We start from the raw sequence: 57671 nt of genomic DNA, 5'->3' as shown, positions 1-57671 counted from the left end.
CGGTCAACCGCTCTTAGCGAACGACCTGCATTTGCCGAATTCGATTCCGTCCATTTGGTATCTGGCGCGAATGAAGGGCGGCAACCTCGAAGTCTCCGGCGCGACCTTCCCCGGTCTCCCGTTTGTCGTGATCGGGCGTAATCCAAACATTGCTTGGGGCATCACCAATATGATGGCCGATACACAAGACATTTATTTTGAGCGCATCAACCCCAATAATCGAAACCAGTATTTCTACGACAGTGCTTGGTACGACATGACCTTGTCAGAAGAAAAAATCGACGTCAAAACCGAGCCGTTAAAGCCCCAAGAAGATCCGATCACCTTACAAGTGAGGCGGACACGCAACGGCGTCATACTCAGCGATTTGGATCCGCGTCTAAAAGGCGTCTCTTTTAGCCTCAAATGGACCGCCGACGTGCAAAACGGCGGCACCTTTGCAAGCTTTAATCGACTCAACTACGCCAAAAACTGGCCCGAGTTCAAACAAGCCCTGCGTGACTATGTTGCCCCAGTTCAAAATTTTCTGTATGCCGATCGTGACGGCAATATCGGCTACCTGGTGCCGGGCATGATCCCCAAGCGTAAGCCCTACGACGGCATGCTACCCAAACAAGGTTGGCGCGCCGAGACACAATGGCCAGACTGGATTGAGTTTGATGCCCTCCCTCAACAATTGAACCCGGAGCAGGGTTACATTATCACGGCCAATAACCAGTTTATCGACCCAGAGTACCCCTATTTCATTACCGGAGACTGGTCCGATGATTTTCGTGCTCAGACCATTGAGACCAAACTCATGCGTGCCCTGCAATCGCCCGATGGCGTAGACATCAACGACATGAAACAATGGCAAAACGATGTCTCTAGCCCAGGCGCCGTCAACAATGTAGCACTGCTACTCAACCAATTAACGCCAGGCCAAGCCTCCCCCGATCTCCTTGCTCGGCTCGCCAATTGGAACGGCGAAATGGCGCGAGAGAGTGTCGCCGCGACCATTTACACCGCCTGGTTGTATCAAATGAACCGACTGATGGTGGCCGATGATTTAACCCGTGCCCCAATCCCAGCGAATGAACGGCAATATTTGAACGTCTTAACTCAGAAACTGGACTTGGCGTTCGTCAGCAACACCTTAAACAACACCACCTCTCAGTGGTGTGACTTTGTCATGATCGAACCCACCCAATCTTGTAACGCGCTCGTCAATAGCGCGTTTGACCACGCCATCAACGCGCTCTCTGCCCGCTATGGTAACGATCCCGACAACTGGCGCTGGGGCGCCGTTCATCAAGCCCAGTACCCGCACTTCCCGTTCAGTAAGCCCGAAAGGTCCGCGACTGGGATCAGCTATTTTAACGGTATGCTGAGCACGTTTTTCCATCGCAGTATCGCTGCAAGCGGCGGTGAACAAACCCTCAATGTCTCCCCGTCCAGCTTCCGTACTGACGCCTGGTTTATGCCCTTTTATGGCACCAGTTACCGTCAAGTGATTGATTTTGGTGACGACACCCAGGATGCCTTTATCAACACCACTGGCCAATCCGGTAACGTCTTCAGTCCGCACTACGACGATATGATCACCAAACATCAGAATGGGGATTACATCCCAATGTTAGAGTCCAAGGCGTTACACCATCAACGCTCAGACGGAGGAAATCTGTGATGCGTTTGCACCGACTTAGCGATCTGTTTTACCAAGTGTCACCCTGGTTATTTTTTGTCTCCCTAATGACTTCGGTGTTCACTGGCTTAGCGTACGCGATCTTGATCCCCTTCATTATGTACGCCCTCAGTGCCGACTTCGGCGCCGATGTCAGTCTGGAGGTGACCAACTACTCCTACTTTCATTCCCCCACCCAAGAACTGGCGGTGTATTACCTGTTGTTATGCGGCTTCATTATCCTGATCCGCACCATCTCTCAGTCCTTGTCCACCTACATAGGATTCAAGGCCACGTATCAGTACCGGTTGAGCCTGTACCAGCAAATCAAGTCCATGCGCCAAATGGAACTCGACAGGGTAGGGCCTTCCCGCATCATCAACTTACTCAGTCACGACATTAAGGTCATTGCCGATGCCTCGGTCAATCTGCCGCTGATTTGGATCAACGCCATTATTATTGTTGGCGTCATGCTGTTTTTGCTCTACCTCCACCCCGATATCTTCTTCTTCGTCCTGACCGCCCTCGCCATCGCGATTATCAGCTATCAGATCCCCATGCTGGTCGCTTCCCACTTTATGCGTCGCGAAAGAGAAGCGTATGACACCATTCAGGAAGGCGTTAAAGGCCTCATTTATGGTGCGAAGGAGTTGCGGCTAAACAAGCAACGCTGCGACAATTATTATCGTGCCGCACTGGCCGAACCAGAAAAAGTTGCGCTAGCAAACGGTCTCAAAGGTCTGGTCACCATCATTCTCGGCGGCAGTTATGGACAAATGCTGTCGTTTCTGATCATCGGTCTGGTGGTGTTTCATCTCAGTTACACCAATTTGTTAAGTCTTAAAGAACTGTTCAGTATCGTCGCCGCCCTCCTGTATCTGTCTGGCCCGATCCGCACCATTTTGTCCACCACAGGCAGCATCAAGCAAGGTAAAGTGTCCCTCCAGAAAATCGAAGCATTCTATGCCGAACTGGCGACGCCGGAAGAAACGGGCACCGGTCACCTCGCCCCCAATTGGCACCAGCTCCAAGTGCGAGACGTGGCTTTTCGTTATCCGGGCAACGACAAATTTGGTATTCGCGATATCAATCTGTGTTTTTCCCGAGGCGAAGTGAGTTTTATTGTCGGCGGGAATGGCTCGGGTAAAACCACGCTTTGTAAGTGTTTATCAACCCACTTTAACCCGGATCAAGGGCAAATCTTATTGGGAAATCAAGTCATAAGCAGTGACAATCTGCCGTCAGTACGTGAGCAGATCTCCGTCATCTATGCCGATTTCTACCTGTTTTCCAACCTCTATTTTCCAATAGAGGCGGATCAAGACGCCACTATCCAACATTACCTGCGCCTGCTCGAACTGGATGAGAAGGTCAGTTTGACCCAGGGCGAATTTTCAACCCTTTCGCTATCGGCAGGCCAACGGCGCCGCGTCGCCTTGCTGGTGACCTTGCTGGAAGACCGCCCCATCATCGTGTTCGACGAATGGGCGGCCGATCAGGATCCCCGTTTTAAAGAGATCTTCTATCGGAAAATACTGCCCATGCTCCGAAAGCAAAACAAAATCATCATCGTGATCTCTCATGATGACCGCTATTTTGACGTGGCCGATAACTTGGTGTTTATGGAAAACGGCACCGTACAGAAGATAGAAAAAGGACCAGCGACCGAGTGCGAGCTGGTCAGACTCCCTGGCTGAGTCAAGCCCCGTTTCAACAAGGGGCTCCTACCCTTTGGCCGCGTGCCGATCAATGCGCGAGACAAGGTTCTGTCTGCCAGATCGGCACGCCGTTTTTGATGATTTTTATACCGCTAAACAGTAAGTGATGACTATGCACCTATACCCAAACAATTTAAACAGCCTCAAACAGCTCGAAGCGGAAAGTATTCATATCCTCCGTGAAGTGGTCGCGGAGTTCGATAACCCGGTAATGATGTACTCCATAGGCAAGGACTCGTCAGTGCTATTGCACTTGGCCCGCAAAGCCTTCTACCCAGGCCGGATCCCCTTCCCATTGCTGCATGTCGACACAGGATGGAAGTTTCGCGACATGATCGCGTTTCGCGAACGGATAGCCAACAAATACCAGCTCGACCTTCGCGTGTACCAGAACCCAGAAGGCGTCGCAATGGGGATCAACCCTTTCCAACACGGCGCGTCAACACACACCGATATCATGAAAACGCAAGCGCTCAAGCAAGCACTCGATCACTACCGCTTTGATGCCGCCTTCGGCGGGGCTCGTCGTGATGAAGAGGCCTCACGTGCAAAAGAACGCATCTATTCCTTCCGAGACAAAAACCACACCTGGGATCCGAAAAATCAACGCCCGGAACTGTGGAACACCTATAACGGCCAAATCAATAGAGGAGAAAGCATTCGAGTCTTCCCACTATCCAACTGGACTGAGTTAGACATCTGGCATTACATCTATTTGGAAAACATTGACATTGTCCCTTTGTATCGTTCTCAAGTCCGGCCCGTCGTCGAACGCGAGGGCATGTTGCTCATGGTCGATGATGACCGCATGATGCTCCATCCAGGCGAGCGTGTCGAACATAAACCGGTCCGCTTTCGCACCTTGGGGTGCTACCCACTCACCGGCGCCATGGAGTCTGACGCCACGACGTTACCCGAAATCATCGCGGAAATGCTGGTTGCGACATCGAGTGAACGTCAGGGACGGGCCATTGACCACGATAAGTCTGGCTCAATGGAATTGAAAAAACGTCAAGGTTACTTCTAAGGAGAACAGAATGAACGGCATCATTGAACAACACATCGCTGATCTAGGTATCGACACCTACTTAGAGCAGCATCAACACAAAATCCTACTTCGGTTTCTGACCTGCGGCTCCGTCGACGATGGCAAAAGTACCTTGATCGGTCGCCTACTGCACGACTCCCGCCAAATCTATACCGACCAGTTGGCCGCCCTTCAGGCCGATAGCCACAAGCTCGGTACCTTGGGCAATGAACCCGATCTCGCGCTCTTGGTAGACGGTCTTCAAGCGGAGCGAGAGCAAGGCATTACTATTGACGTCGCTTACCGCTATTTCTCCACTCAGACCCGAAAATTCATTATCGCGGATACTCCCGGTCATGAACAATATACCCGCAACATGGCCACTGGCGCCTCTAATTGTGACGTCGCGGTGATCCTAATTGACGCCCGAAAAGGCCTGTTAGACCAGACGCGCCGTCATTCTTATATCGCCAATTTGCTCGGTATTGAGCATGTCATTGTCGCCGTAAACAAAATGGATCTGGTTGACTACGACCAACGCTGCTTTGAGTCTATCCGCGAGGACTACGTGCGCTTTGCCGACAAACTCAACCCCCACAGTAACATCCACTTGATCCCTCTCTCTGCCCGCGCAGGAGACAACGTGGTCGAGGTGAGTGAAAACACCCCCTGGTATCACGGACCGACGCTGCTGTCGGTGTTGGAACACATAGACCTCGAACCCGCACGCCAACACGACGAGTTTTGCTTCCCGATCCAATACGTGAATCGCCCCAACCTCGATTTTCGGGGCTTTTCAGGGACCTTAGCCTCGGGGATCATGAAAGTCGGCGATCAAGTCCGCACCCTGCCATCAGAGAAAACCAGTCAGATCGCGCGCATTGTCACCTTTGAAGGGGATTTGCCTCAGGCCGTTGCAGGCCAAGCCGTCACCGTCACTCTCAGCGATGAAATTGACATCAGCCGCGGTGATGTCATTGTGTCATCGCACCATCCGCTCTCATCTAGCCCTCGCCTCGTGGCAGATATTGTCTGGATGGCTGAGCAACCCCTGGTACCGGGTCGTCAGTACAACGTCAAAATTGCCGGTAAGACCACCCTAGGCTCGATTGAGGCGATCCGTCACCAAGTCAACATCAATACCCTCGAAACCTCACCCACAGACACACTGCCGCTCAATGGGATCGGCCAATGTGAGATGAGCCTGACCGAGTCGATACCGTTTGACCACTATCAACACTGCCCCACGATTGGAGGCTTGATTCTAATTGACCCCTTGACCAATTTCACCGTGGGGGCGGGCATGATCCGTCAAGCCTTAGCCGCCCCCCAGCCAGTAGCAAGCAACGTAAGCACCTTTGAACTTGAACTAAACGCCCTGATCCGCAAACACTTCCCTCATTGGAGTGCGAAAGATCTGAGCCAGCAGCTAGGTTAAGTGACATGAACTGGGAACAAAAAATGGTGCTTGCCACCCTATTGGTGCTAATGGCTTGCCTCATGCTCACACGTATTAAGCCCGCTTTCCTGTTCGCTGGCGCGACCTTTGTCGCCTTCCAAACAGGATTGCTTGACCTAGCCACCCTTTCTGGGAGCTTTACCAATTCCTCATTGCTGACCTTGATCTTGTTACTCCTGACGGCTTGCGCCTTGGAGAAAACTCGCCTGATCAGTTGGGTCGTACAGCAAGTGTCTCAAGGAGAACAAGCGTCCGTCGTCATGAAACTTGGCTTCTCAGCAGCGTTTCTCTCCTCTTTCACCAACAACACAGCGGTCGTAGTGTCACTCATCGGCGCAGTCAAACGTAATCAACGCCACGCGCCATCTCGTTTGCTCCTACCACTTTCCTATGCGGCCATCATGGGTGGTACGCTAACATTGATCGGCTCTTCCACCAACTTGATCATCAACAGTTTCGTCGAAGACGCCGGACTGCCCAGCTTAAGCTTTTTCGCTCCCACTGTGATCGGTCTAGCCGTACTCATCGGGGGTATGATGGTTCTGGTACCACTCAGCCATTGGTTGCCCAACCACGACACGCAGACGCAAAAGGAGTTGCCCTACTTTCTCGAGGCCCGCGTTGAGTCCAACTCTAAGTTAGTCGGCAAAACCGTCGCACAAAATGCCTTAAGAGGCTTGCGCCGGCTCTTCCTGGCTGAGCTGATTCGAGAAGGGCAAACCATTGCGCCGATATGGCCGGACACCGAGCTGAGAGCCGGCGATGTTTTGCTGTTTTGCGGCGATGTCGAGAGCGTGGCAACCCTACAGGAAATTCAAGGGCTGCAACTGTTTGGTCAACATCACCTGAACGGCCAAGCCTTGTTAGAAGTCATCGTCAGTCATTCTGCTCAAATACGGGGAAAGACGCTAAAAGAAGCCCAATTTCGTGAACACTTTGATGCTGTTGTCGTCGCTATTCGGCGCGGTCATGAACGTTTGGCCGGTGGACTAGGCAATATTGAACTGCACGCGGGCGATACCTTAGTGCTGGTACCAGGTAAAACCTTTCACCATAAGTCGAAGCCATTGGATCGTGAATTTGTGCAGGTCAATGATCTCGACTCCAGCGCCCGATTAGACCGCCGCAAGAGTCTGGCGGTACTCATCGGATTTGGCGCGGTGATCCTAGCCGCGCTGCTTGAACAGCTCCCCTTAATCAAGGGATTAGCTGGTTATCTGTTGAGCTTACTGGCGTGCGGTGTTGTGACGCTGAATGAACTCCGCCACCGCTTCCCCACCGATCTCATCGTGACCGTCGGCTCTGCGTTGTCTCTCGCCCAACTGATGGTTTCAAGTGGTCTCTCCGACATGCTGGGGGGAATGTTTATTGCCTCGTTTGATGGCTGGGGCCTTTACGGTGCCTTGATCGCTATCTATCTGCTGACCATGTTGTTAACCGAACTGATCACCAACAATGCGGCTGCGGCCCTGGCGTTCCCACTGAGCTACAGCCTGGCGTTGGGCTATGAGGCGGATCCCATGCCCTTCATTATGGCCGTCTTGTTTGGGGCCAGTGCCAGTTTTATTTCTCCCTACGGCTATCAAACGAATTTGCTGGTCTATCGCGTCTGTCACTATCAACTGCGCGATTATTTACGGCTAGGCCTGCCCGTGTCACTGGTCTATTCAGCGCTGGTGCTCACCTTAATTCCCCAACTCTTTCCTTTTTAATTGAACGATAACGGAACCCTAATCATGACAGACTCCATCGAAACACCACTCAGCAACAATGTCACGTGGCACAACCATGGTATTGATAAAGTATTTCGCGCGACACAGAAAAAGCAGCGCCCCTGTGTGCTGTGGTTTACTGGTTTGTCCGGAGCCGGCAAATCAACGATCGCCAGTGCCTTAGAAGCCCAGTTAGCCAAGTTGGACGCACACACCTATTGCCTCGATGGTGACAACATACGCCACGGTTTATGTGGGGATCTCGGTTTTTCCCACGACGATCGCAGGGAGAATGTTCGCCGCCTTGGTGAAGTCGCAAAACTGTTGGTCGATGCCGGTCTGATAGTGCTCACTGCATCCATCTCTCCCTATCGCGACGACCGTCAATTCGTTCGTCAACAGTTGGAAGATGGCGAATTTATTGAAATCTTTGTCGATACCCCATTGCACGTGTGCGAAGAGCGGGATCCTAAAGGTTTGTATAAAAAAGCCCGGGCAGGAAACATTCAACAGTTCACCGGCATCGACGCCGAGTATCAGCCCCCTCTGGCACCCGAGATCCACCTCAACGCAGCAGACAACACCATCGAAACGCTGTGCCTTGCGTGTCTACACCATTTAAAACACAACCGGATCTTGCTTTAGCAAAATAAGACACTGACGTTGGCCTACTGACACGCGTCTCGCGCAGCGCAATAATGGTCAGTGCCTCGCCACTTTCGAACCGATAATGAGGGTTTGGATCAATCCCATCAAGAAGCAGAGCTGGAAGGTAAATGGTTGTTGGCAAGTCGAATTTACCCCCGTGATACATCATGGGAATTCACAGCGAACCGCATCAGAATAATGGATAACTTGTAGTAGGGTAAACGCATATTCACAGCATATGAATAAGTAAAAGGTCTAGCGCGTAAAGGGGCAGAATGTGTTACGCCCTTAGCCCCATTACACTTTGAGCGTGGGAAAGTGTTACTTTATGGGTGTCACAACTGAATTTTCATCCAATAACTCTTGTTGCAGGTCAAACACCCTGAAACGGAGCCTGGCATTCTCAGCCTCTAACTGCTTTCTAGCTTTAACTGCATTGTCTCGTTGAGTTCTGTACTTGTCTTTCAACTCATTGGCTTTTTTTAACTGGTGTTTTAGCCTATCAAGCTCAGATAAAGGGACATCTAGCTCAATATCTAAACCTGTTGTCATCGCCTTATCGCGGTTGAGGTTGTATTCATCGATAACAGGTTTGGCGTAGGCCACGAACTCTTTGAACTTATGGACATAGCTATTGCCAAGTTGGGCTTCATTATTGATTCGGTTCAACGTCAGCTTGCCTGTCGCCTTAAGATGAAGCGGCTTGCCATCTAATAAGCGCTGAAATGCATTGACCAGTAACCCTTCTGCCTTGCAGGTTGCCTTATACTCTACTTTCATGACCATACCGCCTTAATATCATCATTGAAGCTATCAAATGGGATGCTGTGTTTGACCAATGTTGGTTCAATGGACTGAATCTTCTTTTTTCTGGCATCCAGAATCAACTCATTGGCATAATCACCCATATCATTGATTGCCCGGAATGACGCAATGAGTTTTTCCCGCTCCCTTGAAAGCCTTTTGGCCGCCTTATCCGTGACAACCTTATGCTCACAGGGGGCTTCAACAATATCCATCAGGGAGCAAAGGCGTTCACAGTTACGGTTGGTGCAGTAGCCCCCTGTAGGAAGTAATACAATGGATTTGTCACCAGACCTTACCAAAGCGAGTAGTTCACTTCGGGACATAACAATTCCCTCCCCTTGCGCTAGCCGCTCTGCTTTATTCTGGGCTATGCGCTCACCTTCTGCACCGCTTAAGGTATCGGATACATTGTAAATCTCATCCCATGCGTTGACCGCTGAACTTTCAATGGCTTCATCAAATTCACTCATTAACTGAGTATCCATCAACAGTTGATTGGTACGCGCCAGCTCGGAATAATTCGCGTACCAATTGGACATGTTTATATTGCGGTGCTTAAGCTGGTATTTTACTGTGAGTGCGTTGCCCAGTCGGTTCTTCACCATAAAGACCACAAAACTCCGCCGTAAATCATGAGGGCTAAGCTTTGGTAAACCGCCGCCGACCTTTAAACTCCCTGCGCGGTCTGGATTTAGCAGGTCGAATTCCTCAACGTCCTCGGCGGTCGCAATAATGTTGAATTCTTTCAAATTCAATGCATCATCAGTACCGTAAACCCTATATTTTAACGACGATTTATTTATGAGAGCTTCACTGTCATAAGGGATATCAGAAGAAATAAAGGCACTCTCAAGGTCTTGTCGCTTAGCATTATATTGGTCTTGGGTTAACTGACCTTTTTGATAGCCGTCATCTAGCCGCTCTAACGAATATTTTCTCGCAGCTTGCGTGGCGTCATAAGCTAGCTCCAGTGCCAGTTTTGCGATAGGAGCAGTATTCCACGTCGTATAAATCTTTTCGCCTTTATTGCCTTTTGTCGAAAACCCTGAGACCTTTGGTACAGCAGCCAGTGAATCGTCATAGCTCTCTTTGTTCATGGAGAGCAGCTCTTCCTTTCGGGCAGCGGAGAACAAGCCGACACAGATAAAGCACATCCTGAGCATTGCTCCTAACCAATTTCCTTTCCTGTGAAAGGAGAAGTTAGGAATGGCTTGTCGTTCAGGCCACTTGCTTATTCTTCTAGACATCCTTTGGCTGAATGTCATCATTTGCCTATCGGTTAAGGCACTTACATCAAGTGCTCTAAGCTCAGCGCTGAACATTTCATCCTGATAGGTGTATAGTTTTTCCATCGCCTCTGAAATCTGATGGCGATAGGGGTGGTAGGTTTCCACAAACTCAACAACTGTCTTTAAAATACTGACATGAATCGCTTCAGGAAACGCGATTGCCTGACCATCATCAGCATCAGGGTTAACCCACTTGATATACTCTCTTTTATTGACATAACGCGTTACAAGGCCCGCTTTATTAAATGCATTAATCACAGACGCAATATGTCGGCACGTACCTTCATTGCCGACCCCATGCAATGTTTTTCTGCACCTTTTCCACTCTCGTTCACTCGAAAGCAAGCTGAAGTCACTTTTTCCCCAGCGTGTTGCGATGGTGTTTAAATTACCCCTTGTCCTTAGCAACGTGCTAACAGCAAAATGGGAATTGGGGTTTGATTTTTCCTTTTGCCATTGCATCAGCGCATAGAGGTAAGATTGAATATCGTGGCAATACTTCTCATCAAGATGCCTAAAAGAGATTGTTTTTTCATTCTGGTTCAGGGCGTGAAAATCCCAGGCTAAATCAAAGACACGGGACACACCTTTCCCGTCAGAGTCAAATGTCACATACGGGTTTTCAACAAGTTCTTGGCGAAGCTGTATAAGCTTTTCAGACATAAGTTACCCCTTAAAAAATTGGCTTGCGCTGGCTCGGTCTTGGTAAAGCGGGTGGTACTCGCCGTCATCCACTTTTTGTTTTGCTTGAGCGTAGTTTTTAGGTGCTTTCTGTTTCAGCCTGAGAAGGACTTTTTTCAATAGGCCTTCCACCACGAAATACTCATCTTTAGGTGCAGAATTACTCGCCACCATCTCTTTGAGGTCTTCAATTTGCTCTAAAAATGACAGCATCAACCAGATATCATTTTCTGACGCCACCAATTTATGACTGTCGCAATCGAAGCAAGCAAGAAAATCCGTGCAACGCCCCGCATCTTTGGAAAAATCAATGCCCAGCTGCTTCATGCGCCTTGCTTCCGCAATAAGCTTCTCTGGTGTTGCCCCTGCGCATTTGATGCCACTGGGTGTTGTCATTAATGGCTGCTCTTTGCTTTCACGGCTGCGCAAATTCTTATAATCAAAATCTGACAAAATATCGCTGCGCATCGCCTTTGCATCCTCGATGGCTTTGCCAATCTCCTCGCCCTTGGCAACCGCGCTTAACGCGCCAAACGTGGCATTGAGGTTATTATCATGGTCTGCCTGAACACCGCTAGAGTACCGTTTGGCGACAACATTTACGGAATTATTCAGCCCCTGTGACACAAGGAAGATATCTTCAGTCACTCGCATCAGTACATCAGATTTTGTTGCTCTGAATCGGCTTGTAGTCACCGTTAAGCCAGTTATCTTTTCAAGCTGAGTATTGATGTAGCCAATATTTGTACCATTTACATTGAAAGTCCAAACCTCACCATTGGCATTAAAGAAAGGGCAAAGCGGCAACTCATTTGACAGCGTGATACCCAGTGATTGGTACATCACTTTAGATGTTTGTAGCCAGCGGGTGATCAGTTCTTTGGTTCGCAAGCTAAAGCCAGCGCTATTATCTAAATCCTTATAGCCTGCCCTAAACTTCTCACCATCAAAAACAAACCGCCCACTGCCAATATTTTTAAATGAAACGTCCTTATGCTGTACATTAGCGAGCACCGATGTATTCATGCCTGTCAGCATTGAGAACACGAAAAACCAATTGCGTGATGCCTGATTATAAAATACCTGCCGATGAAGTTGCTCAAGTGGAAGCGGGCTAGTCTTTAATGTTCCAGCTTGGGGTTTCATGCACTGCTTGAAGCCCCTTTTCTTTTTTGCACTTTGCCTTAATGTCCAGTTATTGCGCCTTACTTGTTCATCAAACCGCTCTTCATCAAAGAATGGATGAATATCTAGCAACTCATTGTTCTCAATCGCTTCCTGAAAGGCCAATGCACCTTTAACCAATACCTTGGATAACGGCTTCAGCTCTGTTTCCACATGGAAGGCTTTATTCGCAGCAGGAGCTCTCGCGGCAACTTCTGGCAACGTCTTAAGGTCAGACTCTCTATTCCACAGCCTTAATAGGAAAGATAAGCTGCATTTAATTTGCCCTGCTACCGATACCTGCACACCTTTTTCGCGTAATTTATTGAAGTGCTTAATGCAATCAATCATGACGGTATTAGCGAAAAGGTCACCGTGATGACCAATGCCGTCAAGGTATTTAAAGTAAGTAACAAGCCCAGAAAAATATTTCTGCTTTGACCTGTTTTCAGGTAAGGGGTTTAGCCGTTGGTGAATGTCCCTGACGATATCATCTCGATTCGCCAACACTCCTTTGCCTGACCTTATTTGCACCATTGTCGGGACATGACAGTAGCGCAGGCGGTGAGTGTAAGATTTTAGGCCATTGCCAGAATCTAAAACCATATCTTCAAAATGAAGTGAGATAATAGGTGCGTTACTCTTAACTGTCGTAATTTTGGTGCGCTTACGTCCTTGCTTCATACTGCCGCCTCCAAGTCATCAAAAGCGCCAATATAGTCCAGTACGTCCTCGTAAATTTCATCGGCAGAGGGCATATCCTGTGCAATTTTCAGATATTCCATGGTCGTCGCCCTATCTTCATGGCCTAGCAGCGCTGATACCCTATCCAATGCTTCATCAGGTGTGATAGATGGGTTGCCATACTCATCCTTTTTATTTAGGAGGTGACGGAAGATATTTACGGCAAACGTTGAGCGTAAATTATGTAGGGAACCAACAATAAACTGGTCAAGACCTTGAGTTAGGTTTGCAGTGTTACGTATTTCCACCCAGCGTCCAGTAAAGTCTTGTAACCGCTTAAACATGGGTTTCCCGGACTGGGTAATAAACAGGTATTCCAGCTCAGGGTTAATCGCATCATCACCCTCAAAGAAATGCGTATTACCTGCCTCAACCTGTTCTTTGCACCATACTTTAAATTTCTCAAGGCGCTTTTGATATCTGTCAGACTGCGAGTAATCGTAAAGCATCTTCATTAATGCGGCGGGGATAATGGTTTCGCGGCTTTTATTCTTCTCTGCAAAGCCCTCAGCCGTTTTTGTTAGTGATTGGTATTTATCACCGACACCCAAATCCATCACAGGCTTTTTAAACACCTCTTTGCCGTCCTGAATCATAGTTTCAGGGTTAACAATCTGTCCCAAATGAAGACTCGCAGCTTCCTCTCGGCGTAGCCCCGTATTACGGCAAATCATTGGGTGCAGGCAAAACTCAATCGGCAGTGAGTGCAGTTTATTATTGTCACCATGACGAACCACCCTACGAGACTTCATTAATATGTTTTGCAGGATGTTCCATTCATTATTGGTAAACGGCTTTAGATCACGGCGCAGGTTGCTGAGGTTTGTGCCGCCACTGCGTGATGACTTAGAAAACTTAATCCGCATATCCGTCGTGTGTACCTGCTTACGTTGGTAAGCTTTCATACTTGATGCAGACGCTTCGAAATGGATGTTAACTGTCTCAAATTGGAAGGGTGGATTATTGAAGCGGATACCTTGACGAAGACAATGTTTATAGAAGCCAACAACACTACTCATATATTGCCTAACCGTTGTTTTAGCCAATACACCATTAATAGCGAGCTGCTTTATTCCATCTCGATATTGATAGGTTAACCGCTCTTGTTTGTTGCGGGGAAAAGCATCCCAATCTGGGCGGGGGTCATCATAGAGAGGGTCAAAGTCCTCTTCATCGTTTTCAGCATCCCACTCAGCCTGCTTGTCCAATACAAAACTAAAGTAATGAGCAAGCCCTTGTGCATCAGTGCCAAGCTCAAGCACGCCATTATCGATTGCTTTCGACAATAAAAACTCATTAACCATGTCTAATGATTGATAGCTGATTAGTTTGTCTTTATCGTCATACTCAGTAATATGGAGTAAAGGGAGTGTTTTGATGAGGGTTTTATTGCCATTGGCACGGTAGGTAACCTGAGGTTCGCCATTCTCATCAATAGATACCAATGGTTTCTCGTAAACGAAGTTAGGTATAGTCGAAATTTCTACTTCTTTTCGTATGACCTTTTTCTGATTTGCATCTTTGTCTGACATACTAAACCTTACACTGTACATACAATCAGTATATACAGCATTCTCAACTTTGAAAGTTAATTATGAGGTTTTAGTCTATCAGGTAAGTTTTGAAACTGGATATACGTAATCTTCACACTTTATTTAGTCATAAAATCCAAATAGGCAGCCAAATATTGATGACTATTTGATCTATTTGCTGTGCGTTTAAAAATATTGGGAATGATAAGTACAACACATCAAGTAATGCTAATATATGAAATCGAACGCATTAAAGACACTCAATGGTATGAAAAACACAAACTCTTTAACGTTGATTGACTCAACCTTAACCCATAACGCTCTGGTCGACTTAACAGCCGTATTAAAGCAAGCACTGTTGCAATCTGAACTCGCTCTACAGTCGTCATTAGAAGCCAACCAAACATTGATTGACCCTTACCCTGTCATCCCTCTGCGCATTCTGACTGAAGGCATACGTAGTGCTTACTATCAAAATACCGGATACTCAGCAGATACGTTTTTAAGCCCCTATGCCGATGAGTCCCCCACCGTTTACTACCGCTTGTGCGTCCATACGAAACAATTGCTATCGGATATCGAAACACACATCGAACAAAGCTCGCCAAAATCTAAATAGCGAGTGCGAAGTTGTATAACCCTGTTAAATATCAACGGGGATTCCTTTTATGAACACGTCAACATTTTCACCAAACAATCGTCCAATTCAGAAGCCTCAAAATAACAATGGTCCATCGACAGCTAACGTACATTCGATGCCTGCAAATGGACCAAGCCAAAACCAACCTCAGAACAACCAAGCGTTAGCGCGATCCGTACCACCAGCAAATAACCCGCAACAGGAAGGAAGCAAACACAATCCATTCAGAGCAAATAACCCTGCGCCTGATTCGAATTCGCTGCGCCAGATCCGAGCGCATGGTTACAAAGTTCATGGCGGTAAAGCAGCGTTAGAAGTGAAGCCGGACGAAAAGCTGAAGTCGAGCCAACAGGGTATTGTTGATGAAAATGGCGAGCAAAATATTTTCTATACCATTCGTTTAGAAGCTGCCCTTAGTAATAACTCAACTGATCGCTCATACAATTGGAAAGATAAGGTCGCGATTCAACTCACAGACATCGAACTGCCATTGTTCATTGGTGTATGTTTGGGTTATTACCAAAAGATAAGTTTCAGCAATCATGGGGTCGGTGGTGAGAAATCATCGAAATTCTTTGGCGTAGAACACCAAGGTACGAAAGTCTTTTTCCAAGTAGGTCAGAAGGACAAATCGGTCAGACCCGTACCAGTAAACCTTCCACAAAGTATGCATATTGGATTGATGGCTCTAGAGGTCTACTGCAGAAACTTTCCGGGAGTGGATTCCAATACAGTACTGAACTCAATTTCCAGTATGTGCGGAATGTACATATCGCAACAGACACTGGAGATTAAAGACAAATTATAAAATCAACGGTAATTATGCACAAAAGCTCCTCGCGGAGCTTCAGGGGAGAGTGCTAGTTCACTATCGGAAACGGAAACGAACCATCATGATTCTGGATGGGCGACCTTAAACGTTTTATCAAACACGCTGACCATGACAACGTTGTCGTGCTGATACACATACATCGCATTACCGGGCAGCGTTTTCTCACCTTTATATTCAATAACCCTTGTGTACTTATAAGAACCCTTATCGCTCAAGTCGAACAAAACGACGCCCACCCGTTCACCTGTGGTTGTCTTTGTTTTGGCGAAACCCAGAACATAAGGCTTGTTATCAATAGAAATCGCTGTGTCGATATAGAGTTCATCAAATTGAGTGGCCAACCCATATAGGTACTCTTGTGTCTTCCATTCGACCCGCCCCTCATATCCCTCTTTATAAATTGGCGCTTCAATGTAGTTGAATGAGTTCGGTTTCCCAGAGGACGCAACGACCGTCACCTTCTCACCACTTGTTACTACGGTTGCATGCTCTTTATGCTCCGCTAAGAACGCGTAGTCGTATCCACTTAACCTTGAATAGTCCATCGCCGCATGCCTGATGACATACAGTGACTCCTTCCCATGATTCAAATTCATTAAGACGTACCGACTCGATATGCGTTTGGGATCAGTCAAGTGGATTTCACCATCAATGATCGGAGCTTCGTATGACTTAAGGTTAAATTCATTCAATGACACTGGCGTCGCCGCTTTGAAATACTCACTGGCACCATCAACTTTGTGAGATGGACTGTGGTTAGTATTTACGGGGGGACAATACGCAGCATCTTCGGGTTCACTTGAACAACCAGTAATAACGAAGACGCTCGCAATAAGACAACTGAATAGATGGGGAGATTGGTTCATTGGATCGTCCTTTGAGTAAAGTTACAGAGTCATTCTAATTGGGCGATCCACACTTTATTTCAAATAACGACGCGATTTTGACTTCTTAACTAGGTTTGTTTTTCTAAACATTTAATCTTTCTGGTGTATACTAATTTTGAACGAGTGAATGACATAAGTTTATTCTTAGTTCCTCCATACAAATCCGACTGGAAGGGGTTCCAGAAGGTCAATCCTCGGATTGAAGTCTTGCAGGAGAGGTCTTGCGAGCACAAGTCTCTTGGAAGGGGTTTCAAGAGCGAGAATGGGCTCATTACGAGCCCTTTTCTTTTTTCAAAGCACCATCGTCAATCAATCACCGTAATTTCTTCCTTTATTTGAATTCCTGTTAAGTCACTCTTGATAACATCAATCTAATTCACTTTGATTTAAATAGGTCAAGTATGAAATTTCGATTATGTTTTCTTTCAATTTGTCTTACCGCTTCTGGGTTAGCGCATTCAGCAATCGAGGGGTTCGAGTTCACCGATACACTCGGCATATCGAAGCTTGTAAAAACGAACACTGCCGAATCCACGTTAATTAATAACGTCGGTCAATTAGGGGTTCATGTTAGTGCGGGATTAGATCGTCGCATCCGAGTCAATATTCTTCAGAACGGCGTTGCTGTGACCAACACCACGGGTAACGTGATCACGGTCAATGATTCACAGTCTCCATTCAATAGTGAGTATTTCGGTTCATTACTTAGCGTTTCTATTCCCTCAGAAGGCAGCTTTACCGTTCAGGCGGAAACCCTGTCACTAGATGGAGTGGTGGTTAATTCAGAAACCACGAACATCATTAGGGATGTCACGCCACCAGCCTCTGATGATATGTCAGTAAAATACATGTATGGCGGCTACGTAAACTCAATGCTGCCTACCGGAAGCTGGTATTTATCAGCTCAAATGGGTTCCTATACCTCAACCATCGTTGAAGTCAAAAATGTCTCCGATACATCGGGCATTGATAACATTGAGATGGAAACCTTCACCTTCGACGCCGAAGACAATCGTATTCCATATAAATCGAAGAGCCTTGCCTACACTGAGTCAAAACTATCTGCTGAAATAAACCTTTCAGCGAACTCTACTCTATTCCCAGTTGGTAATGCGATTGATCGATTCCAAACGCGATCAAAGATTTCGGACAAGGCCGGTAATGTCACCTATACCGCCTATCAAGATGTGTATTGGGACTCGTTACGAACGGACACACTAGAGGCTGTTGGTGTCTTGGTTCCAGGGAGTAGCAATGTAATTGGCGGATTAACCGGGTTTCAACCTTATGTGCGCGAGATGAAGGTAGATACCAATCCCGTAACGGTCTTATACCGTGTAGCAGATTGGAATTTTCGCGATAATTCTGGGAGCTTCGACAATGCGGGGGGGATCTGGGCTTCTGGAGCTAACGCCGTATACACAGACAGAGGCGACGGGTTTATATATTTTGTCGATACCTCACCCGCTGGAGCCATCGGTATATCATGGAGAAACCAAGCGCATTACCGGAATGTGACTGGGCCAAGCCTTTATCGTGTAACACTCTCAGATAGCGCCCGACAAACTCCTGTCCCGAGATATGGGCAATACTATTATTCGGATACACAAGATTGGGGGTCATGGAGTCGACGTGTGTACAATGATGAACTGCCAGTACAGATCGAGCGCATACGACTTTTTGTAAATGCTAGAAGTTATCCTCAAATTGCCTATCACGCAGGGCATTCATGTTCGGTTCCGACAGGGCAAGATGTATGTGATGTTATCCTAAGCTCACCTTGGACAATGACAGCTGGTGGATCGGCTTATTATCACAGTAGCTTCACTGTACGTAGTGAAGACCAGACTTTATCGAGTAACCCTACGTACCCCGTTGGATCATACAATGATAGGTACTATCCATCTGTAGAGGAAACCTCATTTAATGAAGATACCAAGGTCTTATCGGTTCGCGTCGAGCTTACATGCCATACGTGCTACCAAAATAGGATTTACATGGATAGATATGAACTGCAAGATGCCGATGGAAACAAGCTCAATGTCTCGCGATTTAACTCAACGGTCAACAGCACGACTTTTGAAGGCCAATATAATCTAACCGAGCTACCAGAGGGGACTCATGAAGTCTACGTCTATGCAAGAGAGCGCCACGGTCCAGACACTCGTAAACATGCCGTCACTTACGTCAGTGACAAGACCGCTCCATCGATACTCATGGGTTATGATGGAAGCACTTTATCAGATCAGGTGACCGATTTGAGAAAAGTGACCTTTACCGTTTCTGACAGGTCTAGCATCAATGACATTACTGTCTCATTACGTGGTTCTCGTTATGACATTGACTATCAGCTTGGGTACTCACTTCTTGAAGAAACAGTAAACAGCCAAACCTATCAACTCGAATTACCTAAACTCTTCCCCACGCTTGATGAAAATGAAATCTATTCGTTATCGGTCGTTGCTGCAGACGAATTTAGTAATACCAACTCAATACTCAAGAATTTCAGTTACAAGCCCGAAAACTTGATTGTCATGGACACCATTGACTATTTAGCGTCGCAAAGTAATACACCGCTCTATTTATCAAATGGCAAACCAATGGCGATCATCTTGACAGAGCGAGCACTCACGCTCGAAAACAGTATGTTGGCCACTGGTGACCAGCAGGGTGAAATCACCAACAATGCCACCTCGGACTTCCCGATCCGAATTCAGACTAAAACTGGGTGGGTGGAAGTCGTGCCGGGACAAACGAAGGACATCGTAATCGATTTGGGTAACGGAGAGCCACTTTATGTGGAAGTCTATCCAGTTTCTAATAACAGCAATGGACACGCCGATTTTCTGTTTAATTTACCGCAACTCCGTTCGGCGTATATCGATTGAGGCACCGATGTGCTTCTAGAAGTACGTTCGAAATAAAAAAGGAGCTTGACGCTCCTTTAATTGTTTAACTAAACAGAAAATGTACATGCAACGAGCGTATAATCGTCTTTTGCGCCTTTCCGTTCAATACGACGTAATAAGCTGTTAGATAATTTTGTGACATTTTTCATGGTGTTCGGTGAGAATCTAGGGTTTTCCTCCCAGTACGCATGTGCGCCATCACTCATCAGATAAATAGTTAAATTCTGTAGGTCATCAACGTAATCAGAAACTTTAAAGCTGAAAAACTCAGGTTTCATTGGTACAACTTGAGATATAGCTGTTGTGATTAGGTTTTTCCCTGTTGCGTTTTTCAATTGGGCCTTCGTATATAACTTCTGATCGATCAACATTTGATGCTGAGTATGATCTTTAGTTAGTTGGACCAACTTGTTTCCTTGCTTTACGTAAGCTCGACAATCGCCAATATGACCAATTATTATTTCGGTTGAATTTACGTATGCATAAGTGAGTGTTGTTGAAGCCACTTCATATTCAGGGTCATAGTTAGACAGCACTTTAACGTTCGTTAAGATACCTTCGAATAAATCTGGAGAAAGTAAACGAGCCTTGGACAGATGAGACTTCTCTAAATACTCAACAGCAGCCATTGAAGCTAAATCAGAGCCCTTGTAAGAACCAACTCCATCGGCCACTGCAAAAAGAAAACCATCATCACACCTAGTGGGGGTAAGGATCGAATCTTGGTTTACTCTTTTATCAGATTTAGCATGAGTGAAACTACTACATTCCTTTAGCTTTAGCATTATTCGACAACCTCAACAACGTTGGTTATATCTTCCAAAACGAGATCAATATTCGTATATCGAGTGCGTGCTTGGAAATCAGCACATTTTGCAATTATTTTCTGCAAATGTTTATCTTGAACGTCCAACTCTTCAAACACTCTACCTAAAGCAAAAATATCCGTTTGATGCGTGTAGATGCCTGAGTACATCAATTCTGGAGCACAGTATCTCGTAGTACCAAGAATGGTTCCGAAAGAAGTTAGAACCTCAGATGTTGGGTCAGGATCGGTTTTTCGAATTAAACCAAAGTCTGAAATCTTATAGAAGACATCTGGTGTTACCTCACCGTTCAATTGTATGTACTTATCATGTGAAAACTTCAGAATATTAAATGGCTTGATGTCTCTATGTAGGTAACCTTTACTATGAATATGTTGTAAACCTTTACACGTCATAATCATGACATCGAGTTTGTCTTGCTCACTTAGTTCATTTGCTTTAATGAGATCCGCCAAGTCACAATCTGCAAGTTCCATAATAAAGTAAGGTGAATCACAGTCTAGATCTGCGAGGTAGATATCAACGACATACTTGTGTTCACATTTATTCTGACTGAAAACCTCACGCTTAAATCGTTCTTTAAACATTTTAAGATCGTTCTTTGGAGCCAAAACCTTACGCGCATATTGATTAGGTTGTTCACCTTCTTTGTAGTTTCTGACAAGCTCGATTTTTTCGACAAAGCCAAAACCGCCTTCGCCTAAAGGTTCAACAGTTGTAAATTTATAGTTCGCGATAGATAACACGAATAGACCTCAAAACGTTGTCCATCAATTATTGACAGATTTATTAATATACAAATCATATAGTTGCCGTGAGAATACAACATTTTAAATAAGAGGGCGAGATCACATAGTTCACCTTACAGCAGTGATATCCGCTTTTATGATTTCGGATAATTTCTGCTTAGTATGAGACATTAGTACTCTCCCACATTTAGGCATATCTCAAAAACATAAATCATCAACGGTTATTACGAAGAAGCCCCTGTTCACATAAGCATGAACAGGGGCGGTAAAGGCGCGTGAGAATATCTAATCGCTTCGCCCTGTTAATCGTCAGTAAATAGTACTGAGGGACGGTATAGAGAACATAAATTGAGCCGTACCTTCCATTCGCTCAGACGGAAACACTTCAACTTCCAAGAGGTCACCTGCAGGCCCGAGATCTACCATCACCGCTTTGGTTTCGCCTGGTAGCACATTCACAATACCCGTATCCGCCACAATCGAGATAGCGAAGTCCGAATCCTTACGGTTACTGATTTCCGCTGTTTGTGGCCCAGTTGCACGTTGCCCACCTTCAATTATGAGCGGATCTTCGGTGTAAATTCGAGCCAGTGCATTTGATGAAACATCATACAAAGCTTGGTTTGCAGGTACGTAAGGTTGTGCCTCAACAACAATCAGGTTATCTGGCTCATATCCAAAGGATATTTCTTTGGTTTGTACGTTCTTCTGCTCATCTTCAGCGGTAATAATTAGCTTGTACCTTTCTCCTTCCTCATAATTGAGCGTGGGGAATATTTTGGGCTTCGCTACACGAAACAGCCCATCACCATGCGATAGCACCGCCAGATAGACATTCTCTTCAGCATCAGAGCCCAACAATTGCACACTAGTCGGCACAGCCTCACTGAAATCTTCCAGATGGATTTCAAGATCACGTATATCACTCAGAACATCGGGTAATGCTTCGCCTGAGTACATAACCTGTATCTTGGGCTTCACAGTATCAATCGTGAACGTTTCAACGCGGTTGGTTTCGTTGCCATACGAGTCAATGACTTTAAATACAAAAGGCACATTCATTTCAACATCTAGCGCAGACACATCGAAGCTGAAATCGTATGTCTGCAAGTCAATCTGATTGGTATGAGAGACAGGGATGTCTTGTGGACCGGCTCCAATGTTGGCCGTTGCTGAAATGGAGCTGTATCGCCACATGGAAGACCGCCAATCAAAAACCGTATCGGCATCATACGTTTGCATCGTAATGGTTTGTGCAGCTCGGTCATAATCAATAGAGCGAATGGCAATGGGATTGAAGTCCCAATAGGTATACAAGTACCCCCCGTGTACATTCATCGAGCCGTCTTCTTTAGCGGTATAAATAGAATATGGGATATAACCGCGCCCTGTGGCGTAAATATAGTTCGTACTGATATCGCATGATGTCGCGCCGGGGTTCACGTAGCATGAGCCGCCACTGGTTATGGTGAGCTTTTGTCGATAACTACGCGGCTCAACGAATACTCGCACGGCATTGATTGTATAGGGAACATTCGTTTTCGGTCTGTCATTGGTGATCCACTCACTTGATAAATTGGTTTTGTGCCACACCCCCGTAAATTTCGGTGCCATATCAACCCCCGCAGCGAGGTTGAAATTCAAATCACGATATCGATAAGTCGAACAGTAATGACCCGATTCCGTATAAAAATGGAAGTAGCTGTACATTTGAGGGTAGTTAATGGTCGGCTGGTAATACGCATACGTAGAGTCTGTGTTGCTGACCATATGATTGAGTTTCTTCCAACCATAAGGGGAGTCATTAGTAGCAAATTGTGAGAGTAAGCGGCCATATCTAATCGAGACTGGGTTGCTGTATATCGTCATACCTGAGTAGTACGATTCCCAAACGCCAGATTGCGCGTTACGTACTTCAATCTTATTGGAGCTGGTGGCTGGGCAAGTAAAGTCCATATGTGACGATCGAGCAAGGGTACTTACATTACCTGATGTATCATAAACATCGATTCCAAATTGGTAATATCCGGGCGCAGGGACAAGTCCCGCACCAGTGGTGGCCGCGATAGACCCCGCCACAATCACGGTTTTTCTTTCTAGATTATATTCAACGTCTTTGTATTTCTTGGAACCATCTGGTTGCTTAACCCAATATCTGGCTTGTGAGATGCCGTTGTTGTCACTAATGTCACTCACTTCAAGCTGCTTCGTTGTCCCTGTGTGCCCAAAATTATCGATGTGACCATAATATGCATTGAGAATGTGAACGAACTGCCCACTGATCACCGGCTTAATCGTGTCTTGCACAAATGTATAAGATTCCGTTGAGACGACTGCATTGGATAAATCTAGGTATTCCACAACAACGGTGTACTCCCCTTCGTTTTGAGGCACCTTGCTGAGAACCACTTCCTTACCGTAGAAATCCTTGCCGTCTATGTTCAGTCGATCATGGATATTTATGACAGCGGTCAACTGACTTTCAACTAGACCTGAACCATGTTGCAGTCGAACCTGAATTTTTCTATCCAAACCAGATGAAATCTTAAGGGTCAGCGTGTCTCTTATGTTGACCATATTCAATTCACGGCCATCGACGCTTTTAGGGTTGCCACTCGTATCGGTAAATGAAACTTGTTCTAGCGCAGCCGAAGCGATTGGAACATTCGTTAGCCCTAAAATCATTGTCATTAAGGAGAGCTTTAGTGTGGTCTTCATTTTCTCTGTACCTTTCAAAGTCAGCCATGCGGTCTATGGTCGAAACAAAGGCATCGGCCATCTCACCGATGTTATCTTCTGCGGTGTATAGAGATTCCAATTAATGGAATGATTTTCAGTGATTGTTTTACGTAACTGAAGGTAAAGGGAGAAGATTGGCTACCGCGCTAGGCTTGGTTAAATGAATGACAAGAAAGACCAACGCCGTCAGTCTCGCCATTCATTTTCGAGGTAGAGAAGGTGTATTGTACGTTTAACTTAATCTGATGTGCTTTGAGATCATTCAGTGTCAGTCGTCGCACTGGTATCGGACTTTGATCCGGTAGTTTGTGAGTCTATAGGCTTACGCTCAAACTTTAGGACAAACATAAGGGCATTAATTCCGACAATGACAGACAGTACTACAGGAATATATTCCATCTCCATCGTTGTCAGTATGGAAGATTGACCAAGTACTTTACTCAATATGAAGTAAGACAATGCTGCGGCAAACGCTGCTATAAACAGGCAGTGCCTAAAACCGAATCGATTTGAGTTTTTCATAAGTTCGGCCTTAGTTTGTTGATTCTGTCGATGAAAGATTTTGCGCGGCACTACAAACGTGTTCGATGGCCTTTGATTGGTCCACAACCGTTTCATTCAACGCTCCTTCGCCATTGATGAACACATACCAAGAGTTATCGGGTTCTAAGCTGACGTAACCAAGTTTCTGTCCGTCAGGAGCCATAACCGAGATATCCATATTACTTTCATCGACCAGAAGGCATTCACCATGTTCAGCCACTTGTGAATACGCCGAAGAAGTGAAGATGAAGCTAAAAGCACAAATACATAATTGTTTAAATTTCATGGCAATAATTCCTATTAATTTATTAATTAATACTGATGGTGACTGGTATTTCTTGAATGGTGGCGACACCATCCACATTCACGAGCAACCGAAAGGTGATGACGTGTGAACGAGAACCGTTAAAGTTACCTTTCGTAAAGGTCACATCAAATGAAACTGTGTCGCCAGGATTGACGGACGTAACCGCTGTTCCGGTTGGGGCGGTTGGGTTATTTGTTGGGACGATGCTTTTTACGACGCCTGCGAAGTCACCCATCGGCTCAAGCTCGATATTCATGTTCTGCGTTGTCAGGTCCAAAGCAGCGGCAACGGCACTTACAACCTCTGCACTATCTCTTGATAGAGTGAATGCCTCTCCGCCCGTTTCATCGGTGATTTGATGTACGTCAGCAATACTCCCACCCGACATCAAACCAAAAACGATGATGCCTCTATCGGTAAGCGCCTGTAAGGTGTCATTCCAGCCATGCCCCGGATATGAAGCGTCACTATCGGCATTGTTAAAGCCAGCGTCGGTCGCTAGAAATACAATCGGTAATGAATTAGTACGCCAACCAACCTCTCTCGATGAAGCTAATTGATACAGTGCTTCCAACTGACTTTCTGGCCCATTGCCACCAGCTTTTATCTGCAAGCTATCCAACGTCGATTGCAGTGAGCCTTGTTCACTACTTAAAGCTAAATCCAGTTGGTAGGCATAATCACCTGATGCTGATGATCCGTAGGGATATATCGGGAAATCGCTGAATGAAGCTATGCCAACCGCAACGTCATTTGCGACAGTACTAAACTCTTCTATCAATTCATTGGCTTGTGAACGAAACGTCTGGATGTCATCGCTATAACTCCCCGAAATATCGACGAGGAAGGTTATGTCTGCTTTATCGTAGATTGATGATGTTTCAGTTGGTATTTCAATCGTGATGGTTTGGGTTACCTCACCAACACCACTTGGGACCGATACCGTGACTGGTTCAGTTCGAGCTAACGTTGCTTCACCCAGACTCGTGACTGCAGCCTTCAATGCAAATTCAGCATTCAGTCTTGCCCCCTTACCTGAATGGCTTGAAGATTCAGAAGCGGATAAGGGACGGGTAAAGCTCGTGAGCCCAGTCGATGTGGTAACTTCATTTTCTATCGGTGACGCTGAAGAACGGAGTAAATGTGTAATTTCGCTCGGTGTTAATTGGGGGTTAATGGATTGCATCATCGCGACGGTCGCAGCTACGGCTGGCGTCGCGTAACTTGTACCCATTACAAGGGCTTGCGTCTCATTTTGAAAGCCAACAATGGTCCCGGAGGCCGATATATCCACTCGATCACCATAATTTGAGTAGTACGCTCTTTTGACAACCTCATTCGATTCCGATGAACCTGCATAACAGTATTCAGAGGCCAGTAAGTCCTCGCTTTTCCCATTGGGAAAGCTTGCCCCTGTCGTATGAGCACCAACAACCAACAGTTGTTCGCTGTTAATCGAAGTCGGTAAGCGATATGAAGCGTCGCCAGCGCTTGTCATTCCATTTCCGGCAGAAGAAACGATAACGACATTGGGGTAGTTGATCGCGATATACTCAAAGAAAGCGCTTAGTTCGCTAGAGATAGCATTGAATTGAACTGTTGAGACTCCATTTGCCAACACAAAATCGCCTTTGCACGTTAGCGCAGCATTTGTTACTTCATTCTGTTGGACATCCGAATCAACGCTGTTGTGGTCAACCCTATGTATGCCCCAACTCCAATTGACAACACTTGCGCCATTTCGAATCATCTTCAACGTCTGTCCGATAAAGCCAAGCCTGTTGTCGACCGTGATGTTTGCACCGTTATGACTTTCGGCTAAAGCACTGATAAGACCTGCGTTACCACCATTCCCTAAACTCGCTGCGATGACGCCTGTGACATTACTGCCGTGATTGCCAATCGCGTTTGCTTCAGCATCAGTAGATGCTGACCTGCCATACAAGGTGACACTGTTGCGAGTCGTTTTCTCATTGGCGGAATATGTCGAAAAATCAGCCAATTGGAAGTCCAGACCACGCTCGAACACACCCATTGCCACAAAGAAAGGTAAGATCGGATTCGTCCCAAAAACAATGCTTTCGTAATAGTCAGCGGCTTGTTCCAGTTTATTGCGTTCCCGTTGTTCAGATAAATCCGGATCCGCAGTCCATGAAATAGCCTCAGTTTGAATCATGGGTTCAATCATCACGTTGTCGACCATCGAATCTGATGTGAGAGTGTATTGAATTGACTCTAAACTTTCGTAGCTATCCGCGTTGACCTCTATCTGCCACCAGTGCAGTGCAGACTCACGACCCACAATGGCACCGGAGACGAGTGCGGCCACTCGCTGTGCATTGTCGAGAGAGTCATGATCCGCGTGCAATCGAACAATCAAATAGTCACTGTAGAATTCTGTACCGGAAGTTGAAGTCACTGTGCTTTTAAGCTCTTTCATCCCATCAGCAGAAACCGTAAACCAATCTTGGTTCGAGTAACCTCCACCAGCTTCCAACATGATTGGACCAGAAACTGCTTCATTCGGAATTATGAAAGTAGCATTGGAACCATTGACCTCCATGGGAGTGAGTATTTCCCCACTGAGATGTATAAGCGTATCGGCTGGCAAGTCTACATTGGCAGTGATTGTCACCTGTCCCCCAGCCACGCCATTCAATGTCGAAAGTTCGGTTAATAGTAATTGCTGACTCGAACCGGATATGTCGCTGCCACCATTTGACTCATTTGAAGTGCTTGTGTCCCCCCCACTGTCTTTACAACCGGCTAGTAGCGCAACAGCGACTAGGCAAGTAAGGGTGCTATGTTTGGCTATGAATTTTCTCAAATTAACCTCTGCTCTCTGAACATTGTGTTGGTCTACACGATATACACAGCAAACTGATGTATTTAGAAGGCTGCTAAAACTAAGAGGGTAAATCGCTAAATTTTTGAATTGGGCAATTAACGGAGGAAAAATAGCAAATAGTTTGTATAAGAGGCTGTTTGTATGGGCTTTGTGAGCGACCTTTAATTGATAGAACCCTACGTTTGACGTGTGATAAATGATGGATAAGGTCAGATATAAAGAGTGACATTAATACCAGCGATTATTGTTGTATAACGTCTCTCGATGACATTGAAAATAGAGTTTACCCCATGTACTAATTACGACTCGGAGGCCAATATGTTCTACGACTTCTTAAGAGGTTTTTATCATCGTTACGTAGCACCGCATCTCGCCCAAGCGACGTTACTAGGATATTTACAAACCACATTTGCGTTCGTCGCTATCGGGCTTGGCTTGAGCCTATATATTATTGCGGCTCATGAAGTGTTCATGTTCACATTCGAATTGGTGGGCAGCCACTTGAGTTTGAAAATGGTAAACGAAACCAATGTGTTAAACATGATAGGAAGGTTTGGTGTAACACTTGTATTGTCACTATACGCTGTCGCTTTCTATACATTGGTACTGTGGGGGTTATGGCATATCAAAACCGTTTTTGGTGGCGTAAAAAAATGGGTGAAGGAAGTGGCGGAATACTCTAACCAACGCTAAGGAGAAAGGTCATGGAAGGTAAAGGCGCAATAGATTCTCGCCATTCGAAGTATTCAAAATTTCGAATTTGGCTTACTGATGTGAGACTCATACTTGTAGCGATTACTGTAACAATTCTACTTATAGCTATGTATCGAGCTTACCAAGAACAATCGCTCAATGATGCTATCTCGAACGCAAGCAATGAATACGGCCCAATGATGAGTCAGTGCTTAGAACTAAGCAGTACAATTGAATGCTTAGGAAACTTAAAGATTGTTGCAGATGCCAATACTTATGAAGCAGCCAAAGCTATTGTGTTGGCTGATTAAGTGTCGGTTCTAGTAGAGCGTGGAGCAATGTCAAGACTGAGCTTCCCAACAAAAAGATTATCGAGTAAGGAGAAAAGTATGATTGCATTGTTTCTCGTTACCCGTCTCAAATCTCCATTACGACAAACTGAAGGAATCTGAATCATGGCTCTAGATACAGAAAAATTTCGCCAAGTTAGATTAAAAAGCGCAGAGAAAGCGAAGAAAAAACTGCCTATAGCTATCGCGCTTACGTTGGCACTGTTGATGGCGTCAATATATGGAGTTTGGAATAGCCAAACAGCGAGCTTTCCACCAGAGGTCTTTGGACTAGCTTTACTAACAGCACTAAGCCTGATTTGGTCGGTTAATGTTTATGTTTCCGCCAATCCCAATCTTGAAAAAGGTGACGAGTTTATTAGAAGCTTGAACCGTAAGTATGGAAATAAAAGGTAGTCAAATGCATAGGGTGGTTACAGGTTCATGTTTAGTGTGTCTGATTGGCCATTGTTACGAAAGAGAATGATTAAGGGAAAATCATGGCGAATTATTCAGCTAAAGGATATGAGGGACAGAACATTGAGGCAATTCAGGACGCGAAAATGTGGGTTGCCTTTGACAATCCAAATGTTGATATTGATAAACCTACCTTAGTCTTAGCGGCAACAAGACAGGTGCCACCTAATACAGATGGTTGGATGTTAGCAACTCAAACATGCGGTGGTTTTGGATGCTATCAAACTGATGCGGCAATTATGCTGTTATCAATCAAACCTGAAATAATAGATAGCATTCAGCGCATCGTAGACGAAGACTGGTATCCCGATAGTTTGGACTATGAAGGTTTTTGTTCACCAGAAAGTGAACCTGTTAAAGCATATCTCCATGAACTAGCAAAGATTGGTTTAACGTTTAATGCTTTTGGTACGGAGATTCGACTATCTCAAGCGTTATATCCTGTTGATTCTGTTCAATCAAATTTGAACGTCCTTACCCACGAGCAAATCAAATTAAATGAAATTGATCCAAATAATGAGTGCGGATTAATTGTTTATTTGGTCGGTGATAACTGCGATTAATAGGGGAAAGTCATGAATAATAAGTATCACAGAAAAAACAGGGATGATGAAGAGTCCCGAAAAGCCGAAATAGGTAGCAACGCCTGTTTATGTATCGTTTCATTTACATTCTTTATTGTGTTTATTACTTATCAACTCATCAAAGGGCAAATTTCTTTCTTAGAAGTCGCAGGCATCTGTGCGGCCTCACTTGTATTCCTCTCTTTTGTAACGCATACCTCCCCTATTTACTGGATCAAAGAATTCGGGGTGATGTATAAGATCGGATTCAGATATTTAATATCGTTGGCACACAAAAAGGTAAATGTATACCCGTTCAACTTGAAGATACAGGTTTCAAAATCTGAAAATTATCCGTAATTCTGGATGCCAGTGAGCCTGCAACTTCTGGTAGCGTTACATCGAAAAATTCTTTGATGGCTGAAGTGAATTCTGGCTTGGAGGAGAAGTAAATATTGTTCCTCACATGTTCATTCATCACTTTCCAAAGCCGCTCGATTGGATTTAAATTTGGACTGTAAGGCGGTAAGTAATGAAGCTCGACATTGAGCACTTTTGCCGCATTTCTCACCAGTTCTGAGCGATGATAGGCGGCGCCATCCAGTACTAGGTGAACTTTTTGCTCCAACGGGTAATGCTCCTTTTTGAGTTTCCAGAAGAAGCGAACGATGCTCTCGCTGTTTATCGTGTCATACGTGTCTGTCACTGTTGCGCCAATATTTTGAAGCGGTAACGCACCGATAATATTAAGACGAGTTCGACTGCCTGTTGTCTCAATCACTTTGTCTTGGCCTTTGCGTATCCAGCCATAACTGAGTTTTGTTGACTGCGTAGGATGAACGGCATCCATGAACAGCACAGGGTCTTCGCTCTTTCTTAGCATCTCGTTGTAGTATGCGATAAAGGCTTGCTGCATCTCTGGATTAAACTTGTGCGGTACACCTTTTGGCTTCTTATATGAGAAGTCGTGGTGATGTAGCCACTTGTTCATGCCAGCAACGGTATAACGGATACCAAACTCAGCTTGAATATAAGCAACAATTTGGTGGGTGTGGAAGTAGGTTTTCTCTGCCAGATGTTCGATAAGCTGCATAGTTTGCTTAGCAGAAAGTCGGCTCTGGCTACCACCATTTTCAGGCTTAAGTTTTTCAGAGAGAACATAATCACTGAGGTGACGAGCTACGGTCGATTCGTGAATACGAAGAGCTTGAGAAATCATCGTCTGACTCCAACCTTCAGACGCGAGTAAAACAGCTTTGATACGGTCACGTACTCGACCATCACGAGTTGAATCGTGCATCTCTTCGAGTTGTTGTTTCTGTTGAGGAGTCAGTATTATTTTCATGGTGCGTAGCATGATCCTGCTTTAAGGAAAAATCAAGCATCTTCAATGATCACGGGTATATGATCAGATTAGCAGACAAGAATGTGGTAGTTCCCCATTGGCACATACCGCTAATGACAGTTTTTTGCCTTGGCGTCGGAGTATTCACCGAGTTCATCTGGTTGACAGGTATTGGGATATTTTTTGCTGGATTGCAATGTTCAATAGTCCTTCCTATTTGGCAAGATCTGAAAACAGACAAAGACGCACGGTATCTCAGATTTATGCGAGCAACCAAAGTCTTCACGTTTTGGTATTGGTTCGTTCCAATTGCCGCGATTTTGCTTGCTGTCGGTGCTGTAATTAAACATCTATTACTAACGTAGAATATGGTTTCTTTCCAGACTAAATAATAGCCATAAGCTAAACCATAAAGGCTGCTTCCGACAATGCAGTTGAAGTCGCAGCCGAGTTTCCCCTCAAACAATTTCATCTCCCTCAATATGTTCATCCGATTCCCAAACATTCAAATACGACATTTAGTTTGGAACAAGCCAAACGCTTCCTTGATAACCTCGATTTGAACGAATGCGATGAGAAGGCCAGTTGGCTTTTGAGTCATTTCAATCTTAAGCATGGGGGGACGTTATGCATTATTACTGGAAAATACTCACAGGGTTGTTGATGACAGCTTCAACAAATGCGTTAAGCCAAGTTCAGTTCATCGAAATAGACAACCACAATACAAAAGTATCGGTAGAACAAGTTTTTGTTCCGGCTCACACCAATATGAAGTTTCATATTATTTCAGGCTTAGATCGCCAAGTAACGGTAGACATGACTTCCCAACATGGGACCATAAACCGAGATCTTGGCGTCGTTGGTATACGTGACTCGCTTGAGATAAATACCGAGAAATTTTACGGTAAGAGCCTCGACCTTGGACAACTAGCTCAAGGGCAATATTCAATCAAAGTCAGCCAATATGATACAACGGGTCAAATTATGAGTACGACCCACCAGCAACTAACAGTCGATACCGTTGCTCCATCTCTCGGAAGTCTTTTCTGGAACAGTGCATCGTATAAACTCCAAGACGTACCGAATAATCAATGGCTAGGCGATTTTGAGGTCTGGAACTGGGGAGTTAGTGATGTTAACGATCAGCTGTCCGGAATTGACTCAATCAAAGTTTACGCCACAGATAAAGGTTCAACCACACCGTTAAAGTCCCCTATTGAGATCTCCTATAACCCATCAACAAAAGAAGCCAAACAAGGTGGTGCGCCTTCCATTTTCCCAAGTTACGAGCGCGAATACACTATCCATATCGATGCCTACGATAAGGCTGGAAATATAGGAAAGATGACCAAAGACATTACATGGACAGGCCGTGGTATTTTACCTGAATTGGTTGCGGTCAATGATGGGACTTACGGAGGTAACTTTTTAGCCGGTTCTCCATACACCGGTTATAAACCTTACACTCCAGGAATGGCCGTAGGTAACTACAATTTCAGTTTGGTTTACAAGATGCCCTATGAGTGGGCCAACCCCGCAAATCCGGGCAGGCTTTACAGTCACAGGGGGCAATTCAATACCACAGAGTTCGTGAAAGATGGATATGCTTATTTCAGTGTTGCCACCGTGTATTCCAAAGGCGATCCTAGAACCAATGAGATCCCCATTGGGCGTCATGACCGATGGGTATCGTATTTCCTATATCACGACTTAAATTTGGCTCCGCATTTGGCCAAGCAACCAGTCGCGATAAAACAAGAATATTTTGTCAATGGTGTCGGTTGGGTGAACTACAACCACCACATGTTAGGCGTTCACAACCAACATGACCTACCCTCACAATTTAGGGTGACTGCGGAAGCTCGGCCTTACAATCAAAGGGTATTCATACAAGAGCACGGCGCTGGTGGAGGATATTCGAATTGCGTGATATTGGCGAACCAAACAACGTGCCAAGCGCCATTGCCGACTCAATATGTGGATTGGAACGGGGTGAGTCCATCTGTTCCTATTGGCACCATTTATTTCAGACACTTTTGGATGAATAAAATTGTTAAAGACGATTTTCGTTCGCTTAAGAGTTCAAACTTAGGGGGCATGAATTTCACGCTCGACAAATCCTTGCCAAAGATAACCACGGCCAAAAAAGTGCCATTTACGAACGAGTTTGAAATCTACGCACTCAAAGACTTTGCAGGTGAAGATTGGAATCGCATCCAGATGTCGAAGGTTGGCTTAAAAGTGACTGACTCAAGCAGTCGAACCCAATATGTGTGGCTAAATGGTGACAATGGTAACGTCAGCCTGAATGGTAAAACGGTGCCATTAGGGGGCGCGTTCATGAGCAAGTCGATAGCGCTACCAGAACTTGCTGCAGGGACGTATGAAATCGAACTTCTAGCACAAGATACCGCGATGAATACAACGGCACACAGCTTAGGCTCTTTGCAATACGAGCCACAACCTCCTGTGATCGAATTAAGTACCGTCGACGGCCAACCACTTCAAAGCGCGATGCTCACTAACCTCAATCAAATACTAATTCATATTCAGGACACGTCTCAGTTCATCGTTGAGTCTGTGCGCCTACATGGAGGTGGAGAAGCAGTGAAAGACGAGTTCGAGTTGAAGCTGGTTGATGTTGCGTTAGACAAATACGCCGTCGAAACGCCAAGGGTATTCCCTACTCTTATAGAAAACGAATGGTACTCGTTAACCGTAGCGGTGAGAGACGATCTCGGGAATCAAGCCACCGCGACCAGCCGTTTTAAATACGTACCAGAAAATATCATTGAATTGGGTACACTCGTAACTCTGCCGGTCGATTCCGTTTTATACACAACGAATACGAATACCCCTATCACTGCGGTTATTTTTAACCCAATGACAGTCGAGGGTGGTCAAATGGCGTCTGGGGTGCATGATTACTATATCACCGTGGGCAGTCAGTCTACCCTGCCAATATCAATCGATGGATTTGAAATAGCACCAGGTGAATCTAAGTTATTAACCATCGATTTCGGAAACGGAGATGAACAGATCATCATTCCAGTGTCGGCAAGAGGTGGTGAGATAGGCACCAGTAATATAATGGTAGAAATCCCTCAGTTGAAATCGAAGTATAACTAACAAGGGGTGCGCTCATTGTTGTTCAATGAACCTGAAGGGATGGTATAGCGGATAGAATCGATGCCAGCTGATGTTAAGCTGGCATGGGTATTACAGGTCGTTGAACTTCAACCCTTCCTTGAGAAAATAATCCATGAAATTGTTGTCATAAAGCTTTGAGAATTTACCTTTCGCCTTATCTGTGTGGCAAGGATTTGCTACACCAAGTAAAAGGATATCGTCTTCATTTTCCCAGTGACTAGAGTACACAATGCAAGTGTCACTCGTTCTATCGAATTGACGTCGTGCTCTATTCCATTTGCCTTGTTTGGCGCTGTCAAACCATGGACTGCTCGGGTCCCACAAGTGGATATGCCCCAACCCTGCATCTTCAGCGTCTGTCGGATAGGCTAGACTTGCAACACGGCCAAGATATTGAACCGATAGATCATCGTCGTAACTTAAGTGAAGGGAGATATCTTTGCACAAAGCTTCAACGTCATTGAAGCCTTGTGCTTTGATTTCTTGTTCAAATCGAGGGGATGGGGTGACGTTTTTCATGCGTTCCCCTAGTGATAATTAGAGACAGTCGCTTGTGTCGCCGCTTTGAGTTTTGCAACTTTATCAGAAGTCATCTCAAAGCTAGTCTCATATTTACCAATCGAAGCCACTTGGAGTTGGCGTTCGATCGACATTAAATCACCAACGGCACGGCGTAGCTTCGCTGTAGCCTTACGAATTTGTTTTGCTGTTTCAACCGCTGGTTGCTCATACGCCGTTGCACGACGACTTAGGCTTTCGTGTTGCGCTTTAAGAATCATCTCAAAACCACGGATATAACCGTCTGCGACCACCAGCTCATCGATAGTTACTTTATCAAAATAGCTCTCAGGTACATCTGATTGCTCAATCTCACTGTAAACTTCTCTAAGCTGTTTAGTTTGAGTGTTGAGTTTTGCAATAATAGACACAGCCATTTCTAAGCTTTCAGCCGAAACTTGGCGTTGGTTATCTTTACACTCAATTGTCTCTAGACGAAGATCCATAGCTTTAGCAACAGTATCGCCCATTGACGCACTGGCATTGCCACCGAGCGCAGCAAGAATACTTGCACTCATAATTAGCCTCTTCTTCATTGTGACCTCAAAAACATTATAGGAGTAATTATAGAGAGGTGATAAACCTAGCTCATTTCACGGGACGGGAATTATCCATGTCCAAAGCAAGATTACAACCATTCAATATTGCTAACAATCAGCCCATAATGATTAATGTCACACCACTCATGCCCATATGTTGCGCAGGTAGCGTTTAGTGCAACAGTAGCAGTAATGGCATCGCGGAATTAACCCGAACCATCGTTGTACGTTAGAAAGCGATTCAGAGCGGTTCTAGGGATAGTTTAGGGAAAATCAAAGGGATATCGTCTTAAAACAAGTCTAAGATTATACGATAAGTGTGATTTAGATCACATATTAACGTTAAGTATCCACAATGTCTCTGGTTTTCTGGGAGGTTTTTGTAAATTCGATTGGTGGCTGGTGGCCAAAAAGCCTTGCCAAGATAATGATGGACCCTCGCCTTTAAATAGGTAGCTAAACCGATAAAGCCAGTTGACGTTATAGTTTTAGTCCTTTAATGAGTTTACCAACCGCGTCAGCATTGGCTACGAAGAGGCTGCACTGTTCTGAGTAGCATAAACCGATTTTTTGGTACAGCTTTTTGGAGACAGATGCATCGCAATGCTGGCGGATTATCAATTGCTGCATGCCGATAACTGCGGCTATATATGTATGCGGATTGTCACTCATCCAACGTCTTAGCGTATTAACAGGCACAGCAAACCCACTCAGACGCTCAACCTTGTATGGTATCCCTAAAAGGCTATGAGTCTCATGGTGGTTCGATATTGATAGACTCACCGCGTTTTGCAGAACCGCTTTATATGTCTCCGGTTGTAACTCAATAGCTGTACACGCTGTATCAAACAGCATGGCTTTTTCAGGTGAAGTCTTGCACCAATTTTTCAGACGAGTAATCGATACATGGCAGACATTCGCAACTAAGGCGATGTCGTTTTCCATTTGATAGTTAGACATGTTAGACATATTCGAAGTCCTCTTGTTTAGCTTGATATGCAAGCATGCTTTCTAACGTGTTCGTTCTCTTTGCGGTCTTTTTAGTCTTTTGCTTTGACTCCGACTTACTTTCCAATATTAAGTCCTCATGCACGATTACTGGCAGTTCTAGTGACGCCGGAACAGGCACCTTCTGTGAAGTGTTTGGTAAATTAGCACAGTAACTAAGACGCGTTGAGAGATCGACTTTTGCTACTGCTTTGCTCTTCAATGTCGACCCTTCAGCTGAAATGCCTTTTGCTAAATCAGTAAACCACTCGATTGCCTTGCTCATTCTCTCAAGCTGCTTATCCAGCATCAACTTGAAATTCGTTAGATTAGGTCGTAGGTGAGACGCTGACGGTTCAAATAACGCACCAGCTGACTGTGGATGATATTGAGTGATCACTAGTTTATACATCTCAAGGTGATGATCGCGGTTTTGTGTTTCGTCTACACCTGACTTCTCTGCGATTTCAATTTTATCGCGTATTGACTGAACCGCTTGAACCATCGGCTGCCACTTTTGAACAACTCCTATGGCAGTTTTACTCAGTTCGCTCATGGCTTTTTCTGTAACAGTAGCAAGGCGAGTTAGAAAAGACGCATCCAGAGAAAGATGGCTCCTTTGCGATGGGGTCAGTGCCTTGCGTTGCAATTCATTAAATGAAGACAGCGCATCTTGATTGAGCAGTAACCATGCTTTGTATGCCGCTGCCCTTTGAGTGTGACTAATCTCGTGAGTATTAAACTGGACGTTAAATATCGATGTAGATAACGTATCAAACCCTTCTTCCACATATTGTTGAGCAAGGCTAAACAACTGTTGAACCTGTAGCAGTGACTCTTGATGTGGCGTTCCCGCATGCAAAGCCGCCTTTACCTGCTTCCTTTGCTTATTTCTTAGTTCACGCACAACACGAAGTACACCCACTTTATCCATTCTGTGTTGCTTCATGGTAATAGCCCAAGGCTGTTTTTGGATTTCCTCAACAGACATTGATTGATAGTCCAAAGCGCCGAGTTCTGCGAACAATTGAGTACGCTTGAGAAGTTCACGGTACTTAGCGATATATGAAGGTGACACGACCACGCCCCCCATCGTATTCAACATTTCAGCTGGACACGTTGATATAAACTTTCTTACTGGGCCACGATGACGGAGCGCACGAGCTAAATGTGAATCATGTACATCCAATGCACGTTCAAAGCCACCCAGTCTCTTAAACATCTCTATGGACTGTTCGGTGACGGCGATTTTTGCACCATCCACCAGCTCTCCATGGCAGTTAATGAGCTCAGTTTGCACGCTAACTTCTTTTTCATATGCATACCCAAAGTCAACATTAAGGCCATTTAGCTTATTGGCATGGGCAAGATGTAAGCGCGAATCTACTGACAATGGATAGAATTTAACGCGGGTATTTGATTTCGAAAGCTTACCATTTTGAGTTCGTACTACTCGCTTTGTGAAATGGGCTTTTGCTGACACCTTTCTCGGTTTCTCGTTATACGCCACACCTAGCACCGCACTTTTTAAATACGGGATAGACTGAGTAAGTAAAGTCGGTTTCTTTGAAGGAAACTCAGTAGCGAGGGCTTTGTTCACGAATTGCTGGGCAGATTGTAAGCTTACGAACTCACGTTGAACTAATTTATCGGAGATCGCTTCCATTACATTGTTGATGCGATTAGTGGCCAACTCAGTGAACGTGGTAGATAGATACTCTGACTCAAAAGACTTCGATACCAATTTTCCGTCAATGCGTACCTTCCCCATTTCGGGCGTACCAAAGGTAACAGACCCGATATCGACCAGATGCACTTCACCTTTGATGTTTGCACTCACCTGATACTGGCCATCGTCAACTTGCGTGTCATTGAATGAATGTGAAACCGACATTTCCACTTTGACTGGCGTATTGTGTTGGGGATTACGCTCAAGCGTGCAATTGTTGAAGCCTGCTTCGTTAGTGATATCCGAGGTATCAATCGGACGTCGCCAATACGACAGAAGCGCACGGTGGTTGGCCACATAATGGTTCGGTTCCTCTTTTTTGAACACAGGCATCATTACTGCTTCAGGGAGAGGATATTGCGGGTCAACTAACTTGATGGTCTTCCCCGTTTCCGCTTCCCACTCTGCATTGGTTTTCGGAAACGGAATCCATGACTCAGGTCTTAAGTGAAGATCACGCCAGATAGCAAGTGGTCTAAACGGAAGGCTTGCTATACCGTCAATGCCCCAGCGATAGCTTAGGTACACTGCGTGACGTTCAGAGAATAGTTTGATTTGTGGATTCACCGCTTGAGCTTTATACATAGCCAAATAACCACGTCTCGCTTTCGCATTCAACGTCACATCATTTTGGATCTCTACAATGCCGGGATGTGTATCCTCTTTGCCTTCGGCAATAAGTTGACGAAATTCTGCAGCCCTTTGCTGTGAAAGAATTGATAACTGGGCAAAAAGTCTGACCAACTTCTCCAAGTAGCGCGGCTTTAATACGTTGGGTTGAAGCGCAATTCTGCCATAGCCTACACTGTCGTATCCTTTAGCATGTAGAGCACGAGCTCTCATGTTCGCAGACAGACGGAACATGTAATCACGTAAACGCAAAGCTTCCTCTTGACCGAGGATATTCCATCGGTCTTGTTTAGCCAAACTGCTTTGAGTTTTATCAATGGTGCCAACTTGAGTACAGATCAAGCACCCATATCGAGCTTTACCTGAACACCCAGCACCATGCTTTTGTCCGACTGAGATCTCACATGCTTCTTGCGCGGCATTTCCATAGATGGCCAACAACAAAGCAAAGTCGGGCATGAATGCTGGAATAGCATTTTGAATACCAGGGAGGTTCTTCGTCAAAGGCTTCTTTCCGGCTAACTCTAAGGCCGTAAAGACTTCATCCGTTAACCAATCTCGGATAGGTGCATACTGATACAGACGGAATGTACTGACATCACTTTGGTCCACCAGCTCCGCCTTGAGTGCATCGATGGTCTTGTTTGCAGTACCCTGCTTCTTCATATTACGAGTACGACGTGTGCTTTCATCTTTTACGCGTGAGCCCGAAAAAGAGATAACCGGTGACGACGCGTACTGCTCCATGCCTTCCATACCTTCAAATCGATTCAACATGGTTTTAATGTACTTCTCGGAAGGGATCAGCTTCAAAATTACAGTACAGTCGCCGGACATAGACGCATTCTGAATCACTTTTTGTGCCGACAAGTAACGATTGGCGTACTCTTCATGAAAGTCAGGAGCCACACCATCATAGAAAAGGTTAATGCCACAGTCCTTCGCATAGGCTTTCAAGAACGGAGCCGCATACTCGCTGTACATCTGCATTGGCAATGCTTCTGCACCAGGATTAACGGTGCTTATCATCAGTGGACGTGAGGGTTCGATTTTTCCTTCCGCAATGCTCTGTTTGTAAGCTTCAATCAAGCACAGTGCGACCAATGTGCTGTCTTTCCCCATACTTAAGCCTTCATGACAAATATACTTCTCATCAGCTTCGATCAGGCTACGCGTTTCTCTCACCGTGTCATTGAAGCGATCAATAATCCCCATATGCAGGGCATACAATTGACTGCTTAATGCGTCTTGTGCTGTCGATACTAATAAAGTCATGTCCGATTCCCTAAGTCATCTTGAATACCTTAACTATAACGTGCATAGATAATAATGAAAGTTTATCCCCCCGTTTTATGGGAGTTTTTTCTTTCATTTTATAGACAGGGATAGTTGTTCTACATAGACTGAAAATAAATCCAGTGAGGACAACATTATGAACGCGAAGACAGATTTCCAAGTAACATACACACCCAACCATGCTCTTAATGGCAAGGATCTCGAAGTGGTATTCTTTGTCGGTAATGAAGGGATCAACAAGTTCGGATTTCGTAGCCTTGAAGGTATTCTGTTGACCAAAGAGTTAGCCGAGCATTTCAAAAATGAAGAAGGTTCAGACAAGATACCTGCCCACTTAAAACGTCAACGTGATCTCGAAAAGTCACGCAGCGAACCGCTCCAAGACTACTTTCGAACCCGCGATAATACCGTATTGCCCGGACTGGCGATTTGTTTAAGCCACCTTAAGGATGAAGAAGAAATCATTGTCGGTAACCGTAAGATGATTAAAGCCGTGATCCCTGCCGACTGTGATCGTCATATCGCAGACGGTCAAAACCGCAATGAGCTATTTCAAGTTTTATTGACCGAAATGCCTGAGCTTGCAACGCAAACCCTGAGCGTGAAATTCCTTGTCTCAGATACCGACACACTGGAGCCAGTGACAGAGCAAATAAAGCAACTATTCAGTGATTATCACTACAATCAGAGAAAACCAACAACGAGTCAAAACCTCTACTTCGACAGCAGCAAACCTTACAGCCGGTTATTACGTCGATTTCTGGATTTAGAAGTAAACCAATTCACCTTATGGGACCTGATCTCGGTAAGTGGAAAACTCACCAACGGCCAACTTTTCATCTTAAAGCAGCTTCAAGATTTCTTAAACATTGCCAGTGCTTCCACAGCTGCGAAAACAAATGCATTACTCACCAAGAACCCTGAAATGGCAGATCAGTTGTTCAACATGCTCAAGCCTGCGCTTACGAGCGTACTCAACGCTATGCCAATTGGTGAAAGCGATCCTGAGAATGACCCTATGTATAGCAAAGCTATTTATTTCTACGGATGCGCGTGGGTTTGTCGCTCCATCATCGAAGAAGGTATGTCTAATGGTACGGCACCAGACTGGACTGCTCTGGAGCGCTTAAAAACACTTCCGTTACTCAACATGAAAGACAGCTGGTGGACTCAAGCAGGCGTTGTGCAAAAGCTACAGTTAGACAATGCTAAAGAGCCGAAATACAGAATGCAAAAAGGTTCAGAGAAACTGATGGGCCGACGTCTGTGCAAAGTCTGTGGTATCTACCCGTGTGATGAAATTTAGCCTTTGGAATAAACGCTAAGGAGAGAGATTATGGAACTGAATTTACAAGCCTATCGCTGCCCGTCTGCAATGACTCAAGCTCGACTTGCTATAACTATGGCTCATTCAAGTAATGAATCCCTATGGCTTCACTCCATTGAACCTATGCTAGAGCATCATATTAAGGCTTACCTTGCTTCGGAATACCCTAACGCCACTCTCGCTGTGTTTATGGCCAAAGAGATAACAGAAGCGATGCAAAACGAATGGTTGTCTGATGACAGTTTGTTTGATGAAGATGACTTGGATGGGGCGACAGTTCAGTGCTTGTACTGCATTTCATTCAATGAAAACGTGGACAACCTGGCTATACCCATCCAATAAAAAAGGTGCATCTAAACTGAAGAGTCTAAATGCACCTGCAACGATAAATGAGCACTCTTACATTGAGGTCAAACGTTTACCAACGGACAACTAACTGTGCCGTAGCGGTATCCCCTGAATCATCATAGCCAACAACAGTAACTAATTCTGACTCCCCAGGTTGTCGTAGCTCAGAGATTCGCTTACCAATATTACGTCGAACGGTATCACCAACGGTCCAGTCGTATTTGACCATCTTACCGTCGAGATCTTTACATTTCGCTTCGATTCGTGCGGTCTTGGAATACATTCTGTAGTCAATTGAACATGTTGGTGGCTGATTCGGTACAACTTCCACAGGTATAATAGCTTCGGCCTCTTGCCCGTAGTTGGTCTGTATTTTCAACTTCAATTCATGATCACCCGTCAATAACTCTTCAATATTCGCTGACGACTTTTCTAGCTCAGGTTGAAGCACGCCATCAACATACCATTGATAATCAGACACGCGATCTGAAGGGTGACCACCACGAATTGTTGGACGGACATTGACGTCAAGCGGCGACCTTTGGTAACTGTTACTAAATCGTGCTGTTAAGTCGATGGTGATAGGTTCTGGTTCAAGTACCTCAACATATTCCGTAAAGGTATCGTAGTTGCCGCGATCATCTTCTACGGTTACCGAGATTGGGTAAATGCCCGGTTGCTTCGCGGTAAATCGAGCTCGATGTCCGTAATCTTTAGTCAGTTCCAGTCGGCCTTGTCCATTCCACTCATACAAATAGTATTCGCGTAAGTTTGCCCCGATTGGGCGTCTCAACCAAATTTCAATTACCGAAGGGGCCACAAGTACACGCTGTTTATATGCCACATCAAACTGAGGAAATTGATACTCCCACACTCGAACCTTGTGGTCATATTCCGCATACGTTAACGCTTTCGCGTCTTTTACCCATGCACGTAATGTGAATGTATGGTAATCAGCACGCGCCAAGTCATCATTTGTTGGGGTAAATTCCGCAACATTCGAATCGATCACAGTGCCGTCAGGTCTTACCCATTCAATTTCAAGCTCAGAGTCCATGTTTGAGTACGGAGTCGAAACATCAGCAACCAGCGTCAGTGTGTCGGTGGTTTCCACATCCGTATCTCCTTTCACTCTGACACGAACTGGTTTTGCACGCTGAGAACGAACAGAGCGGTATTCCGTTGCCCAACTATGCTCATCTGTTTCATACCCAAGGTATGCAGCTTTTGCGATGATTTTATTGCTCCCTTGACCTTCCGCTGTGTATTCAAGGGTACTTCCGCCTTCGGTAAAGGTTTCACCACCATCAATCGACCACTTGATGAGCATGTTACCCGCATCAGCAATTTCTCCTTGGTCCATGAGCGTGTACGTTCTTGTCATACCTGTAATGAGGTTAGCCGCGCCAAGCAGTTCCGTTTGAGGCACCTTGTAGGCCATGATTTGAACAATATCAGTTTCTGCAACCTCGCCTGTAAAGCGATTTGGAACATGCCCTTTCACCAGCCAGATGCCTTCGACAGCTGTACTGAATGAAAAACGCTTACCTGGTTCCCCGTATTGGTTCCATGTACTGCCATTATCTTGAGACATATACCAAGATACTTCCCCAGAAGCATCTTTGTCGTCACGAGTGAGATGTTGATATTGAATTGCCGCATTCATAGGCACTGAACCCGTAATGCGCAAAGTACGCAATTCCCCTTCAATCGCCGTCCCTTTCATGATTTTCAATGTCCCGCGCTGAGAACGAACCATTGAGACGTAGTTTTCGTTTGGAGACTTCACTTTAGCTTGCGCATAAAATCGGAGGTCACCGATATCGTCAGATGAGAAGTTCACATCAAAATCATTCATACCCGAGGCATTCATATCTTGCCAGTCGGTAAGGCCATGCAGGTTCTTTTCTTTATCCATGACAGCTATACGCACAGACCAATCACCCAGCTCTTCAGACTTGTACACCACATCTCGATAGAAGCTACTGTAAAGCCCGAATTTAGATTTAACCTTGAACGTGTCAACGGTAGAGGTTTCACGAGAAGTTTGCTCAACCTTTAATCTTGCTCTAGTTGATGGCACTGCGTATGTCTTTACACCACTCTCAATCACTTGCTCGGGTAAACGGGCGTAATGAACTTTTACTGAGTAGTCGTCCATTTGCCACAACGCACGATGGTTAGCGCTATTTCTATCTGTGATTACCTTAGTAATGGTATGTTCGGTATAACGGTTCGATTGTTTAATGTATTGGCTTTCTAAGGTTTCACCATTCTTAAGGAGAGTGATATACAAAGGAGACGCTGCAGATTTAACACGGTATCTCCCGATTCTTGATTGCCCCATTTCTACAGCATAAATGCCATCTTCAAACATTCCGTCATCGTCGAATATGATCTCCGGTGCCTCTGGGGTATGAACAATTAAACTTGTATCATCAACTTTAATTAGGTTTTTACGCCCTTCAGAGTCATGGATATAAATTTCGGCTTCTACTGTCGCGGGACCCGTGTTTTCAAACACACCGATCAATTCAGGGCTTGCGGTATCCCACGCCTCTTCTAAGCCTTGAGGGATAATCGTCCAGTTTACAGAACAGGTCATCTGAGTTGGGTTTTTAATACCTTGAACCGCTTCATGTTCTGACTTGAACATCCTACATGCTCGACCTTTAGTTTGAGCAAATGTAATGTCTTGGTTTTGCACTAAGGCGACTTTACGATCACTTATGTTGTCGTACTCGAAGTCTAAAGGAAGAAATGATATTGAATATTCTCTTTGGACAACGTTATTGTTCCCATCCTTACCTCTGACGATGACTTTGTGTACGGTGTTTGAATCCCATGGAGACGCCATCTTGATCGCACGAGCCATCTTGAACTCACCGATATGCTCAACGGGCACTCCATCAAGAAGAATGTCGGTTATTTCATTTTCAATACTGGTTTCATCTTGCACCGTGAAAATCATGTGCTCCATGAAGTTGATTTCATCACCAGTACTAAACAGTGTGTCATTGTTGTAAAGGCGGATTTCAGGTGGCAGACGGTCTAATTGCATCGCGGTAACCTCTATGTCACCTTTGTTTGCAAATCTATCTAACGCTTTTATACCCCCTTGATAAAATCCATCGACCACCGAACTCAGTGGAATACGATAGATAAACTTAGTGCCGATTTGCTCTGGTATCCCAAAACTGTCGACTGTTTTATCGGTATACGATACATACTCATTTTTAAATAAGTCACCAATATCCCGCCCTTCTAAAGTAACAAATTCTGACACGCCAACATGGTCAGTATGCTTTTCAAAGCTCAAACTCACCTTTGAGGGCAACCACCATGTGTTGACCGTATCGGCACTGTGAGGGGAACTTAGAACGACTACAGCCTCGTTATTTTGTACAACCACCGTTTCCCCATCAACATCAAGGGTAATGTCGTTGCTCGTGGTATCTCCAACCGCTTTTACTGCGTACTGCTCAATAACAGGAGGTCTGTAATCCCATGCGTACTGTATTTGATTATTCGGTGCAGATACGACGTCATATTTGTCAGACACTTTTAAAGCCGTCGTTAGTTGGCCAGTCAGTGAATCATCGTCAGATAAATGGAAGGCAGATATGGCCACAGTGCATGAATCTTGACCTTCAACAACTTCACACGATTCACCAAACTGGGTTAGGGCCACAACCTGATCAAATGGACGCGGTTCAACCACAACGGTAATTTTGCGAAGTTTTTCGCTCTTATCGTGGGTAATGAAATTCAACCCTTCATATTGTGCTGATGTGGTTTCAGTAGTGACATTGACAATAACGGGTGGGACAGGCTCAAGAATGGTGTATGCAACACTGTCTTCAATCAGCGTAATGCGTTCTTTTTCAATTCCGTTGAAGTAGGAAATTCGATATGAACGATAGTGTTCACCTGCAGCTGCGGTCGGTCGCCCATCAAGCACCAGTCCATTCGCGTTCCAGCTAGGGTCGGTATCACCAGTCCATTCGAAGAAACACTTGAGATTACTGCTATCAGACGTGTACGCTTCTTCGCGCACAGTTTCCAACCGGCATCCAGATGAAGCGACTTCTTTTGCTAAGGCCGAATACTCTTTTACCCCACGATATATTTCATCAGGATAAGTAAACTCTACTTTTGGTGGCACACTCGTAATGGAACCGATGATGTATACCGATTTAGCTACAGCAGCAGACCCAATAATCGTTAGTGAACAACTAATAAGAATTTTGATTAACTTGTTCATAGTGCTCTTCAACTCCAAACGAAATTTCATTGGAATAGGGTAAATAAGGTCAAGAGCAATTATTTAAATTAACAAGCCTATTTTTGCAGTTTAAAGTATTTCTTTGGTCGATTTAGATTTCATAAACTGAATTCAAAGAGTGCAGTGGCCGCCTTCACTACGAGAAGGCAATGGGAACGAAGAGGTGTGCGATTGACTATAAAAACTGACTGAGCAGGAGTCCGGGAGTTATCGCGATACTGAACGTTATCAAGTCTAAGTGAAGGTCCGTGGCGACATAAGCGCCGATGTCTTTCTTTTGATCAGAAGAATATTGTTCTTTTTTAGGCATGTGTTCAGATACTGCCGTTCCAAACTTTTCAGACAATGGATGACGTCGATTTGACTGATAAATTTCAGAGACAAATTTGTCAAAATGTGTGAGCTCTTGTAGTTGGCCTCTGATGAACGGTGAGACAAGACAGTAGCATGCCAACACAACTAAAAAGCAAAGTATTGTTAGGAACATGCTATCAAAAGGGTTTGTTAAGAAAGTCACCACCCCGAATTGAAGTAGGATATAACCAAATATAAAATATAGAGCTCTCATTGCACCATCTCCGTCGTGTTGTAATTGACAAATGGATCGGGCATGGACAATAACAATCGCCCCCCTGTTGCATTAAGTAGTTCGATGTTCAATTCATCACTTTCATCTCTGGTCGCTCTCACACCATATGTCATGGTATGAGCCTGATCTTTAAATGCGGTTTGATAGGCAAAAAAGCATGTGTGATTCGATGACTCAGACTGACACACTTTTGTCACCAGGTTCACTGATTTCACCCCCCCATGAGTCATGGCAAAATCAGGCCACAGAATGGTCCTTGAATTCAATGTTGAGCTGTCCATCGAATACAGGTTTAAAATATACTCGCGTGATGATTGTTCCATCATCGTATATTCGCTAAACCGGTTCGCTCTCGTAACCCAGACAAAGACCGTCGCAATCGTCAAGAGAACCACAATCACACACACAATCAGCCATGATGCGTTATGTTTGGTGCCAGTTGACCCATCGAATTGATTAATACTCAACATCTAAAACCTCTCCGATTTTAGTTACCACTAGAAACATTCGAGCCTTGGAGTCCATTATTTGCCTCCAGAACGAACGCATAATCTTCTATCGACTTAGACCATTTGTGAAGATCCGAACAATCAAGGCTCTTCACAGCATAATTCTGTAATGAGGGGCCAAGCGGGTGCTGAACCCCGATTGAGATAGCCACAAATTGGAGCCCAGTCAGTTCCACAGTCGTTTCTACGACTGATGCATATGGAATATTACATTGAGCAGAAGCATAGCGTGATAAATAGGCGATAGTGTCCCCACACTCCACACCGCATGCCTCTTTGTAACGGCTAATTATGTCATCACTGGAGTTCGCCATAGCAGAACTCATACAGATCAAAGAGCTTAAAACCATAGTTAAAAATTTCATTACAATCGCGACCATTGTTGGGATGAGAGTTTCATTGTAAGGAGTGTCGAAAATAATGTTTTCAAACAAAGAGGGGAATTTGGTGTTTAAATTGACAAGCAGGCCAAAAGCCTGCTTGTCTCAGTGGATGGATATTATTCAAATAATTAATATAAAGACCATAAAATCAGTGAATTACGCTGCGTTATCCACTTGTTCTTCATCATCATTTTCAAGGTCATCCATGTCAGTCGCAAACGATTCGACGCGACGCGTTTCCAAGATTTTGTCGATGGCTTGATCTTGGGTATACCCCTGCTCCATCAAGGCCGCCAATTCCATTTTGTCTTTCGGATCGGTGGAGTACATCAGCAGCATCGCTGGAGGCGCGTAAAAACGCACGACCTCTTTGATGTCATCACCAATTTGGAAGAAGATTTCTGAGTACCTATTTTTACGCGTCCGAATCGATTTCAGAATTTCGAATTCTTGGTCTGACAGTGCCACCAGCTTGTCATTTTTCACTTGGTTAATCGTGTCTGACTTCTGATACAGGAAGCAACGATATACGCAGTTTGCGGCAATGGCTTTACCTACTGATGAACCGTACAGGTCACTCAATAGTTGCGTGATGATCCATGCGCTCGCATCTACTTTCCTAAAACGCCTGAACGCACTTTCAAGGAACGTCGAAACAGGATTAGCAGCGCCACTCCCTTGATTTTCCTTAAGAAATTCCCAACATTCGTCTACAATAAACGCTTTCGAACGACGTTGAGAGCCAGCTTTTGCATCCCCCAAGAAGAAGTGTTGATAGCACAGGTTAATGATCTGCATTAGAGCAATCACCTGTAATTCTGGTTGCGATTTCAGCTCTTCCAACTCACACACAATGAACGAGTTATCCAACGTAGGCGGCGGCTTATTGACCGTAAACATTTCGCCAAACATTTCGCCTTCACGGAATGGTTTTAGCTGTTCACCAATGTCGTTGAGCTCTTTACGCGTACTTGCAGAACACATGTCAGCGAAGATGGTTACACTTGAGTCGCGACCATGCTTATCCCACATGAGTTTCAAGATGGTGGTCATGCCTCGCTTTTGTAAGGTCGTAAGCGTACCATTTGGTTCAGCCATCACTGACAGCATCTCCAGAATCATACCGGCTTGCCCTTCCTTACCACTGAATTCAACAATTGAAGGGAACGGGTTTAGCGAGAATTTCATATCTTGACCAAAACTGATGAACTGGCCATTTAGCGCTTCACATAAACGGTAGTAGCTTCGACCAACATCGATAATCATAGCCATACCACCATCGCGCTTGGCTTCTGCAATGTTATAAGCGGTCTTCATCAACTTATCGACTTCGGCTTTGGGCAAATTCATCATGCTCCAAAGATGTCGGCTTGGCATTTTGCCCGACCCCAATATGCACGTAACAATGTATTGGACGAGCACTGACTTGCCTGAGCCTGACTCAGCCACAACTATGCCATTCATTGACCCATCCGTTTCAAACGGGTTAAAGCCAAACATCGACATGTCCCGTGTTACAAATGGGATTACCGGTTTACTTGGAGAGTTACCAGAAGAGCTGGAGATTATCGGGCTCATGAACGCGCAGACATCTGACGGAACTAGGTTGTATCGATCTAGCCTTTTACGGGTAACAGGGTCTGGTGCAAAGGGTAATGAATGGACAAACATGGGTGAAGTCATGTATTTGTCTTCTTCCAATTCAAATCCCGCAGGTGTGGACGCAACTTTTTTGAAACGCGCAATTTCTGTTTCTAGATGCTCTTCATCATCGCCAATAATCATGAACTGGAGATATGCATTCACCATCCGTGATTTTTTTTGTTCGAGTTTAGTAAAGGCTTCATCGAAGTCAGCTCTTTGCCAGCGAACCGTGTCATTCCAATTCACTAATTTATTGTTCGCCTGCATTGTCATGTATTTACGGCGACGCTTGACCTTACCTGCTTCTTTTTTCGCATTGGGGTAATGGACATTCAGTATGATCATAAAGTTCGACCATGCGGTTGAATGCCCATAGCGCCAATCACTAAAGACATTCAGCATGTCACCAAAGCCCAGCGTTTTAGGGTATTCCTTGGGAGTAAGCATCGATATAGGCCGTTCATCAATGAGTACTCGCGATTCGGTAAACTCAACTTTCCCGCCCTGCTCCTGAACTTGATCTCGGGGCATATAGGCTTCGTTTTTATTGATATCCCCTTTGCGCCACGTTGCCGAGTCTTTTCTGTTCATGAGCCTTTGCATGAAGTGTAACCAGCCCCACTGATCTAACGGGGTACAGAACAAGCCGACTTTGTTTAACGACTCTTCTGTATCCGTTCGTAGATTGTTGAAGTGCTTAAGCTCCTTTTTGGTAGGCACACCAAAATTACCTTTCATTGGGACTTTCACGACGAAATAACAGTCAAAAATTCGCGCCCGACAATCACTGTCACCGAACCCTGTTTGAGACGATTGCTTAAAGTGGTTAATCAAACCTTTTGAAATCGAGTTCAGCCTTTCGTTGGTATCTCCGGTTTGCCTTCCTCCGTGATACATTGAGAAATTATTGGTAAACGGACTTAAATCATCATTTGCCCAAAAAATTACCTGAATGAACGTATCTTCCGGCCACTCTGCTTTGTAGACCTGTTCTAACAGCTCTTGTAACTCATCGTTTACGGCAGGCACCGTTTCGATCTTGTACATTAAGCCAATGTAACTGTCTTCGAGTTCGAAGTATTTGTGCTTCCGGTTGTAATCCAACACCGGAAGTAAATCACCAAACTTTGAGTTTTCGAACTGCTTAAAAAATCTTGAAATCGCACCCATGGTATAAACCCCTTATTGACGCAGTTGGTCGATTAGCGAGTTCGCATTACTTCTCGCGCTCTCTCTTAACTCAGAATCGCTGATGGCCGGTCTAGCATTGCGCGACTCGACACCTATTTGGCCATCGTCATTCACGCCGTAATTTTGTTCTTGGCTTTCTTTTCTTACATGGAAATTGACGTACTGCGAGTCGTTAGTTTTAGCGCTTCTGTCGACAACCCAAGTTCTTTGCGTTGCTTCAATGAAACCGTAACCAGGGATCTGCAAAGTTTCTTTGTCGGTATATGGGCGAACCAAAGTTCGAACAATGTCGGCTGGTTTACGCATCGCCACGGGTTCAGGAGCAGGTAGAAGTAAGTGCTGATATGCAGCTTCAGGGCTGGATAATGCAGGGGCTTGAGAATAGCTTGGTGGTTGATTTGAGTGTGTTTCACCTGCTTCTTTTGGCAATTCTGTGCCGTATTTTTCTTTATATTCTTTACCTGTAATCATCTCTCCATCTTCATCGGTAACCATTACACGTTCATCGCCTGTCGCTTTGGCATAGTCCTCCGCATTGTTGTAAACGTTGGTAAGCTCGTAAACTTCACGGACGGACGCGCAAGCAACTCCACTCTTAGCTCCAGGACAAACGCCCTCCTCTTCACCTACGACAGAACAACCGGCTAAAGTAAGCAACACAAATGAGATCAATATAATTTGTTTAATCATAGGTCTATTCCTTCTACGATAATGGACGTGAGTTGAGCCTTACTCGTTGGCAGCCCGATAATGGAAGATGTTTTGTTGTTGAAAAATGCAGGAAGCCCAACACGGCCCGGACTCATTATCTGTAGAGACGCGTAAGTTGAATTCACTTTGGTAATGGCTTCTTTACACTGGCTATTTGGTGGGCGGGGGTATTTAGCTTCAGACCAAGTGCCTTCATATAAGGCGTGCAGCGCTTTGTCCGGATCATCGGAACATTGGGCTAACAACGTATTTTCATACTCCTTATCATCGAAGACAGGCACGATTGCTATGCGGAATCTTTTATCAGGGTGCTGCTTCTCAAGGATCTCTACGAAGTCACCGCAATGCTTACAACCCGTTGGTGCAATAAAGAGGGTCCCACCAAAAACTTTGGCTAATGGGTTTAAGTTAAACCCCGCAAAATCTTCTTCTGGGTTGATTTTCATTTTCTTCAAGTCGACATGGGATGCCGCGTAAAGCTCTTGTGGGGAGTTTACGAATTTGGTGTGAACGGTTGAGAATAATGAACCGCCCTTGATAAGAAATTTTCCATCACCGGTGGCCAGTAACATTTCACCGGTATCCAGCTCCATCATAATTAGCTTGTCGGTTTCAATTTCATAACTTGAAACCACATTGATGTCGGCATTGAGGAAATCTTGCGTTGGGGGTTCAGCTGCGACTTGAAGGCTGGCAAGCAACCCTAAGCCCAACATACCTTGAATTTTGTTTGACCATTTCATAGCAACACTCCTAGTTAGTACCAAGAGTTTGCCAAACTTAGATCTGCATAATTTAAATTAGTGAGCCTTATTTCACGGCTTAATTGAATTTTATTGGTGACAGAGGTGAAGTGTTACATCAGAAAATGTATTTAAATTAACGATAATCAGGGGATGAGGTTCACTTTCCCACAACTAACTATCGCAAGGTATAGTGTTGTTTAACTCCGCCTTTAGAGCTTGTATTAAAGCAAGAACAAATCGCTAATATTCATCGCACAAAATAACGTTAGATGGTATTTCAATGTCACAACCATCTTTATCTTCAATACTTATGCCGCCGAGGTGGAAATTGATTCCGAGGTAAAACCGCTCTAAACATGCTCGACCTCCTGCGTTAGTTCCTTGACCAGCAACTTCGACGTCCACATATCGATATTCGTTGTTAAATTCATCAAACACTTTTTGCCTAGATATCAAGCGACCCGTTTCATAGGCCATTATCTGACCTCGAATGCCATTTCTATACTTGGGCTTAACGTAGACCATTTCCAAAACGACTCTAATCGAATAGTACCCATCATCGTTATGTTCAAACTTACTTAAGCTGCAAAACCCGATCAATTCTTTTGGGTTTCTAGGGTCGACAAAGAAAATGAGCTCATAGAGATTCGGGTCAAGAAAACAACGTACATTAATCCCTTTCTCGCTTTCCGGTATCGACTCTCTTACACTATCAAGAGTGAATAGTTGGTTTTGAATTGGTATTGAAACCATCCAGTTATGTTCTACAATCTCAGTTTGATTAATTTGTGTATTGAAAATATCCCCGAAACTGTAAGTAGAACCGCACATTGTTTCAAATTGAATTTTCAATTGATGGAATAAATCAGAGTACTTCAATTTATCCATATGCTCTAAAGTAGAATCATCCAGATCAGAATAATTTTTGTATTTAATTAGCATAATGGTGCTCTCCGTAAATTGCTCATGCCTGACTGTCATTTATTGAGCGTGATGTCAGTTTCAGAAATTAATTCGTTTAGGTTTCTGATCCCTTTCCTGTCAGTCTTTCTAAGGTATCGGTTAGCAGACCAAGCGATAATTGTTGGTCGACCAAAATGCATTTCGACGTTCCTGACTGATTGTTGCCATTCTTTAAGTCCCCCATACCCCGTAATTGCAAGTCAGCCTCTGCCAAACTGAACCCATCAGAGTGATTGACCAACAAATCCAGTCGGTCTATGGATGGCGTTTTGAGTTGGGTAGTAGGCAGTAGGTCACAATGCCCGATACCTCCTTCCCGCGCTACGCGACCTCGGATCTGGTGCAGCGTAACCACACCAAGATTTTCAGGGTTCAGCACAACGACATAGTTCAGTTTTGGTATTGTGATCCCAACCTCAATCAATGTGGTCGCAATCAATATTTTCCCCTCACCCGACTTCATTGCATTTATGGCAGTCTCATTGTCTTGTTTAGACAACCCACCATGGGACAATTTAACGATGTCACCATACATCGCTTTCCAGTCATCAAAGAGTTGTTCAGCACTGGCTCTGTGTGAAACAGCTTGAGCTTTGGATTCACCTTTCATGGTGCTAATGATTAACACCTTGTCACCACGATTGATGCGTTCTTCAACTCGACAGATAACCTCATCGATTTGGGTATGCTCGTAACGGGTAGTGATCACTTCTCTAGGTGTGTGGTACTTGGTTAATTTGAAGTACGGCAGCATGCCAAAACTCATCATCGCTTGCGTTCTAGGAATGCACGTCGCACTCGACAACAACAGATGTGTCCGGCCATGAGTTATTAATGTGGATTCTTTTTGTTCAAGCCCCATTTTTTGCTCTTCGTCGATCCACAGTAGGTCGATAGGCATATTGTTGTGATGATGGAGCAAAGCCGTCGTACCAATCACGACACGGGTGTCTTCTGTCATCTCGTTGATGCATCGATAGCCTTTACCTACGAAGTTGTCATGCTCACTCTCAGACAATAAAAACTCGATGCCAATATCTGGCCAGCAGTTGTCGATCTCTTTATAGATTTGGGCTCCTAATATTAGGTTGGGAACCATAATGACGACACAACCACCAGCATCAACAACATGACGTGTCAGTATCGCGCCAATGACGGTTTTCCCCGTCCCCACATCCCCGAATAAGACACTTCGTGGGGCTCTGTTGTTAATCGCGGCTTTGATACCGCTCACGGCATCCAATTGTTCATCCGTCAGTTGAAACGGGACGACATCATTGAAATAGGTATCGTCTTTGTCGAGCTGAAATGGGTGAGTTAAATTTGGTTCGCCTTCCACTTCTGAGAACAACAAAGTAGCTGCTATTCTTTGTAGTATAGCGTTGCATTGTTCACTTTCTTCCAATGAATTTGGGAAATGCACAAATCTCAAAACGTCTTCTAAACACAGCGAGTGCGCTTCTAACAACCGTCTAATTTTCCCGTTGCTTAGATTTAATTTCGCTAATTCTTCTCGTATCTTTCTTGCCGTCAATGGGATCAGTTCATCAATATGCTGCTCCAAAAACTCAGCATACTTCAACCCTTTGAGTTGCTTACTTTTGACTTTATAGACCGGAGTGATTTTACCAATGAATTTTTCATTCAATGGCTGCGGGTGGTTGATAAACAGCGCGGTTCCGACTTGTTTCACTTTGCACAAGTAATAACCTCGATCATTAAGTCGACTTGCCAATTGTTGGCCGTATTCACTGTCTAATTTGGCAAAATGAGAAAAACGTTGAGCGACGTTTCGGGAGTCAACAATGCTGCCATTAATGACAGTCGTTCGATTGTATGATTCAGAAATAGAAGTCACTGTCCCTTGAATAACCACACAGTCACTGTCCGTAAGATAGGAAAAGTCAGACACCACTTGTCTCGTGTCCAGATACGATTCAGGTAACCGCAACAACACTTGCCAAACAGGAACTTTAAATGTGTCTTTGATGTACTTTATATCCAGCATTCTCGCGTTTCATTCTGATTCAATAATGCAGTAGTTATACACGTCTGAGCACTATCATTTAGTTACGATGGCTCTCAGTAATATGAAGTTGATTTAGAACGTCTTTACGAACGCTTACTGCTTTAGAGTCAGCTCATAAACCTTCTCGACCGGTTCTTCGATGTACCTACGTGTAACCGTTAACTCAACACCGCTGGTGGTTTTGGTTATTCTAAAGTTTTGGTTTGGAGACTGAGCCAAAACAGAGCCGTCATCATTAACAATCACGTCAACGGGTAATCGTTTCCCAAACGCCTCAATGTAGTCAGCTCCGACGTTGAATTCTGCAGCGCCGTCTGACGATACAGAGCTCCACTGGCCAACATAGGCATGAGAATCATCGAAGAAAACAGAAGAGAACTTTAGAACCAAAACACCAGACAGTACGAGTACGCCACATAGGGTCAGTGTCTTTCGATTTATACGTATCGACATAATGAATTCCTATAAACATGAGAACCCCATATTACTTGTGGTAGAAGTCGATTTTGCTAAATAGCGAAGGGAATTTGAGCTGCTATTTGATATTTGGGGAGTCGAAGTTATCTCTAATCCTGATACCAATACTCCGAGCAGTTCAAGGATGGTCGTTTCAGAATGTAATCCCAAGTTTTCATTGTTCTGATTAGATAATTGGTCTTGATGTTGACTGTCTTTGAGTTATAGCAACCGACGGCTTCCCAAACATGACCCTTAGCGTAGGTAAGGCATCCTTTGAATATATCAGCACTGATGCTGATATTGAGAACAGGGTCAGTGGCAACATCTACCCAAGACTTATTAGGGTAGTTTCGTAAGATGTATTTGGAATGGATTGTATTCACCTGAGCGGGACCCAAGTCATAGGAATCGTTAGTATTTTTTACTTTACTGCCGATTTTGCCCCCCTCGCCAACCACAAGTAAGTTAAGAAAGTCTCTCGGGACATACTTCTCTCCTGCGACTTCAGCAACAATGCTGCATCTACTCGCGTTTGATAAAGCAACAGTATCTAATTTGGTGTCATGGATATCTGGCAAGAAAAACACGGTGATTCTCCTTTTCGTGGCCAATGATTGAAAGTCAGTACTGACTAAGTATGTTCCTGTGGTGATACACCTTTTCTCTTCATCTTTAATCTTCACTCGTTGAGCGGAAGTTTTTGATGAGGGAAGTCCCCGACAACGCGATCACTTTCTGATTTCGAAGCTTTATTAAGTGAGCTATGTATGGGTTTTGATGTCCAATCAATGGTGTTCTTTTTTTTAAAAAACATACGCTCCCCTTTCTATGATTTTTTCGTATGATAACTGATTGAATCTATGTAATTTTCAGTATCGATTTTCATTAACTGAAGTTCAGCCAATTCATCAAACAAACGAGATGAGCCAAAGCGCATCAAAAGAGAGAAAAATGCAGCATTATGTATTTCGATAAACTGTTCACGCTTAGGTGCGGTTTGATCCAAATACTCCGCTATCGTTCCTACCTCAAAGCGCTCCTCTACAAAAGCTGTCACAGGCGCAATTGTGGTGATTGTTGGTGCGGCCAGATAAAAGCAAATAGGACATAACAAACCAACCAACATGGGTTTATGATGCTTTAACCATTCAATGTTCATGACCCTTTCTTCCCTCTGGTTGTCTGAATAAGTTTGCCCTTACCAAGTTCTGCGAAAGGTCGACTTATCATGAGTAGTAACCCACAAACAGTAAACGTCATTGCCAGCAATTTTACTGAAGCCAACTGAGTACCATACATAATCATTAAAGGGCCAATGACGTAAGCACGATGGCCAATATATGGATTGAACTTGTTCAGAATGTTCACGATATGTCCCCTCTACTTTTTGTCTGACGACACCTACTACCAACTATTTGAACTTTGACTAGGAGCCATTAACTTGCTCAACGTAAGTAGCGCGAACGCTGACAATGGATAAAAGTAAATTTTCAACATGTTTTCTGGCCATTGTGGATCGTTAATGTAAAAAGTTTTACCAACCAGATCAGGTTCACTAAGCAGAATGAGCGCAGAAGCTCCTATACATGCAAACGCCAACAGTTGTAATAACCCGCATATGAATTTTTTCATTGTTTGATTTCCGACTTAACTTTTTTGTCTTCTTCAACCGCGTGCTGAATAGCCAATGTCATAGATCCATAACGTGCTACATCCTTTACATGAACAAAAATGATCGCATACAACAGCCAATGAATAGCTATCAAAAGGTACAAATTAAAACCTTCGCTGTCTTTTCCTGTAAATAGAGATAACACATCAAACAAAATCCAATTTTGAGTGCTTGGCTGTAAAAGCAAATAGAAAGTCATTGCAAAAAAACATATGTTCGCAATTGTGTTTAAAGTTGGGTGTTTCATAGTTCTGTCCCTCACTAGTCATTTGAAACAACTAGCTTCAAGCTAGGCTTAGTTAAACCAGGTTTTGCTTTAGGAACTACCCCCCCGATTATGTCTCCGTGACGATTTTTGATTACATGACCAGTGAATGCGAACTGGTCTAAAGCATCTCTCAGTTGAAGATCGTCCGTTCCGATAGTCGCGAGGTACAATTCAGGCTCGTAACCGTTGGCTTTCAATAGCTTTAATGCTTTTTCCTTGTTACTTTTTTCCTTAGCGTTTCGCAAATAAGCAATCGTCTTTTGGAGTACCAATGTCGCTATCACAACTGAAATGATTAAAAGAAGGTTTGTCATTATTATCTCCTTGTTACGCTGCTACTGGTTTAAGTTCTACGATTTCGTAGTCAGGAGACTCCTCATATTTAGCGAATCCAAGCACTTCAACTTCAAATGAACCTTCTTCATCCAAATCAATGCCAACGCATTCCAGAACCGCTATTGCACCTTCGTCGATGAGGTCATTTTCAAACACGTCACAACCTTCATGAGAACTTAGCCAACGTTCG

The 57671-nt window shown here is 44.7% G+C and carries 46 protein-coding genes (2 of these 46 cut by a window edge); 17 read left to right on the top strand and 29 right to left on the bottom strand.

The genetic code is table 11. The features are described 5' to 3' along the window. From BCT34_RS03535 to cysC, 6 genes are all read left to right on the top strand, one after another. On the top strand, positions 1 to 1666 hold the 3' portion of the coding sequence (locus BCT34_RS03535; protein ID WP_076651320.1) for a penicillin acylase family protein. The gene continues 764 nt to the left of window position 1, outside the view; the window shows 1666 of its 2430 coding nt (coding positions 765-2430); the start codon falls outside the window, past its left edge; it ends in the stop codon at positions 1664 to 1666. Continuing rightward, entirely contained in the window at positions 1666 to 3360 is a 1695-nt protein-coding gene (locus BCT34_RS03530) for a cyclic peptide export ABC transporter (RefSeq protein WP_076651321.1), read from the top strand. Before BCT34_RS03535 ends, BCT34_RS03530 begins: the two co-directional genes overlap by 1 nt. A 133-nt stretch (positions 3361 to 3493) precedes the next feature. Further along, on the top strand, positions 3494 to 4408 hold the full coding sequence (gene cysD / locus BCT34_RS03525) for a sulfate adenylyltransferase subunit CysD (protein WP_076651322.1): 915 nt from the start codon (positions 3494 to 3496) through the stop codon (positions 4406 to 4408). A 10-nt stretch (positions 4409 to 4418) separates the two neighbouring features. Beyond that, positions 4419 to 5846, top strand: a complete 1428-nt coding sequence (cysN, locus tag BCT34_RS03520; protein WP_076651323.1) for a sulfate adenylyltransferase subunit CysN — start codon at positions 4419 to 4421, stop codon at positions 5844 to 5846. A gap of 5 nt (positions 5847 to 5851) precedes the next feature. Continuing rightward, complete coding sequence (locus BCT34_RS03515) at positions 5852 to 7579, top strand: SLC13 family permease (protein WP_076651324.1); 1728 nt, start codon at positions 5852 to 5854, stop codon at positions 7577 to 7579. A gap of 24 nt (positions 7580 to 7603) precedes the next feature. Further along, positions 7604 to 8224, top strand: coding sequence for an adenylyl-sulfate kinase (gene cysC / locus BCT34_RS03510; RefSeq protein ID WP_076651325.1), 621 nt, complete (start codon positions 7604 to 7606; stop codon positions 8222 to 8224). 324 nt (positions 8225 to 8548) lie between these two features. On the opposite strand, the gene BCT34_RS03505 is transcribed toward cysC, so the two are convergent. Genes BCT34_RS03505 through BCT34_RS03490 form a run of 4 tightly spaced genes read right to left on the bottom strand, consistent with a single transcriptional unit; the run spans position 8549 to position 14444 of the window. After that, entirely contained in the window at positions 8549 to 9007 is a 459-nt protein-coding gene (locus tag BCT34_RS03505) for a hypothetical protein (protein WP_076651326.1), read from the bottom strand. Continuing rightward, positions 9004 to 10986, bottom strand: a complete 1983-nt coding sequence (locus BCT34_RS03500) for a hypothetical protein (protein ID WP_076651327.1) — start codon at positions 10984 to 10986, stop codon at positions 9004 to 9006. Before BCT34_RS03500 ends, BCT34_RS03505 begins: the two co-directional genes overlap by 4 nt. Positions 10987 to 10989: 3 nt before the next feature. Beyond that, a complete protein-coding gene (locus BCT34_RS03495) occupies positions 10990 to 12852 on the bottom strand; it encodes a hypothetical protein (protein WP_076651328.1) in 1863 nt (620 codons plus the stop codon). Beyond that, the gene (locus BCT34_RS03490; RefSeq protein ID WP_076651329.1) at positions 12849 to 14444 is read right to left on the bottom strand and encodes an integrase; all 1596 of its coding nucleotides are present in this window, start codon (positions 14442 to 14444) and stop codon (positions 12849 to 12851) included. The genes BCT34_RS03495 and BCT34_RS03490 overlap by 4 nt, the downstream gene beginning before the upstream one ends. Positions 14445 to 14712: 268 nt before the next feature. On the opposite strand from BCT34_RS03490, the gene BCT34_RS03485 reads away from it, so the two are divergent. Next, the gene (locus BCT34_RS03485; protein WP_133150988.1) at positions 14713 to 15063 is read left to right on the top strand and encodes a hypothetical protein; all 351 of its coding nucleotides are present in this window, start codon (positions 14713 to 14715) and stop codon (positions 15061 to 15063) included. Positions 15064 to 15112: 49 nt separating this feature from the next. After that, the gene (locus BCT34_RS03480; protein WP_102305767.1) at positions 15113 to 15892 is read left to right on the top strand and encodes a hypothetical protein; all 780 of its coding nucleotides are present in this window, start codon (positions 15113 to 15115) and stop codon (positions 15890 to 15892) included. 83 nt (positions 15893 to 15975) lie between these two features. Here the strand turns inward: BCT34_RS03480 and BCT34_RS03475 are convergent, their stop codons facing one another. Then, positions 15976 to 16782 carry a hypothetical protein gene (locus BCT34_RS03475; protein ID WP_102305766.1) on the bottom strand — a complete coding sequence of 269 codons (807 nt, stop codon included), beginning with the start codon at positions 16780 to 16782 and terminating at the stop codon, positions 15976 to 15978. Between the two features lie 422 nt (positions 16783 to 17204). Here BCT34_RS03475 and BCT34_RS03470 point away from each other — a divergent pair, with 422 nt between their 5' ends. After that, positions 17205 to 19691, top strand: a complete 2487-nt coding sequence (locus tag BCT34_RS03470) for an Ig-like domain-containing protein (protein WP_102305765.1) — start codon at positions 17205 to 17207, stop codon at positions 19689 to 19691. 68 nt (positions 19692 to 19759) lie between these two features. On the opposite strand, the gene BCT34_RS03465 is transcribed toward BCT34_RS03470, so the two are convergent. The 5 genes from BCT34_RS03465 to BCT34_RS03440 form a co-directional block, all read right to left on the bottom strand. Further along, on the bottom strand, positions 19760 to 20497 hold the full coding sequence (locus BCT34_RS03465; protein WP_102305764.1) for a protein phosphatase 2C domain-containing protein: 738 nt from the start codon (positions 20495 to 20497) through the stop codon (positions 19760 to 19762). After that, positions 20497 to 21285 carry a serine/threonine-protein kinase gene (locus BCT34_RS03460; protein WP_102305763.1) on the bottom strand — a complete coding sequence of 263 codons (789 nt, stop codon included), beginning with the start codon at positions 21283 to 21285 and terminating at the stop codon, positions 20497 to 20499. Before BCT34_RS03460 ends, BCT34_RS03465 begins: the two co-directional genes overlap by 1 nt. A 312-nt stretch (positions 21286 to 21597) precedes the next feature. Beyond that, complete coding sequence (locus BCT34_RS03455; RefSeq protein WP_102305762.1) at positions 21598 to 24006, bottom strand: Ig-like domain-containing protein; 2409 nt, start codon at positions 24004 to 24006, stop codon at positions 21598 to 21600. Between the two features lie 553 nt (positions 24007 to 24559). After that, positions 24560 to 24856 (bottom strand): hypothetical protein, encoded by a 297-nt coding sequence (locus tag BCT34_RS03445; RefSeq protein ID WP_102305760.1) that lies wholly within the window; start codon positions 24854 to 24856, stop codon positions 24560 to 24562. 22 nt (positions 24857 to 24878) lie between these two features. Continuing rightward, complete coding sequence (locus BCT34_RS03440) at positions 24879 to 27704, bottom strand: S8 family serine peptidase (protein ID WP_133150987.1); 2826 nt, start codon at positions 27702 to 27704, stop codon at positions 24879 to 24881. Between the two features lie 285 nt (positions 27705 to 27989). On the opposite strand from BCT34_RS03440, the gene BCT34_RS03435 reads away from it, so the two are divergent. From BCT34_RS03435 to BCT34_RS03420, 4 genes are all read left to right on the top strand, one after another. Next, complete coding sequence (locus BCT34_RS03435; protein WP_133150986.1) at positions 27990 to 28418, top strand: hypothetical protein; 429 nt, start codon at positions 27990 to 27992, stop codon at positions 28416 to 28418. An 11-nt stretch (positions 28419 to 28429) separates the two neighbouring features. Next, positions 28430 to 28729 carry a hypothetical protein gene (locus tag BCT34_RS03430; protein ID WP_102305757.1) on the top strand — a complete coding sequence of 100 codons (300 nt, stop codon included), beginning with the start codon at positions 28430 to 28432 and terminating at the stop codon, positions 28727 to 28729. Between the two features lie 144 nt (positions 28730 to 28873). Beyond that, positions 28874 to 29164, top strand: coding sequence for a hypothetical protein (locus BCT34_RS03425; protein WP_102305756.1), 291 nt, complete (start codon positions 28874 to 28876; stop codon positions 29162 to 29164). Between the two features lie 83 nt (positions 29165 to 29247). Further along, positions 29248 to 29787 carry a hypothetical protein gene (locus BCT34_RS03420; RefSeq protein WP_102305755.1) on the top strand — a complete coding sequence of 180 codons (540 nt, stop codon included), beginning with the start codon at positions 29248 to 29250 and terminating at the stop codon, positions 29785 to 29787. A 316-nt stretch (positions 29788 to 30103) separates the two neighbouring features. Here the strand turns inward: BCT34_RS03420 and BCT34_RS03415 are convergent, their stop codons facing one another. After that, the gene (locus BCT34_RS03415) at positions 30104 to 31132 is read right to left on the bottom strand and encodes an IS630 family transposase (protein ID WP_102305770.1); all 1029 of its coding nucleotides are present in this window, start codon (positions 31130 to 31132) and stop codon (positions 30104 to 30106) included. Positions 31133 to 31191: 59 nt separating this feature from the next. Between BCT34_RS03415 and BCT34_RS03410 the strand changes: the two genes are divergently transcribed. Both BCT34_RS03410 and BCT34_RS03405 read left to right on the top strand, forming a co-directional pair. Beyond that, positions 31192 to 31497 carry a hypothetical protein gene (locus BCT34_RS03410; RefSeq protein WP_102305754.1) on the top strand — a complete coding sequence of 102 codons (306 nt, stop codon included), beginning with the start codon at positions 31192 to 31194 and terminating at the stop codon, positions 31495 to 31497. 298 nt (positions 31498 to 31795) lie between these two features. Then, complete coding sequence (locus BCT34_RS03405; protein WP_198594883.1) at positions 31796 to 34261, top strand: Ig-like domain-containing protein; 2466 nt, start codon at positions 31796 to 31798, stop codon at positions 34259 to 34261. 90 nt (positions 34262 to 34351) lie between these two features. Here the strand turns inward: BCT34_RS03405 and BCT34_RS03400 are convergent, their stop codons facing one another. From BCT34_RS03400 to BCT34_RS03385, 4 genes are all read right to left on the bottom strand, one after another. After that, a complete protein-coding gene (locus tag BCT34_RS03400; protein WP_102305752.1) occupies positions 34352 to 34801 on the bottom strand; it encodes a type II toxin-antitoxin system YafO family toxin in 450 nt (149 codons plus the stop codon). A gap of 8 nt (positions 34802 to 34809) precedes the next feature. Beyond that, on the bottom strand, positions 34810 to 35358 hold the full coding sequence (locus tag BCT34_RS03395) for a hypothetical protein (protein WP_102305751.1): 549 nt from the start codon (positions 35356 to 35358) through the stop codon (positions 34810 to 34812). A 501-nt stretch (positions 35359 to 35859) separates the two neighbouring features. After that, positions 35860 to 36348 carry a hypothetical protein gene (locus tag BCT34_RS03390; protein WP_102305750.1) on the bottom strand — a complete coding sequence of 163 codons (489 nt, stop codon included), beginning with the start codon at positions 36346 to 36348 and terminating at the stop codon, positions 35860 to 35862. Then, positions 36341 to 40000, bottom strand: coding sequence for a hypothetical protein (locus tag BCT34_RS03385; protein ID WP_102305749.1), 3660 nt, complete (start codon positions 39998 to 40000; stop codon positions 36341 to 36343). The genes BCT34_RS03390 and BCT34_RS03385 overlap by 8 nt, the downstream gene beginning before the upstream one ends. Positions 40001 to 40157: 157 nt before the next feature. On the opposite strand from BCT34_RS03385, the gene BCT34_RS03380 reads away from it, so the two are divergent. Both BCT34_RS03380 and BCT34_RS03375 read left to right on the top strand, forming a co-directional pair. Beyond that, complete coding sequence (locus BCT34_RS03380; RefSeq protein ID WP_102305748.1) at positions 40158 to 41327, top strand: DNA sulfur modification protein DndB; 1170 nt, start codon at positions 40158 to 40160, stop codon at positions 41325 to 41327. A gap of 30 nt (positions 41328 to 41357) precedes the next feature. Next, positions 41358 to 41690, top strand: a complete 333-nt coding sequence (locus BCT34_RS03375; RefSeq protein ID WP_081230277.1) for a hypothetical protein — start codon at positions 41358 to 41360, stop codon at positions 41688 to 41690. Between the two features lie 76 nt (positions 41691 to 41766). Here the strand turns inward: BCT34_RS03375 and BCT34_RS03370 are convergent, their stop codons facing one another. The 14 genes from BCT34_RS03370 to BCT34_RS03290 form a co-directional block, all read right to left on the bottom strand. Then, a complete protein-coding gene (locus tag BCT34_RS03370; protein ID WP_102305747.1) occupies positions 41767 to 45960 on the bottom strand; it encodes a hypothetical protein in 4194 nt (1397 codons plus the stop codon). Positions 45961 to 46545: 585 nt separating this feature from the next. Then, complete coding sequence (locus BCT34_RS03360) at positions 46546 to 47040, bottom strand: hypothetical protein (RefSeq protein WP_102305745.1); 495 nt, start codon at positions 47038 to 47040, stop codon at positions 46546 to 46548. Between the two features lie 17 nt (positions 47041 to 47057). Next, entirely contained in the window at positions 47058 to 47393 is a 336-nt protein-coding gene (locus tag BCT34_RS03355) for a hypothetical protein (RefSeq protein ID WP_102420834.1), read from the bottom strand. 225 nt (positions 47394 to 47618) lie between these two features. Then, positions 47619 to 50276 carry a TraC family protein gene (locus tag BCT34_RS03350; RefSeq protein WP_102305743.1) on the bottom strand — a complete coding sequence of 886 codons (2658 nt, stop codon included), beginning with the start codon at positions 50274 to 50276 and terminating at the stop codon, positions 47619 to 47621. Positions 50277 to 50288: 12 nt separating this feature from the next. After that, complete coding sequence (locus BCT34_RS03345; protein WP_102305742.1) at positions 50289 to 50987, bottom strand: TraV family lipoprotein; 699 nt, start codon at positions 50985 to 50987, stop codon at positions 50289 to 50291. After that, complete coding sequence (locus tag BCT34_RS03340) at positions 50984 to 51751, bottom strand: hypothetical protein (protein WP_081230270.1); 768 nt, start codon at positions 51749 to 51751, stop codon at positions 50984 to 50986. The genes BCT34_RS03345 and BCT34_RS03340 overlap by 4 nt, the downstream gene beginning before the upstream one ends. Positions 51752 to 51994: 243 nt before the next feature. Further along, entirely contained in the window at positions 51995 to 52696 is a 702-nt protein-coding gene (locus BCT34_RS03335; RefSeq protein WP_102305741.1) for a hypothetical protein, read from the bottom strand. Positions 52697 to 52772: 76 nt separating this feature from the next. Beyond that, a complete protein-coding gene (locus tag BCT34_RS03330; protein ID WP_102305740.1) occupies positions 52773 to 54725 on the bottom strand; it encodes a helicase-related protein in 1953 nt (650 codons plus the stop codon). A gap of 114 nt (positions 54726 to 54839) precedes the next feature. After that, positions 54840 to 55199, bottom strand: a complete 360-nt coding sequence (locus BCT34_RS03325; RefSeq protein ID WP_102305739.1) for a hypothetical protein — start codon at positions 55197 to 55199, stop codon at positions 54840 to 54842. Positions 55200 to 55312: 113 nt separating this feature from the next. Next, positions 55313 to 55792 carry a transglycosylase SLT domain-containing protein gene (locus BCT34_RS03320; protein ID WP_086714973.1) on the bottom strand — a complete coding sequence of 160 codons (480 nt, stop codon included), beginning with the start codon at positions 55790 to 55792 and terminating at the stop codon, positions 55313 to 55315. A 239-nt stretch (positions 55793 to 56031) separates the two neighbouring features. Next, complete coding sequence (locus BCT34_RS03315) at positions 56032 to 56364, bottom strand: hypothetical protein (RefSeq protein ID WP_102305738.1); 333 nt, start codon at positions 56362 to 56364, stop codon at positions 56032 to 56034. Positions 56365 to 56833: 469 nt separating this feature from the next. Beyond that, entirely contained in the window at positions 56834 to 57124 is a 291-nt protein-coding gene (locus tag BCT34_RS03300; protein WP_102305735.1) for a hypothetical protein, read from the bottom strand. A 14-nt stretch (positions 57125 to 57138) separates the two neighbouring features. Beyond that, on the bottom strand, positions 57139 to 57459 hold the full coding sequence (locus tag BCT34_RS03295) for a hypothetical protein (protein ID WP_102305734.1): 321 nt from the start codon (positions 57457 to 57459) through the stop codon (positions 57139 to 57141). Between the two features lie 13 nt (positions 57460 to 57472). After that, a protein-coding gene (locus BCT34_RS03290) for a hypothetical protein (protein WP_102305733.1) crosses the window boundary here: on the bottom strand, positions 57473 to 57671 show its 3' portion. The gene runs 83 nt beyond the window's last position; the window shows 199 of its 282 coding nt (coding positions 84-282); its start codon lies beyond the right edge, outside the window — the gene reads right to left on this strand; the stop codon is at positions 57473 to 57475.

The organism is Vibrio sp. 10N.261.45.E2 (assembly GCF_002875705.1).
Taxonomy (GTDB): Bacteria; Pseudomonadota; Gammaproteobacteria; order Enterobacterales; family Vibrionaceae; genus Vibrio.
Note: the sequence above shows the minus strand (reverse complement) of the source record. Positions and strands in the feature narration are given on the sequence as shown.

What these genes read in the sequence shown, in the direction of transcription:
- BCT34_RS03530 (WP_076651321.1), top strand. Translation starts at nt 1,666, where the DNA reads ATGCGTTTGCACCGACTTAGCGATCTGTTTTACCAAGTGTCACCCTGG.
- cysD (WP_076651322.1), top strand. Translation starts at nt 3,494, where the DNA reads ATGCACCTATACCCAAACAATTTAAACAGCCTCAAACAGCTCGAAGCG.
- cysN (WP_076651323.1), top strand. Translation starts at nt 4,419, where the DNA reads ATGAACGGCATCATTGAACAACACATCGCTGATCTAGGTATCGACACC.
- BCT34_RS03515 (WP_076651324.1), top strand. Translation starts at nt 5,852, where the DNA reads ATGAACTGGGAACAAAAAATGGTGCTTGCCACCCTATTGGTGCTAATG.
- cysC (WP_076651325.1), top strand. Translation starts at nt 7,604, where the DNA reads ATGACAGACTCCATCGAAACACCACTCAGCAACAATGTCACGTGGCAC.
- BCT34_RS03505 (WP_076651326.1), bottom strand. Translation starts at nt 9,007, where the DNA reads ATGAAAGTAGAGTATAAGGCAACCTGCAAGGCAGAAGGGTTACTGGTC.
- BCT34_RS03500 (WP_076651327.1), bottom strand. Translation starts at nt 10,986, where the DNA reads ATGTCTGAAAAGCTTATACAGCTTCGCCAAGAACTTGTTGAAAACCCG.
- BCT34_RS03495 (WP_076651328.1), bottom strand. Translation starts at nt 12,852, where the DNA reads ATGAAGCAAGGACGTAAGCGCACCAAAATTACGACAGTTAAGAGTAAC.
- BCT34_RS03490 (WP_076651329.1), bottom strand. Translation starts at nt 14,444, where the DNA reads ATGTCAGACAAAGATGCAAATCAGAAAAAGGTCATACGAAAAGAAGTA.
- BCT34_RS03485 (WP_133150988.1), top strand. Translation starts at nt 14,713, where the DNA reads ATGAAAAACACAAACTCTTTAACGTTGATTGACTCAACCTTAACCCAT.
- BCT34_RS03480 (WP_102305767.1), top strand. Translation starts at nt 15,113, where the DNA reads ATGAACACGTCAACATTTTCACCAAACAATCGTCCAATTCAGAAGCCT.
- BCT34_RS03475 (WP_102305766.1), bottom strand. Translation starts at nt 16,782, where the DNA reads ATGAACCAATCTCCCCATCTATTCAGTTGTCTTATTGCGAGCGTCTTC.
- BCT34_RS03470 (WP_102305765.1), top strand. Translation starts at nt 17,205, where the DNA reads ATGAAATTTCGATTATGTTTTCTTTCAATTTGTCTTACCGCTTCTGGG.
- BCT34_RS03465 (WP_102305764.1), bottom strand. Translation starts at nt 20,497, where the DNA reads ATGCTAAAGCTAAAGGAATGTAGTAGTTTCACTCATGCTAAATCTGAT.
- BCT34_RS03455 (WP_102305762.1), bottom strand. Translation starts at nt 24,006, where the DNA reads ATGAAGACCACACTAAAGCTCTCCTTAATGACAATGATTTTAGGGCTA.
- BCT34_RS03445 (WP_102305760.1), bottom strand. Translation starts at nt 24,856, where the DNA reads ATGAAATTTAAACAATTATGTATTTGTGCTTTTAGCTTCATCTTCACT.
- BCT34_RS03435 (WP_133150986.1), top strand. Translation starts at nt 27,990, where the DNA reads ATGACATTGAAAATAGAGTTTACCCCATGTACTAATTACGACTCGGAG.
- BCT34_RS03430 (WP_102305757.1), top strand. Translation starts at nt 28,430, where the DNA reads ATGGAAGGTAAAGGCGCAATAGATTCTCGCCATTCGAAGTATTCAAAA.
- BCT34_RS03425 (WP_102305756.1), top strand. Translation starts at nt 28,874, where the DNA reads ATGGCTCTAGATACAGAAAAATTTCGCCAAGTTAGATTAAAAAGCGCA.
- BCT34_RS03420 (WP_102305755.1), top strand. Translation starts at nt 29,248, where the DNA reads ATGGCGAATTATTCAGCTAAAGGATATGAGGGACAGAACATTGAGGCA.
- BCT34_RS03415 (WP_102305770.1), bottom strand. Translation starts at nt 31,132, where the DNA reads ATGAAAATAATACTGACTCCTCAACAGAAACAACAACTCGAAGAGATG.
- BCT34_RS03410 (WP_102305754.1), top strand. Translation starts at nt 31,192, where the DNA reads ATGATCAGATTAGCAGACAAGAATGTGGTAGTTCCCCATTGGCACATA.
- BCT34_RS03405 (WP_198594883.1), top strand. Translation starts at nt 31,796, where the DNA reads ATGACAGCTTCAACAAATGCGTTAAGCCAAGTTCAGTTCATCGAAATA.
- BCT34_RS03400 (WP_102305752.1), bottom strand. Translation starts at nt 34,801, where the DNA reads ATGAAAAACGTCACCCCATCCCCTCGATTTGAACAAGAAATCAAAGCA.
- BCT34_RS03395 (WP_102305751.1), bottom strand. Translation starts at nt 35,358, where the DNA reads ATGAGTGCAAGTATTCTTGCTGCGCTCGGTGGCAATGCCAGTGCGTCA.
- BCT34_RS03390 (WP_102305750.1), bottom strand. Translation starts at nt 36,348, where the DNA reads ATGTCTAACATGTCTAACTATCAAATGGAAAACGACATCGCCTTAGTT.
- BCT34_RS03385 (WP_102305749.1), bottom strand. Translation starts at nt 40,000, where the DNA reads ATGACTTTATTAGTATCGACAGCACAAGACGCATTAAGCAGTCAATTG.
- BCT34_RS03380 (WP_102305748.1), top strand. Translation starts at nt 40,158, where the DNA reads ATGAACGCGAAGACAGATTTCCAAGTAACATACACACCCAACCATGCT.
- BCT34_RS03375 (WP_081230277.1), top strand. Translation starts at nt 41,358, where the DNA reads ATGGAACTGAATTTACAAGCCTATCGCTGCCCGTCTGCAATGACTCAA.
- BCT34_RS03370 (WP_102305747.1), bottom strand. Translation starts at nt 45,960, where the DNA reads ATGAACAAGTTAATCAAAATTCTTATTAGTTGTTCACTAACGATTATT.
- BCT34_RS03360 (WP_102305745.1), bottom strand. Translation starts at nt 47,040, where the DNA reads ATGTTGAGTATTAATCAATTCGATGGGTCAACTGGCACCAAACATAAC.
- BCT34_RS03355 (WP_102420834.1), bottom strand. Translation starts at nt 47,393, where the DNA reads ATGGCGAACTCCAGTGATGACATAATTAGCCGTTACAAAGAGGCATGC.
- BCT34_RS03350 (WP_102305743.1), bottom strand. Translation starts at nt 50,276, where the DNA reads ATGGGTGCGATTTCAAGATTTTTTAAGCAGTTCGAAAACTCAAAGTTT.
- BCT34_RS03345 (WP_102305742.1), bottom strand. Translation starts at nt 50,987, where the DNA reads ATGATTAAACAAATTATATTGATCTCATTTGTGTTGCTTACTTTAGCC.
- BCT34_RS03340 (WP_081230270.1), bottom strand. Translation starts at nt 51,751, where the DNA reads ATGAAATGGTCAAACAAAATTCAAGGTATGTTGGGCTTAGGGTTGCTT.
- BCT34_RS03335 (WP_102305741.1), bottom strand. Translation starts at nt 52,696, where the DNA reads ATGCTAATTAAATACAAAAATTATTCTGATCTGGATGATTCTACTTTA.
- BCT34_RS03330 (WP_102305740.1), bottom strand. Translation starts at nt 54,725, where the DNA reads ATGCTGGATATAAAGTACATCAAAGACACATTTAAAGTTCCTGTTTGG.
- BCT34_RS03325 (WP_102305739.1), bottom strand. Translation starts at nt 55,199, where the DNA reads ATGTCGATACGTATAAATCGAAAGACACTGACCCTATGTGGCGTACTC.
- BCT34_RS03315 (WP_102305738.1), bottom strand. Translation starts at nt 56,364, where the DNA reads ATGAACATTGAATGGTTAAAGCATCATAAACCCATGTTGGTTGGTTTG.
- BCT34_RS03300 (WP_102305735.1), bottom strand. Translation starts at nt 57,124, where the DNA reads ATGAAACACCCAACTTTAAACACAATTGCGAACATATGTTTTTTTGCA.
- BCT34_RS03295 (WP_102305734.1), bottom strand. Translation starts at nt 57,459, where the DNA reads ATGACAAACCTTCTTTTAATCATTTCAGTTGTGATAGCGACATTGGTA.